Origin of the sequence: Aureispira sp. CCB-QB1 (genome assembly GCF_000724545.1) — a bacterium.
Classification (GTDB): domain Bacteria; phylum Bacteroidota; class Bacteroidia; order Chitinophagales; family Saprospiraceae; genus Aureispira.
Genome location: NZ_JHBV01000027.1, coordinates 1 through 57,671 on the forward strand (window position 1 = coordinate 1; position 57,671 = coordinate 57,671).

The window sequence follows — 57,671 nt, forward strand, 5'->3', positions numbered from 1 at the left end:
TTAAAAAGTCTGTTGAAAAGTTAGGAACGATATGCCAAAAGCGGCGATAAGATCTATAGGATTTTATCGCCGCTTTTTTTGTTATTGGTTACTTCATTTTTAATTTTTGTTTTTTTTGCATAATTACTAGTTCCTTTTTTTGAAATACTACTAAATTCCTTTATTTTTCATATTGCGAGAACTTTTCATGCTGTTTAAGCATTGAAGAAGTTGATAATCTTTAAAAATTATAAATTACAAGGTGTATAATAACTATATTGTTACACTATAAAACACCCAATAAATGTTTGATAAACTTACCGAAAAAGCTCGTCAATCGATATTGAAAGCTCAAGAATATGTTCGAGCAAAAGAGCAACAAGATGTACAAATTTCACATCTATTGAAGGGAATGATGGATATCGAAGACAGTATTGTTTTATTCTTGTTGAAAAAAATATCTATAGATATAGGAGAATTAACAAATAGGCTAAGTTTAATAATGGAGACCTACCCAAAGGTGTATGGAGGGAATAATCATGGAAGCCATTTGTCAACAAATGCTAGCAAAGCAATTCAAGCAGCACAAAGTTTGGCAAAAGATATGGGGGATGAATATGTGGCTTTAGATATGATCTTGGCTGGAATATTTACTGTTAAAAATGATAAAACAGTGAAGTTGCTGGCGTCAATGGGAACCAATGAAAAAGATTTAGGCGCTGCAATTAAGGAATTGAGAAAGGGGAAAAATGTTAATACTCCAAGTGGAGAGAATGAATTTGACGCCTTAAATAAATATGCGGTTAATCTCAATGAGCGTGCTAGAACTGGAAAATTAGATCGAATTATTGGTCGAGATGAAGAAATTCGACGCATTTTGCATATTCTATCTAGAAGGAAAAAGAATAATCCTATTATTATAGGAGAAGCAGGGGTAGGAAAAACCGCTATCGTGGAGGGCTTAGCTTGGCGTATTGTGGATAATGATATTCCAGACAATTTACAGGGAAAAACGTTATTTTCGTTGGATATGGCGGCATTGGTTGCTGGTGCAAAATATAAAGGGGAGTTTGAAGAGCGTTTGAAAGCAGTGGTAAAAGAAGTAACTACATCGGATGATGTAATTTTATTTATAGATGAAATTCATACACTAGTTGGTGCTGGTGGTGGTGGCGGTGGAATGGATGCTGCGAATATTTTAAAACCTGCCTTGGCACGAGGAGAATTGAGAACAATCGGAGCGACTACATTGGATGAATACAGACGTTATATAGAAAAAGATAAAGCCCTAGAACGTCGTTTCCAGAAAGTAAAAGTAGAAGAACCTACAGTCGCAGAGACTATTGCTATATTAAGAGGTCTTAGAGATCGATATGAGACACACCACAAGGTGAGAATTTTGGATAGTGCGCTTATTGCAGCGGCTGAAATGTCTAAGCGCTATGTGAGCGATCGTGCCTTACCTGATAAGGCAATCGATTTAATTGATGAAGCGGCGGCTAAATTGCGTTTAGAGTTAAGCTCTGTTCCTGAAGAGTTAGATGCTTTGGAACGAAAGAAAAGGCAATTAGAAATTGAGAAAGAGGTTGTTAAAAGAGATGGAACAAAGAGCAAAATAGGTGTTATTAATAAGCAGTTGGCAGAAATTTCAGAAGATTTGCTTGAAATGAAGAGCGCTTGGGAATCTGAAAAAGAGTTGATTAATATTATTCAGAGCTGTAAGGCGGTCATGGAGGAGTTTCGTATAGAAGCTGAAGAAGCTCGTCGGAATGGAGATTATGCCAAAGTAGCGGAACTGGAATATGGCAAAATAAAAGAACAGGAAGATATTCTTAAAAATGCACAAGCTGATTTGGATAAGTTGGCTCCTGAAAAAAGGATGACAGACGGAGAAGTTGATGAAAGTGATGTAGCAGATGTTGTGTCTCGTTGGACAGGAATTCCTGTTAGCAAAATGATGGAAAGTGAGCGAGAGAAACTGCTTAAAATGGAGGAAAAAATAGGTGAACGTTTGATTGGACAAGTGGCTGCTGTAAAGGCTGTTTCAGATGCTGTTCGCCGAAGTCGCTCTGGTTTGCAAGATACTAAGAAGCCAATCGGTTCTTTTATATTTATGGGAACAACAGGGGTCGGTAAAACAGAATTGGCTAAAGCTTTGGCAGAGTATCTATTCAATGATGAAAATGCGATTACTCGATTGGATATGAGCGAATATATGGAAAAACATGCCGTCGCTCGTTTGGTAGGACCTCCTCCTGGATATGTTGGTTATGAAGAAGGGGGACAGTTGACCAATGCTGTTCGAGAAAAACCATATTCTATTGTCTTGTTAGATGAAATAGAAAAAGCACATCCTGATACATTCAATATCTTATTACAAGTATTAGATGATGGGCGTTTGACAGACAATAAAGGTCGTGTAGCTGATTTTAAAAATACTATTATCATCATGACTACCAATATGGGGTCTAATATTATCTATGAGAATTTTGATGGTTTGGATGATGTAGATGATAAAAAGCGACAAGAAATTATTGACGCAACTCAGGATGAAGTGATTGAAGCGCTAAAAGATCATATGCGCCCCGAGTTTTTGAATCGTATCGATGAACAAGTAATGTTTACGCCTCTTAATAAGGAAGAGATTAAGAAAATTATGTTGTTAATGTTCAAATCGACTCGAAAAAGAGTACAGCGTCAAGGATATGATATCGAATTGTCTAACAAAGCAATTGACTTTTTAGCTGAAAAAGGATACGAGCCACAATATGGTGCTCGACCAATGAAACGAGTATTGCAACGAGATGTGGACAATGAGCTGTCTAAACATCTACTTTCTGGTGAGTTTGATTTGGGAGATGTGATTTATGTAGATGTTAGCTCCAAAAAAGAATTGACCTTTACAAAGAAAAAAATAGAAAAAAAAGTCCCTAAGAAGGTAGAAGAATAGCTTCAAAAATAATAACTCGTTGCGTTTTTTTCTTAGAAAAAAAATATCACATATTGGTTTGATAATCTGTTTTTTGTTGGGCTGATTAGCTCTAAGAGATCTCAAAATTCTAAAAAATCGAACTTAATGCAGTTTTGTAACGGGCTATTGTTGAAAGAAAAAACAAAAAAATAGGTCTTTGTGTGAACATATTGATCTATTTTTTGTTCTTATTTCGTACATATTTATTAAGTAAAATTTTGAGAACTATTACTTCATTATTTACTCCCTTATTTGTATTTATATACTAAGCTGTTAGTTAGCATGTTGTTGGCTAATGAGACTAAAATATTGAGCTATTGAAATTTGTTTCAATAGACAAATTTTCATCCAAATGTATGTTTAACTAACGAGTAGTTAAAGCTTTTAAAGACAGGTGTAAAAAGTATGAAGTAATGAAAAATGAGTACCCTTGGCAAACTACTCCATTCGTGATTTAGCAAAACTTTCGGGCATTAAGGCCCATACCATACGAATATGGGAGCAGCGTTATAGCATTATAGAGCCTAAAAGAACAGCCTCTAATATTCGTTATTATACCGATCAGGATTTAAAGTTCTTGATGAACATAGCATTCTTGAATCGCAAGGGCATTCGTATATCCAAAATTGCTAAACTCAGCAAAGAAGAAATTAAGGCGGAAGTTGACAAATTGTCTAAGACAGAAGCAGAGCATACGGATAATTTTCAGGGCTTAGCAATGGCAATGATGGAATTAGACGAATTTAAAATGGGAAAAATATTGACCAAATGTTTTTCGCAAAATGGTGTCGAAGATACTATCTTGAATGTATTAGCGCCTTTTCTAGAGAAAGCTAGTTTGCTTTGGTTGACGGGATCAATTAGTGCTATGCATGAGCAATTTGCAAGTTGTGTTATCCGTCGAAGAATTTTGACAGAAATTACGAAATTAAAAGTAAAAAAAGGCAATGGATTGCCTAAGGTTTTGCTTTACTTGCCAGAAGGTGACCAACAGGAACTATACCTCATGTTTGTTCAGTATTTGTTGAAAAAACGGAATGTCAATGTTGTTTATTTGGGGACTAAAGTAGTTATTGAAGATTTGCAGTTGGCTACTTCCATACACCAGCCCAATTTTATTTATACGATTATATCAGAGCGCCACAAACGTTATGTATCAGAAAGTTATGTTAAGCAGTTGAGTGATGGCATCGAAACACCTCACTTGCTGATTTCTGGTTTTCAGCATACTCCAAAACAATCTGAGTCTCCGGAAAATGTAACTGTCTTAGACGATTTAAATGACCTAATCGAATTCTTTGCCAACTAATACGTGTATTGGGGTATTTTTATCTTAACTAATCTCCTTTTCATCTTAAAAGCGTTACTTTTGTAGTAGCTATATGTTATGTTTTAATTGGCATATTGTATACGAATGATAATTATGGAATTAACTGCTTTTTTGAATTACCTAGAGTACGAACGCCGTTACTCAAAACACACTATTACAGCTTATAAGCGTGATTTAACGCAGTTCATAACCTATCTAAAGGATCTATATGATTTAAATGAATGGGCTAAACTAAAATCGATCCACCTACGCTCGTGGGTGGTTGCTTTGATGCAACAGGAATTAAGTGCTACATCAATTCATCGAAAAATATCTTCTCTCAAAACATATCATAAGTTTTTGTTGACGACTCAGCGTATTTCGAACCAATCTTTCCCACAAGTGTTATTACCTAAAAAATCGGAGCGATTACCAGCTTTTGTAGAAAAGAGCCAATTGAATAAATTGCAAACGAAGGTTGTTTTTCCTGACGGCTTTTCAGGATTGAGAGATTATTTGATTTTAGAAATATTGTACGTCACAGGTATGCGTCGAAGTGAAGTTATTAATATGAAATGGTCGGATGTTGATTTTCAAAATCAACACTTTAGAATAGAGGGGAAAGGAAATAAAGTTCGATTGGTCCCATTCGGAAAGCCTTTAAAGGAAACGTTGTTGAATTATGAACAGCTTGTCCAAGAAACTTTTCTAGAGAATCAAGAAACTGTTGTCTTTTTAACAGATAAGGGGCGCCCAATGTATCCTAAATTTGTATACAATAAAGTCAAACATTATTTATCTTTGATTACAACTGCTCAAAAAAGAAGCCCTCATGTTTTAAGGCATTCTTTTGCAACACATTTAGCAAATAATGGAGCAGATTTGAATGCTATAAAGGAATTGTTGGGGCATGCAAATTTGGCAGCAACACAAGTGTATACCCACAATTCGATTGAGCAGCTGAAAAAGGTGTACGAACAGGCACATCCGAAGGCAAAAAAATAGTGATTTTATCTTTTATTAGTAACACTAAAGCTAATCAACGACCACAGGTTAACAGCGCAGCTAACTACTACTTTTATAAAATAAAACAGAAAAGAATTTAGAAATGGATAATTTGGGAAAACAAAGGCTTGGAAAATTGGGGATGGAATTGATTTGGTGGTTATTGACAGCAGTAGTGGCATGGATTGTGACAAAACCCTTGTGGAGTGAATTTGTGCGGCAGGAATTTATTTATGAATTGATTTTATTTATTATCATTTTTATCACGTATACTCGATACTTGTTCCTATTGAAATATACCTTTTTATCGCATTTTCAAATAGGGAAATTTATCTTAATTTTCGCCAGTATTCCTTTGACTTTTTATTTGATACAGATGTTTTTTAATTATCAAGATTTTTTGGAACGTCAGAGTGATGGAATGGAAGAGTATCAGATTTATTTTAGGTCAGATATTACGTTTAGCGAACATGGAAAAGTGTTGGCTTATATGACCAAGGTGTATAGCTTTTTTGCATTGAGTGCAATTATAGCAGTAGTGATTTCTCCATTTAGATTATTATTATCTTTTTGGCGGGTGTACAATAAAGTCGGAACAGTGTAATATTCTAGTTATAGTTATGCTAATTGCTGAATATAGGTATGTTATGTGTCTAGTTCTTAGTATTATTATACCATATCATATTGTGTAATCGAGCTTCTATCTACATAAATGGTGTATATAGAATGCTAATTGAACGTAATTTATGAAACAGCTGAGCATATTTTTACCTATATTTTTAATGCCTTTGTTGTTATTGGCACAACAAACACTAGATCCAAAATTTGAGAAAAAAATAGAGGAACTAATTGAGCACAGTGTGCCTGTTATTTCTTGCGAACGTTTGGAGCAAAAAGTGAACACCCCCAATCTTTATTTGCTGGATGCACGAGAAAAGAAAGAGTACGAAACATCTCATTTGAAAGATGCTGTTTGGGTAGGTTATGATACGTTTTCTCCCGAACGACTAACCACGGTTCCAAAGGATGGTATTGTGGTGGTTTATTGTTCTGTAGGGTATCGAAGCGAAAAAATAGGAGAACAACTAAAAAAAATGGGATATTCCAGAGTCTATAATTTATACGGAGGCATTTTTGAATGGACGAACCGAACTTATCCTTTGGTTAATCTTCAAAATGAGGTAACGACTAAAGTACATGCTTATAATCGTGATTGGGGACGTTGGTTGAATAAAGGGGAAAAAGTATATTAAATTAATACGATTTTTTAACGGAATAATGAGTATTTATTCCCTTTCTTTATTGAGGCGAATTATTATGATAAATAAATCGAAATATGAAATTTCCAAAAGCAAATGAGTACAATAGCTACTTTAAAACTTATATAGATCATTTACCAGAGGGGGATCCTATAGAATTGTTACAAAAAGCACAGGCTTATTCATTAAGGATACTTCGAAAAATTCCTAAAGAGGTTGCCAATTACCGATACGAAGAGGGCAAATGGAGTATCAAAGAATTGGTATTGCATATGGTTGATTGCGAGCAAATTTTGAGTTACCGTGCGTTGCGTTTTGCTAGGGGAGATTTTCAAAGTGCGTTGCCTTTTGACGAAGATAAATATGCTACAGCCGCTAATTTAGAACAAATAGACTGGGAATATTTATTGACTTCTACAGAGTTATTAAGACAGTTTACCATCCATTTATTTAAGGGATTTACAGAAGAGGAACAAGTTTTGGGAGGAAGCAAGGCGTTTCCAAGTACGGTACGAGCTGTAGCTACTATTATAGCAGGACATCAGCTACACCATACTTATGTTTTGCAAGAACGTTATTTAAAAGAATCTGTTGAGCCGTTCAATTTATAAGGTGATTTATTGGAACGATATTAGAAATTTTGCTTCAAAAATGACGTTGAAGCGCTTGTGGAATGCCCTCAAAGTTTATAGCTCTTTTTATTTGACAAAGTGGCTCAAACGCCCTATTCAATGGGGCTTGCCTTTTTCTATCTCAATAGAACCTACCACTGCTTGCAACTTGCGTTGCCCTGAATGTCCAAGTGGTTTGCGGGCATTTACAAGAGATACGGGAAATTTGAAAGAAGATTTTTTTCGGAAAATTATAAATGAAATTGGAGATCAACTCTTCTACCTTACTTTTTATTTTCAAGGAGAGCCGTATATCAACCCTAAGTTTTTGGAGATGGTCGCTTATGCCCATCAAAAAGGAATTTATACCTCTACTTCTACCAATGCCCATTTTTTGAATGATAAAAATGCTAAGGCAACGATAGAGTCAGGACTGGATCGTTTAATTATTTCTATTGATGGAACGACTCAAGAGGTTTATGAAGCCTATCGGAAAGAAGGAAATTTGGAGAAAGTGCTGGAAGGAGCTAGAAATATTGTTAAATGGAAAAAAAAGCTGCAATCTCCAACACCGCATATTATTTTTCAATTTTTAGTGGTTCGACCCAATGAGCATCAAATTGAAGAGGTATATGAATTGGCAAAAGAGATTGGAGCTGATGAGGTTAAACTCAAAACAGCCCAGATATATGATTATAAAAATGGAAATGCTCTTATCCCTACAATAGATAAATATGCTCGTTATGCGGAACAAAAGGATGGGACTTATGTTATTAAAAATGAATTGTTGAATCACTGTTGGAAACTTTGGCATTCTTGTGTGATTACTTGGGATGGTTGGGTGGTTCCTTGTTGTTTTGATAAAGATGCTACCTATCGTTTGGGGAGTTTAAAGCATACCTCATTTGAACAAGTATGGAAAGATAAGCCCTATCAGAATTTTCGGGCAACTTTACTGAAAGGACGAGATCAAATTGATATTTGTACCAACTGCACAGAAGGATGTAAGGTTTGGCATTGATTGTTGTTTATTTTGTTGTGAATGAGTTTTTTGAGTTGAAGGCTACTATTGGATTTTAAGAAAAATTATTATGATAATAACGAACAAAATTTATTTTATTTTTATATTTTCTATTCTGTTGTTGAGCTGTGAATCTAAGGTTGAAGATTCTAATGCAACAACAAAGGAGCAAGCAGCTATCAAAAGAGTCCCTAATGAAATAGTGAGTGGTAACGGAGTCTCTGTAGGAGTATACGATTATGACCACTTTAAAAGCTATTTGGAGGCAAACAATGATACGACATATGTGATTAATTTTTGGGCAACTTGGTGCAAACCATGTGTAGAAGAATTGCCTTATTTTGAGCAATTGTATCAAAACTATAGAGATAAGAATGTTCGTTTGATTTTAGTTAGCCTAGATTTTGAAGACAAAATTGACTCAAAATTGATCCCCTTTATGGAACAAAATCAACTAAAAGGGGAGGTGCTTGTTTTGAAACAGCAAGGAATGAATGATTGGATTGATAAAATAAATCCAACTTGGTCTGGCGCGTTGCCCGCTACACTTATTTATAATCAAAAAAAACGTGCTTTTTTTGAGCAGAGTTTTGAATATGAAGCCTTGGAGACACAACTAAAAGAGTTTTTATAGGATTAACACGCAACAGCAGCGAACCGAGCTATGCGAGTTGATGACCGCAGGGAGTAACAAAGTTAATCAACGACCACGAAGTAGCAGCATAGCTAACTACCAAATATCATTACTCCGTTGAAAAATCGTATTAGTTTGATTATCAGCAAGATGTGCTTTTATTGGCTTTTATACTAAAAGACTGATAATCAAACTAATGCAAGATGATTTTTTACGTTTTTACTTCGTGAGCCTACGGGTTCGTAGGAAAACTAAAAAACTAAGCTTGCGCCCTCATGACCAGAGGGAATAATCAACGGAGTATTAAAATATAATAAGTACTAAAAAATAAAAAACAATTTTATTATACCATCTAAAAAAACAACTATGGCAATCTTGAAACAAAGTGTTTTAATGCTTTTATTTCTTGTTTTTGTAGCATCATGTTCTAATGAAGCACCCCAAGAAGAAGCAAAATCAACAACTGAAGAAACAACTGCATCAGCAGCACCTGAAAAAAAAGAAGAAGCAAAACCAACAGTCGTTGGCTACCAAGTTGGAGACATTGCTACCGATTTTACATTGAAAAATGTAGATGGAAATATGCTGTCAATGGCTGATTATCCAGATGCCAAAGGTTATGTTATTGTGTTCACTTGTAATCATTGCCCATATTCTATTGCTTATGAAGATCGTTTGATTGAGTTGGACAAAAAATACAAAGAATTGGGGTACCCTGTGATAGCAATCAACCCTAATGATCCAGAAGTAAATGAGGATGATAGTTATGACAAAATGATTGTCCGTGCAGAAGAAAAAGGATTTACATTTCCTTATTTGATGGATGAAGGGCAAAAAATTTATCCTCAATATGGAGCTACTAAAACACCACATGTTTATGTCGTTAATAAGACAGAAGAAGGAAACAAAGTAGCTTATATCGGAGCTATTGACGATAGCAAAGATCCTGCTGCTGTTAAGGAACATTACTTGGCAAATGCGCTAGATGCTTTAATTAAAGGAGAAGCACCTAATCCTAGTTTTACAAAAGCATTTGGCTGCTCTGTTAAATGCAAAAAGCCAGAAGATAAGATTTAATATTAGCTAAAATATTAGTGACTTAGACTTATTTCTAGAGAAAAAATTTGAGGCAGACTCTTAGCATTAGCAAGAGTCTGTTTTTTATAATAAAAAAAGCTCTCTTCAAAAATGAAAAGAGCTTAGATATGCTTGGAGCACAGAATAAAATGTGCCCATATTTTAAGACCACGAAGTTGCAGTGCCGCTAATTATTGTTTAGTAAGCACGAGCAAATAAAATGCGTTGCTTAGAAGGTTTACCAGTTAAAATACAAGTTCCTTCCCCTTCCTCTCCAAATAAAGGCTCTAGAGGAATACAACGAGAAGTTGCTTTCGTCAATTCCTTGATTTTAAGTTCTGTCTCTGTAGTACCGTCCCAATGAGCATAAGCAAATCCACCTTCCTTAACTACTGTTACAAATTCCTCCCAAGTATCTACTTTGGTTGTCTTTTCGTCTCGGAATTTTTTAGCGCGATTGAATAGGTTGTTTTGAATGTCTTCTAACAATTGCTCAACATGATCTGCAATGCCATCTAATGCAACAGATTCCTTTGTTTTTTCATCTCGACGAGCGACTTCAACAACACCTTTTTCTAAGTCACGTTTTCCAATTGCCAAACGGACAGGAACCCCTTCCATTTCATATTGTGCAAATTTGAAACCAGGACGTTTTTTCTTGTCTATATCATATTTTACAGAAATGCCTTTTTCTTTTAGGGCATGCATAATATCTTCTACTGCCGCATTGATTTCATCGTTAGGTTTAGGCACGGGCACTATAACTACTTGAATTGGTGCTAAACGAGGAGGCAATACCAAACCTTCGTCATCAGAGTGCATCATAATTAAAGCACCCATCAAACGAGTAGAAACTCCCCAAGAAGTAGCCCATACATATTCCTCTTTGTTGTTTTCGTTCAAAAACTTAACATCAAAGGCTTTAGCAAAATTTTGCCCTAAGAAATGAGAAGTACCAGATTGCAATGCTTTGCCATCTTGCATCAATGCTTCGATGGTATAGGTGTTGTCAGCTCCAGCAAAACGTTCATGAGCTGTTTTTTCTCCTTTGTACAAAGGAATAGCCATCACAGACTCTACAAAGTCAGCATAGACATCTAGCATCGTACGAGCTTCTTGTTGCGCTTCTTCTTTTGTGGCATGTGCCGTATGCCCTTCTTGCCATAAAAATTCTGCTGTGCGCAAGAAGGGGCGAGTACGCATTTCCCAACGCAGTACATTAGCCCATTGGTTGATTAACAAGGGCAAATCACGATACGAGTGAATCCAATCTCTATAAGTATCCCATATAATAGTTTCAGAAGTAGGACGAATAATCAGTTCTTCTTCTAGCTTAGCATTCGGATCAACTACCACCCCATTTCCATTTGGGTCATTCATCAACCTATGATGGGTAACAACAGCACATTCTTTGGCAAAACCTTCTACATGATCTGCTTCACGACTCAAAAAGCTTTTGGGGATAAGCAGCGGGAAATAAGCATTTACATGTCCTGTTTCTTTGAAACGTCGATCTAAGTCAGCCTTAATTTTTTCCCAGATGGCAAAACCATAAGGTTTGATGACCATGCAGCCACGTACCTTTGAGTTGTTTGCCAAGCCTGCTTTGTTCACAATATCAAGGTACCATTGAGAGTAGTCCTCGGACTGTGATGTAATTTCCTTAGCCATTTTTTGTGGTATATTTTTTGTAGTTTAATAAATAAAAAAAGATTGTTTTAGGTCTCAATACAAACTTTAACCTGTGTTAAAGTAGGTTGTAAATCAAAATTTTAACAACTTATTGACCCAAAAAAACGTATCTTTATAAGAAAGAAGACACAAATTTATAATTTTTAATCAATTATCTAAGAACAAACTTACTGTTTAATTATTATAATCCACTTAGCTTTCCAAAGAAGGATAGATAAATGGAATAAGTTGATTCTTAAACTTAGAAGTTATAAAAAACAATAGTTAGCAGCAGTGCAACTAACTAAAAGCGCAGCGCTCATGAAGTAAATTAATATGAATGTGCTTTTTTGTCTTTTTGATTAAAAAGAACAAAGTAGTCTAATTTTCTAATCTATTTTCCAACACGCACACTTTTAACAAAAGTTGTTTTGAATCAAAACTCAATAATATGAAATCAAAATATCTATCTATTTTCTTTAGTATTGCATTTTGTTTTGCATTACAATCTAGTTTTGCGCAAAACGATAACATGCAATACGACGATATCTACTTCGATGGAGTAGAAGAGAATGTTGTTTATAAAGAAAATAAAAACCAAACGACGCCAAATAGTTCCCCTGAACTAGAAGTTTATGAAGATGAAATAGTAGAGACAGAAACAGTAAAGGGCGGAGCTTATGAAGATTATCCTATTGATGAAAATTATGAGCCTTATGATTATGAGTATTCTTCTAGAGTACGTCGTTTTCATGCTCCAGCAACAGGATTTGCCTACTACAGCGATTATTATGTAGATAATTATTGGTACAATACCTACGATCCGTATGCTTATGGAACGAGTATTTATATCTCTCCAGGCTACTCTTATGGTTGGGGTTGGGGAAATGTTTATAGCTATGGCTATGGAGGGTGGTATGGACGCCGCTACTACGGAAATCCTTGGGGAGGCTGGCATTATCACCGTCATTATCCTTATTATGGCTCTAATTGGAATTGGGGCTGGGGTGGTTATTACAATGGTTATAATAATGGTTGGTGTGATGGCTACCGAGCTGGTTCTTGGGCTTCTAATTATGGATATAACTATTATGCAGTATCGACGCCAAACGCAATAAATTATGTACCTGTAAGAGGGCGTAGAGGTTCTGACGCTGTTCGCACTAGAGGTGCTCACACAAGTAGAGGACCTGGAGGACGTATGGTAAATACGGGGAATAGCAATAGTTCTGCTAATTCTGCTGTTGCAGATCGTAGTTTGTCCGCAGGGAGAAATGGAGCGGTTAGAAGTGGAAGAACGGTTAATACCAATACTGGTGTGCGTACTAGTACGGTTGCGCCTTCGGCGACAACAAGAGTGCCAAGTGGAGGACGTTCGAATGCAGGAACCCGAACAATAACAACAACGGATAGTAGAGGTCAAACAGTACGTACAACGACAACTCCTACTCGTACTACCATTGTTAGAACAAGAGGGAATTCAACAACTCCTGCAACAACTAATCCAACAAGAATAAGCCCTTCTAGAACAAGTCCAACTAGAAACACTTATACGCCATCTAATAGTAATAATCCGTATACCACACCACGTGCCAATACATATACGCCATCTAGAAGCACAACACCGTCTAGGAGTACAGCACCATCTAGAACTTACACACCAAGTCGTTCGACAACGCCTTCTAGAACCTACACGCCAAGTCGGTCAACAACACCTTCTAGAAGCTATACACCAAGTCGTAGTGCAAGTCCTTCGAGAAGTAGTAGTTCCTCCTCAAGAGGTAGCAGTTCTTCAAGAGGGAGTTCTAGCTCTTCGAGAAGTAGTCGAGGCGGAAGAAGATAAATAAAGAATTGTAACAATATATAAAAGAAGTAGAATGGGAAACTGTTCTACTTTTTTTGTTTTGTAGACTATTCTAAAGTTTAATACTCCGTTGCTTTTTTAGTTTTTCTACGACCCCGTAGGCTCACGAAGTAAAAACATAAAAAAGTATCTTGCATTAGTTTAGCTTTGTTACTTCCTTCGGTCGTGAGCTCGCACAGCTCGGTTCGCTGCTACTTCGTGGTACTGTGTGAGGGCTTTGCCGTTGATTATCCGTCTTTTAGTGTGAAGGTTGGTAGGAATGTATGTTGTTGATAATTAAATTAATACGATTTTTAATGGAGTAATGAAAGTTAGTAGTTACAATTCTTTAGTTCTCTGAGTTTGGATTCGTTTTATATCTCATAGTTGATAACCTTGAGTAGATTTTTTTTGTTAAACTTTTAAACTAGTTGTTAATAAAGGAATCTAAGTGACTAAATGGAACAATTTTTTCTTGTATTAATATGATAATACATACAATTTAAGTTTGTAAAAATCGTTGGAGCGACTATGTTTTGTGACTAATCAAAAATACTTGAGTAATAAATTAAATGCCTAATGCCTTCAACAATAGTTCGTAGAAACCACGAAGTAGCAGCGTAGCTAACTACTACTTCAAAAGACGTTATAAAAATAGATATTAGACATACGATAAAAAATACAGACACACCACTAAATATTAAGTATATGAAATCCACTTTTATTCTTATTTTCTTTTTCTTTATTTACTCCCAAAGTCAAGCACAAGTAACTTCAGATGCATTATTGTTTAGTGAAAATCACCAAACAGTAACCGCTCGCTCAATGGCTTTGGGGAATGCTTTAGGTGCCTTAGGTGGTGATATGTCAACAGCAAATCTCAATCCCGCAGGTATGGCTATTTATAGAAGAATGGAATTGGGGCTTTCGCTAGGAGCTATGTTTGATAATACAACCACTAATTTTTTAGGGAATCAAACAAAAGACCGCTTGTCGCAATTTTCATTTGGTAATGTAGGGTTGGTAATTGCTGCACCTACAAGACGAAGCAGAACCGACTGGAAGTCGGTAAATATTGGATTGACGTTCAACCGAATTTCTAATTTTGCGCGTAATTTTACCTATCAGGGCGTTTCTACTGGTTCTAGAGTACAATCATTTGCTGAGAACTCAGCAGGGGTATCAACTAAAAACTTAGATCCTTATGAAGGTTGGTTGGCGTATAATGCTTATCTGATGGATAGCGTAGCTGGAGGATATATCCCTAATGGAGGACTATCTGACACGAGCTATACGTATAAGTATCAAAATGTAAGAAGAACAGGTGGTGTCAATGAGTTAGGATTTACAATTGGAGGAAATTACAACAACAAACTATATTTAGCCGCAACGATAGGAGTTGACTTTATGGAAATGAACGAAGATCGTTTGTATCAAGAAACGAGTGATAGCCTAGATTTTCGTGCGTTGGATTTTACCGAAAATCGAAATGTCAAAGGGACAGGAATAAATCTGAAAGTAGGTATGATATATCGAATTAATAAGCTTGTTAGAGTTGGTTTTGCCGTGCATACACCAACCGCTTATCGTTTAATAGATTCTTACAATACTGGTCTTTATGGGGAAATTGTGTACGATAGTGTTTTGCAAAAAACAAACTATGCAATGGAAGATGCAGAGCCTTATGTCTTACAACATGATTTGGCAACACCTTGGGTGTTTATGGGAAGTGTTGGTGTTGTTATTCCTAAACGAGGTTTTATTGGACTAGATGTAGAATACAGTGATTATGGTTGGGCGTCCTTCTCCTTATTAGCTGACGAACGCACAGCAGCCAACAATCAATTTATCAATGATTTGAATCGTCGAGTAGAATCTAGTTATAAAGGAGTGCTAAAAGCTAGATTAGGAGCAGAAATAGCCTTGGGCTTAGCTCGCATTCGTTTGGGATACCAGTTTCAAACCTCACCTTATGAAATTGGCATAGATGGCGTAACAGATTTGCGCCATGATATTAGTGCAGGATTTGGTTTAAGATGGAAGCATTTTTATTTGGATTTTGCTTATTCTCATACGCTTAAAGATTTTGAGTATTCTCCTTATACATCCTCTACAACTATCCAACGCATAACAGGAGCTTCACAAACTGGGCACGCGATGTTGACTATTGGAGCATTAATTTTTAGAGATAGATCCGATTCTTAAAGTGTTGCAAAATAAGTTATTGAAAACTGATGAAGCTTGCTGGCTTAATTCAAGGCTTTGGTCAGTGGCGAAAAATATCTGAAAACTCTATAAAAACGCACGCATTTTCAAGTATATCTGAAGATGTGTGCGTTTTTCTTGTAGAGCAATTACCCCACGACCTGAATCTTAGCAAACTTGAGCATAATACGCTTTTCACCAACGCCATCTTCAAAGAAAATCGTAGCAACTTTACTACTACCATTGCCGTCAATAGCCACGATTTTTCCACTACCAAAACGCTCATGCAAGATCTTGGCTCCCGCAACGATTTGAGATATTGGGCTTGCTTTGAAATTAGCCATTTTTTGAGCCTGCTTGTTATTCCCTTTATTCATAGGGCTAAAGCGATTTCTATTCTTTTTAGGGAATTGAGATACTTTGGCTCTGGCGGTTGTGCTAGACAGATCTAAATATTTAGGAGAAATTTCTTCTAAGAAACGGCTAGAGTTATTATACACCATATTGCCAAAACGATAACGACTAGAAGCATAGGATAAGGTTAGTAGTTGCTCAGCTCTTGTGACAGCCACATAGAACAAACGGCGTTCTTCATCAACAGCAGCACGAGCATTTTTAGCCCGTAGTGACATCATGGATGGGAATAGATTCTCTTCGAGTCCTACAATAAAAATTGATTTGTATTCTAACCCTTTGGAAGAGTGTACCGACATAAGTTTTACACGTTTCACTTCCTCTTCATCTTTGTCAATATCGGTCAATAAAACCACATTTTGAAGATAACTGGCTAAGCTTTTGTCTTCTATGTTGGTGTTGAATTCATCAATTTCATCGTCTTCTACAAAAGCTTTAATACCGTCCAATAACTCTGTTACGTTTTCAACTCGATTTTGTGCTTCTACAGTTTTTTCTTTTTGAATATCTTTGATAATGCCTGTCATTTTGACGACATATTTTGCCAATTCATAAGCTGTAACTTCTTCCATCCGTTGTTGAAACATTTCTATTTGTGCTACAAATTGCTTAATAGAATTTTCTGTACGCTTAGGTAAAGCAGCATGTTGGACATTTGTTAGAATCGTCCAAAGGGATAGGTTTTCATTTTCTGCGATTGTTGTTAATTTAGCAATTGACGTTGCCCCAATTCCTCTAGTAGGGTAGTTGATAATTCGTTTTAAACCTTCTTCATCTTTTGGATTAACAATTACTCTCAAATAGCCTAAAACATCTTTTACTTCTTTTCTATCGTAAAAAGAAGTCCCCCCATAAATTTTGTAAGGAATACGATGCCCTTTTAGTGCTTCCTCAAATACACGAGACTGTGCATTGGTTCTATATAGAATTGCAATGTCATCATTGGTAATATGATAGCGATTTTTTTGTTCTACAATCATATCAACAACTTTGCGAGCTTCTTCTGTATCTGTCATGGCGCGAATAACCCGAATTGGTTCTCCCCCGCCTTTAGACGTAAAAATTGTTTTCTTGATTTGTTTGCTATTTCTAGAAATGATATCGTTGGCCGCTTGGACAATATAATTGGTAGAACGATAATTTTGCTCTAGCTTAAAGACCGTAATGTCAGGAAATTCTTTCTCGAAATCGAGAATGTTTTGAATGGTTGCTCCACGAAAAGCGTAGATACTTTGAGCATCGTCTCCTACCACACAAATATTCTTAGTACTTCCTGGGTAAGTAATCAATTTTTGAATGATAGAATATTGCAATTGATTGGTATCTTGAAACTCATCTACTAAAATGTATTTAAAGCGTTTTTGATACTTTTCTAAGACGTTTTCGGGGTTCTCATCTAGCAAACGATACATTTGATACAACAAATCATCAAAGTCCATAGCGCCAGAGCGCATACATTTTTTTACATAAAGGTCATAAATTTTATAAATGTAGGGCATTTTTCGCTGTTTGTCCTCTTTGATACGTTCTATATCTAGAGCATAGTCTTCTGGAGAAACTAAATTGTTTTTAGCCAAAGATATGCGACTATAAACAGCAGATGCATTATAAACTTTACTATCAAGCCCTCGTTTTTTGACAATTTCGGTAATGGCACTTTTCGCGTCTTGACTATCATAAATAGAAAAGTCTGAAGGGAAGCCAATTTTGGAAGCTTCACTACGTAATATTCTAGCAAAAATAGAGTGAAACGTACCTGCCCAAATATTGTTGGCATTATCTCCAGCTACTTTGGCAATACGCTCTTTCATTTCCTTGGCAGCTTTGTTGGTAAAAGTTAGTGTCAAAATTTCCCAAGGAGGAATACCAGATTCTATTAGATGAGCAATTCGAAAGGTCAATACACGTGTTTTGCCTGATCCAGGACCTGCTATGATTAATGCAGGACCAGTAATGTGGGTAACTGCTTTGCGTTGGATTTCGTTGAGTTCGTCCAAATAGCTCATAATGTGGTTATTGTTTCGATTTTGTTAAAATATGCTAAAATATGTCGTTAAATAGGGTTTTCTTCCAAAAAGGAGAACAAAAGTACGAATTAATCTGTCTTTAATAATAGAAATAGAGTTAAACAAACTAAAAAAAATGCTTATAATTTTTAAATGTGGGCATGATTTTTATCTTTTTAAGAAGAAGGAGTAATCCACTATTAAGAACCGAGTTTGCGTGTTGATGACCAACCAATGAGCTCACAGAACGCAGCTAGTCACTAAAGGATGTAAACTAGTAGTAGCAGCGTTAAGAATTAAGTAATCGTTCAGAAAAAGTATAGGAATCACGCAGTAGTAATGCAACTAAGTATCCCTATTGTTGCGCTACTCTGTATCGTGCAACTTTGCTTTAGTTGGCTAGTAATAAAGACAAAGCAAGACTTGTTCTCTTCGATCAGCACTAAAAAGTAAGACTATTTCTATCTATTCACTGTAAGGCGAATGGAGTGAAAGAACCCAAAAGAAAGTAAACTTGTATTTTGTTACCTCAGTTGAATTATCCCAAAAGTATAAAAGGTATCAAAAAAGATTAACTCCTTGATTAATGGCGGTCAGTGTTTTGATGAAAAGAGGGAATTTATCAGAAAAAAACGAGTGCTCTAACTTTTAACAAAAAAACATGAAATTATTAGACTATTTAAAAAATTCACTATCTGAAGGATATCGAGAAGAAGGAAGAGTTGTTAGCTCAGAGCCTATACAAAGATCAAAGGATTATTGTTTGGGATATGCCAAGTGGTTAAAGACCAATAAGCATCAAGCAATGTTAGAGAAATTGTATAACGCTTCTTTAAATCAAAAAGATTTTGATATACCAGAAGATCCTGCAATTAATTTCTTAATGATTCCTAAAATCAATGGATTTACATTGCAATATGATGCTAGGAGATGGAAAGAGGAAGATTTTAAGTACTTATTTGAATATTTTGCTACCTGCTTAATGCAAGAGCATGGTTTTGAATTAGTTGCTTCTGCTAAAGAGGTTGCAAAGTATACCGACAGGGTAGAAACGGTAGAACGTTATAAACTTAAAAATGTAAAGGATGAGGTTGATTACAGTGATGTCCTTGTGCGTTTGTCGCTAATTGACAACGAGGTGAGTACAATAAAGTTCTGCGCAACTTGTACCAAAAAGCGTATTACGAACTTATCGCATCTTCTCAAAAAAATAGCTGCTGCCTGAATGAATGAGTTCAATGATTCAGAATAGGTGAAGTTGTTTTAAAATATTTTAGTGTTAGAGACGAATCTCTTGATTGTACCGAATAATAATTTTGGCGCGTATCTCTCCAAAAGTAATTCAATCTTTTCTTGTCTAATTATTGTAACTAAAGTAATATTTTTGCATTTTACACTTAAAGTAAATCGTCAAGAGAAACCGTACTATAAGAAATTGTTCTTTTTAGTGCGAAAACTTTTGGACAATTACTTAAGAATCTATTTTGTCCGTATTCAAAACAAACAAGTAATATGCGTTTATTTATATTAATGATAGGAGCTGCTTTATTCTTAGGCAGTTGTACCACCAATTATGAGGTAAAAGATTTATATGGTAAGTGGATGGGAGAGAGCATGGGGTTCACATTTAATGAAGACGGTACTTGTGAAATTTTTATCAATGGGGAAAAAGACCCTAGAGAAACCTATTGGCGTGATGCAATGGGAAATACATTAGAATTTACAGCAAATGGCAAAGTGATCTTATCAAATGTAACGGTGAAAAGCCTAAAAGATGATATTTTAACCGTTGAAATGCGTCCTCTACTGACAAAACGAGATGTTGCGACTGTAGTTCATGAAATGAAACGAGTAGAATAGTTGGATGAACAAAAAAGCATTTTTTACCCAAAAGCTATTGGAGTGGTACCATCCTGATGACCGCCCTCTACCGTGGAAAGCCATTAAAAATCCTTATTTTATTTGGCTTTCTGAAATTATCTTGCAGCAAACTCGTGTTCAACAAGGGTTGCCATACTACCAAAAATTTGTAAAAAAATACCCTACTATAGTAGATTTGGCAAATGCTCCCGAAGACGACGTGTTTAAACTTTGGGAAGGTTTGGGGTATTACTCTCGTGCAAGAAATTTGCATTTTGCAGCAAAGACAGTTGCAACAACCTATCAAGGAAATTTTCCTACAACCTATCAAGATATTCGTTCCTTAAAAGGAGTTGGTGATTATACAGCAGCAGCAATAGCATCTTTTGCTTATGATTTGCCCCATGCTGTGGTTGATGGAAATGTGTATCGAGTACTTTCCCGTTTTTTTGGTATTAATACTCCTATAGATACCACGGCAGGCAAAAAAGAGTTTAAACAACTAGCCGATGAATTGTTGGCTTCCAAACAAGCTGCACGTTATAATCAAGCTATTATGGATTTTGGGGCTACTCATTGCACTCCAAAAGAGCCTAATTGCACGAGTTGTTTGCACCAAAAGCATTGTGTAGCATTTCAAGAAAATCAAGTCACAGAATTACCTGTTAAATCCAAAAAAATAAAAAAGAGAAATCGCTACTTTTATTATTTGGTTCTAAAGCAAGAAACAAGTCTTTTTATACGCAAACGCAGCGAAAAAGACATCTGGGCAAACTTATACGAATTTCCACTTATAGAGTTGAACCAAGAGGTAGAAGGATTGTTTTTGTTAGAAGCTTTGGAAGAAACACTAATTTGGAAGACATTGTTTGAAAATCAGCCTACTGTACTGAATGGTGTTTCTAAGAAATACAAACAAACTTTGTCACACCAAAAAATAACCGCTCTCTTCTTAGAAATTGAAGTAAAACCTTCTTTTTTTTATGAAAACAAGAATTTAATAGCAATAGAACGAAAAAAAATTAAGAACTTTGCTTTCCCAAAGATTATTAGTAATTATTTGGAAAATATGAAGCTGTCGTTTTGATCCTCTATCTTGTCATAGAGGGAGATAAAGGATGCAATTTTTTTTATACAATGAACTTGTAGGGCAAATTAAAAAAAAAAAAAATAATTTTCTATTAGATAGAATCTAATAAGTTTGATGGCGCAAAAGAGATAGACATTTTTTCGCTAAAAAAAGCAACAAAAAAAAAATGCCTTCCGTTGAATATTGGCAGCATTGAGATCGAAAATTGCTAAAAACTTTGACGTTCTGAACATCAAAACCTTAAATTTTTTTTGTATATTTAAACAAGATTCATTAATCTATTAACATTTTATATTACATGGTAAATAAAGTTACCTTAATCGGTCGATTGGGGAAAGATCCAGAAGTTCGCACATTGGAGAGTGGTACTAATATTGCTAAACTATCTTTGGCAACAGACGAGTCTTATAAGGACAAGAGTGGCGAGTGGCAAACTATTACGGAGTGGCATAACATTATTATGTGGAGGGATATGGCCGAACGTGCAGAAAGAATGCTGAAAAAAGGCTATTTAGTGTACATCGAAGGTAAATTGACCAACCGTTCTTGGCAAGATGAGAATGGCAATACAAAATATATCACAGAAGTTCGTGCCAATACCTTTAGGTTGTTGCGCAGCGAAATGAATGGGGATAGAACCAATGGGCAAGTGTCAAAGCCCAATAATGTTACAACAACAACAGCGGATGCTTCTGACGATTTACCGTTCTAAGCAATAGAAATATATCTGAAACCAAAGTATTAAAGCTTGCTTTGGTTTCTGATTTTTTATTTAACTAATCACTTAACTTTTGGAAACCGAGCCTAGTCATATATTTGATTGGTATCAATTTACTCCGATTTTACTCACTGGGTCTTATTCAGTGATAATTCTGAATACCATTTCTATATGCTTTTTGTTAGTGTGTTCTGGACTTTTGTCTGGTTCCGAAGTTGCCTTTTTTTCTTTGGGGCATCAAGATAAAGCTCAACTGATCGAGGAGCAAACTAGTGCGGCATCTCGTATTTTAGCACTATTAGATAAACCAAGGTATTTATTATCCACTATTTTAATCGCCAACAATATTATTAATATTGCGATTATTTTAGTATCCAACTCTTTATTAAAACAATTATTACCATCTAATCTTAGTGCATTTTTACATTTGCCAGCTTGGACAAATGAGCCACTCAACTTCATGATCAGTGTTGTTGCAGTTACCTTTTTGTTGGTGCTTTTTGGTGAGGTAGCTCCCAAAGTTTACGCCAATCAAAACAGTATGAATATTGCTCGATTTATGAGTGGACCATTAACGGTCATGAAAAAGATGTTTCATCCTCTCAGTTTAATCTTGGTGAATAGCACACAGTTTGTAGAGCAGCGCTTAAGAGATAATATGAATCAAAAAGCGATTACGCAAGAAGATATTGCTAGCGCTATTGAATTGACAGTAAAGGACAATAAGTACGCTGAGCAAGATGTAGATATTCTCAAAGGTATTATTCGTTTTGGCAATACGTCTGCTGCCGAAATAATGAAACCTAGGATGAAGGTTGTTGCTATGGGAATGGAATCTACTTTCGAAGAGTTGATTGCTGTGTTTAGAGATGAGCCTTATTCTAGAATTCCTATTTATGAGGAAGATTTGGACCAAGTGAAAGGAATTATTCATGCCAAAGATTTGCTTGAATACCTAGGTCGTGAAGATGAAGTAAACTGGCATGAATTGATTCGTCCTCCTTTAATTACTCCTGAGAAAAAGAAAATTGATCATTTATTTAATGACTTTCAGGAAAAACGGACGCATATGGCTATTGTTGTGGATGAGTATGGAGGAACAAGGGGAATTGTTACCATGGAAGATGTCTTGGAAGAGATTGTCGGGGAAATATTGGACGAATTTGATGATGTAGAAGAAAAAATCTATAAAAAAATTGATGATTATACCTACGATTTTGATGGGAGTACGCCTATACTAGAAATTTGTCGTGTATTGGATTTGAGACCAGATTTTTTTGATGATCAAAGAGAAGGGGCAGAAACTATTGCGGGATTGGTTTTGGTACTGAATGGAACAATGCCTAAGGTTAACACCACGATTATGTGCAAGGACTGTCAACTAAAAACTCTGGCTGCTAGTGCTCGAAGAATTGAAAAAATTCGTATTGTTTTGCCCGAAACAGATAATATCGACTTACTTTCCTCCGTTTCTGAAAAGTAATTTCAGTTAAAAAGATTCGTCTTAGATAGCTACAAGCAAGTTGCAAAAATTTATATCGCCTTGTTTTAGCTAAAAAAAAAATTAATCCAACCAATATGCGTTTATTGCTCTTGTCTATTGTTTTGATGCTTACTATAGCTTGTTCGGAAGATCGGATTCCAATACCCAAGCCAAGAATGTATCCTAAGGTAACTTATCCTGAACGTAACTATGTGTCCTTTGATAAGGATTACTGTGCCTTTTCTTTTGAGTATCCTGACTATATGAAATTCGAAAAAGATAGTATGTTAATCAACCAAGCTGCAAAGCACCCATGTTGGTTTACAATGCAGTTGCCTAGTTTGTATGGAAGCATACACTTTACGTATACAGACATAGGAGGCGACTCGGTGGATCAAAAATTGTTTGATGTACTATCGGACTCTTATATACTATCTGAAAAACACAATATAAAAGCAACTGGACGAACTACAGAAGATTTTATTGACAAGGACAGAAACTTGTACGCAATCACCTTTAGTGTTGATGGAGATGTTGCTTCTCCCTATCATTTTAGGCTAACCGATAGTTTAAATCATGCCGTATGGGCTTCTTTGTATTTTAATACCAAGCCCAATGCAGATTCTATGGCACCAATCGTTGCTTTTGTAAAAGAGGATTTAGAAAAGGTTATTAATACCTTTGAGTGGAATGAAAATTAAATAAAATATGCATTATAAAAAGGCTAAAAAAAGTAATATAGATAAAGACAAGTTAATTTATGGGCGACATCCAATTATGGATTCTATTCATAATGGAATGTCCATTGATAAAATTATGCTTTCGCAAGCTGTTAAGGGAGACTATGAAAAAGAGCTACGGACTTTGTGCAAAGAACGTAATATTCCTCTACACATTGTGCCTAAGGATAGAATTAGTAACATAACACAGAAAAACCATCAAGGAGTTTTAGGGTTCTTATCATACATAGAATACCAGTTAATTGAGGATGTTTTTCCTTTGATTTATGAAAAAGGTGAAGTGCCTTTGGTTGTTGTTTTAGATAGCATTACAGATGTTCGTAATATGGGAGCTATTGCCCGTTCTGCGGAAGCAATGGGAGCACATGCTTTGATTGTTCCTTTTAAGAAAACAGCTCAAATTAATGCAGAGGCTTTAAAAACTTCTGCTGGAGCTTTGTCCAAAATTCCTGTTTGTAGAACTGCGAGTTTAGGAAATGCTATTGATTATTTGTTGATGAATGGTGTACAAGTTGTCGCAGCAGATTTGAGGGGAAAAGAAATGTTAGACGAGTTGGATATGACAATGCCAACAGCGATTGTAATGGGGGCAGAAGATGAAGGGGTACGCCCACACATTCTTAGAAAAGCAACCAGTTGGTTTAAAATACCTATGATGGGAACAACCGATTCATTTAATGTTTCGGTGGCTGCAGGAATTGTTTTGTACGAAGCTATCCGACAACGTATCAAACTTTAAGTTTACAGCAAGAATTCAACATATTTAAACGAATTTTACTATTCTTATTCAAATAGAAAAAAAACAAGCCCAAGCTCTGAAAAGAACTTGGGCTTTACTCATTTATAACAAATGAATAACCAAACTAATAAATTCTAACAAAAGAACAAAACTTAACTAGGGTCTTGTACGTGTCCAATGAAAAGGATAGAGTTTGTTTCTGTATCTTTTATTATAAAAACAAAGGGACGATTAGCATTGATTGTTCTTGCCACAGGAGGAACACTAGTAACCCCAATTCCAACCGCTGTAGAGCCAGCAGCTTCAACACCACCTTCATCTGTGGCAATGACTGTCTTGTGCTTGATTTTATCAATAAATAAGGGAGCATCTGCCATTTTTGATAAATTAGCTGCTGCAGGAGAGAAAGCTTCGTTAATACCTAAATCTTCCAAGGTGCTTACCAAATCAAAGTCGCTAGAAAAATCCCATTTAGGAATATGGACACTATAGTTCGAATTGTTAGGAGTAGGATACGCCAAATCATCAAACCATTGGTTTATTTTTGTTTTAGATAGCTTTTGTTTTACAAAATTATTAATGCCAATATTTTGATCTTTAGGCAATACAACAACCATGGAGCTTTGTTTGTCCTTGAAGAATAACTCAAGTACTTCAGCATCGGTATCTTCTGTAAATTTTAATTCATTGGTAGGAATTAATTCTGACATCATGTCTGTATTAACTGTACCAGAAGAAGTTTTGAACGATTGAGTTTGAGTCATTCCAGGTGTAAATTGGTGATTCCAATCTGCCTTAAAATATACAGCATTTACTAAAACACTTGCTGTTCGATCTGTAATAAAACCATTGGGAAGTAGCTCAGGAATCAATTGATTGGTTTCTTGGCTAACCCAATTATTGATTTGTTGTTTGGCAGCAGTACTTTGTGTAAAATCTGTTGCCACAACAGGAGCTAGATAGACGTTGTTCATTAAGCTTTCGAAATCTGGTAAGAAGCTCATGCTCGTATTGCGCCAAATTTTATTGACCACATTTACCTCACTGTTGGTTGGACTGCTCACATTTTGTTCAATGGTATTGGTCAACTGATTAAATGTTTGATGAAAGTTATTGTTGTTGGTGCCATAGCCCATTACGTTTTTCAATTCTGTAGCTGTATTGCCATCTGCTCCTGCATAAACCATTCCTAATGCGGTAGAAATACTATAAGGAGAGAGCATTTGATTTTGATTTTCATCAACTAGTTCTTGATAAATGTTTATAGCAAACTGGCTATTTCCATCAACTATTTGACTTTGTGTAATCGAAGGAGGATTTGGTGGGGGATTATTGATAGGTTCTACAGTTGATTTATTACATGAAACGACACCTAGCAAAAGAGCTGAAGCGTAAAAACTAATTTTGAAGCGATTCATAATTTGATTGTTTTTAGTTTGAAATTAAGTTGTACTAGTATCTTTTAGATAAGATTAGGTAATAATCAACGAACTACTAGTATGATAGCCAATACGTTTATCTTGTTACAAATGTCTTTGAAAAAATGCTTCCTATCAACTACAAAAAGGTTTAAATGTTTACTTTTTTGTTGGTGTTTTATGTTTTATGTTTTTGATAATTAGATTGTTGTGGGGTGTTTTTGTTTAGTGTATTGTTGTTTTTTTAATAAAAAAAGCTACTCGATTTCTATCAAGTAGCTTTATAAATTTTTGTTCAAATACGATTCTATATAGAATCAGAAAGATCCTGATCTTCAATTTCAATTTCTATGATTTCTTTTTCGGGGTCTAGATCAACGATCTCCTTTTTAAGGAGTCCCATTTCTTCTTTGAGTGCCAACAAAGCATCTGTTCCATGATGCCCCTCTAAGGCAGCATCGATTTCTTCATCAATACTTTTAGAAGTAACCGCCATTTCACCATAGGCTTCTGCCAATGCCTCGTCATTTTCAACACGCTCTTTCATTTTGTTTAGCATTTCTAATGTTTTGCCAGAATCCATTCCTGCCATCGCTTTATTAATTTTCATTCCAGCCGCCGCCGCTTTTTGGCGAGCTTCCAAGCTTTTGAGTTCGCTTTTCCATTTTGCAATTTCACGTTTTAGGCGTTGAATTTTAGCATTCATACCAGCCACCATTTTTTCATATTTCTGTTGTGTTGCTAAATGAGTTTTGTGCAGCTGAAGTTTTTGTTCTCTTTGTGCCATAGCTTCTGCTGCCAATCGTTCTGCATTTTCGGCATTGCCTGCTTTTTGAGCTTTGTGCAACAGTGCCATTGCTTTTTTCTTATAGGCTTCAGCTTCTTGAGCTGCTTGAGCCACTTCATTTTTGCTACGAATAGCGACGGCACGAACTTGGGCAAAAGATTCTAAGCTTTCTTTTAATTGAGATTCTAATTCTCGGATACCTTGTTTGGTCATTGTAATTGGCTGCTCAAATTTATCAGCTACCTCGTGCAAGTTTCCAACCAAAATATTCCAAAGACGTTTTACAAAAGACCACATAATGACATAGTTTTAGTTTATTCAAATAAAATCAACTTCCTTAAACTGTTTTTTCAGCTTGTCCAGAGATGCTTAATAAGTCATCCATATTCTCAACTAAAGCAAATGTTAGTGCATTTAAGGATGCCTCTAATTCATTTTGATCTAGGTTTTCCAATTGCAATGTATCTCTAAATGCAATGATATTAAAATCTTCGGAAGAAGTTAAGACAAAAGCCCCATGTACCAAAGAGCGGTTCATTTGCAGCAATTTTTTGTAATGCTCAGGATTATCCTCCTTTACTGGAAAGATAATTTGTTCCATTACCAAAACGTCATCTTCACAATCCAAAATCATTTCACAAATACCTCTACTTTCTTTGTTGATAATTAAGATACCTGTTTCAATCTCTTCGTGTACGATATCATATTCTAGTGTTAAGACTAGTTCTTTGACTTTTTCAAAATAACTCATGTAGATCAGATTTAAATGTTTGGAATAAATAGAGTAAGGGTTGCTTGAAAGTATGTTTACATTGTTTCTTCGGGCAATCGAATGACACGAACTTTTTCAATTTTAGTATTGCTAACTTCTTCTGCAACAAATTGATAATTTTTTAGAATTACTTTTTCTCCTTGTTCAGGAATGTCTTCTTTTGCAAAAACAATAAGACCTGATAGAGTGTGGTATTCATCGCTTTCTGGGATGTCTAATTCATATTCTTCGTTGACCGTATCTATTTCACTTCTTCCAGAGAATACAAACTCATTGTCACTAATTTTTAAATCAGGAACATCCATATCATGCTCGTCTGCAATCTCACCAAAAATCTCTTCCAAAATATCTTCTAAGGCCACAATTCCTGCTGTTCCTCCACGTTCATCAACTACCCAAGCCAAATTGAGTTTTTCCTTAATAAGGCGATTCATAACATCTTGTACAGGGGTAAATTCGTGCACCATAGGTATCTTCCACAAAATCTCTCGAATAGATTTGGGGTTATCAAACAATCGTTGATGATGGACATAGCCCTCTATATAATCAATACTTTCGTTGTAGACCAACAGTCTAGAAAGCCTAGTGCTCACAAATAATTCTTGCAATGCCTCAATACTTTCATTAATTTCAATGCCTTGTATTTCATTTCTAGGAATCATACAATCTCTTACCTTTACCGTATGAATATACAGTGCATTTTGGAAGAGTGTTGTATCAATTTCTTCGTCCTCGGTGTTGATGCTACTAATAAAGTGGTCTAAGTCCAAGCGGGTAAAAACTTGTTCGGTCGACTCTGTAGAAATTCGAAAGACCTTTTCAATTAGAGCATTCGAAGTTTTAATCATGACCCATACTAGAGGTTTTAGCAAGGTTTGAACCAAAACCAAGGGGTAAGTGAAGAAGAATAAAATCCCTGTTGGGTTGATTTGAAAGGATACTTTAGGCAAAAATTCCCCAAAAATCAAAACAATGATTGTTGTGATTAAAGTGGCTTGAATAGTACCAACAAAAGTATCACTATTAATACCAAAATGCGTGAGCAAAAAATTGCCTGCCAAAATACTGAGTACGACCAATACAATGTTGTTGCCAACGAGAGTGGTGCCTAAAAACTCAGAAGGGTTGTCCAAAAAATTGGCTAAATACCGCCCTCTTTTGTTGCCTTTTTTGCGTTCTACCTCTACTCTCAGGCGGTCGGCAGAAATAAAAGCAATTTCTATTCCCGAAAAAAATCCTGAAGAGAAAAGAAAAATAAGAATGATCAAAAATTCTAATAACATAGTATGTTATATCTATTAGTTGTCCTTGAACTATTGTTTGTTGTGTCAACTGTTTTAGATCTTCAAGGACTATTATAATCTTTTAAGTAAGTGGTCAGAAAAATAATAACCAAAATAAGGCTGTTTTAGCTGTGTAGCTATTTCGTGATGCTTGTTATTTTTTTGAACGATTACTCATTTTAAATAATTAGTAATTAATTGTATTGCTACTACGTGGTTTAAGTAGACTATTAACAAGCAATATAACAATAAAAATGATTAGTTAAATAACATTAGCGAGACTGATTTTGTTTCCTGTCTAGAAATAAAATACTATTCAAAGATTTTATACCTTTGAAATAGAAAACCAAATGGTTTTGTTTTAAGAAAAATGTTTCATTTATTCATTTTTAAACCATCTATTTGTGAAGTTGCCACTAACTGTAATCATTCCCACCTACAACGAAGAAGAGCACATTGCTGACCTATTAAAGCAGGTGACTTGGGCAGATGAGGTAATTGTGGTGGATTCGTTTAGCACGGATGCTACGGTTGAGCTAGTACAACAGACAACAGCCAAATTGGTGCAGCGAACGTACATAGGACCAGCAGATCAAAAAAATTGGGCAATTGACCAAGCGAGCCATAATTGGGTCTTAATTTTAGATGCTGACGAGCGTTTGACAACGCCTTTAATGAATGAATTGAAGGAAATTGTAACCCAACCTGTGTTGGAGCATGCTGGGTACTGGATCTATCGTCAGAATTATTTTATGGGAAAAAAAATCAAGTATTGTGGTTTGCAAAGAGATAAAGTAATTCGATTGATTCAGCGAGATTTGTGTGCTTATAATAACAAACAAGTACACGAAGAAATAGAAAGTTCTGGGAGTATTGGTTTTTTGAATCATAAGTTGGAACACCATACGTATAAAAATCTAGCGCATTTTTTAGCTAAAAACGAACGCTATGCATTGTGGTCGGCACAAGATCATTTACCAAATGTAAAACGAGTAACAAGTTGGCACCTTTTTGTCAAACCCGTTGGACGATTCTTTAGCCAATACATCTTAAAACGAGGTTTTTGGGATGGTCAGGCTGGATTTATTTTTTGTGTGATAATGGCATGGGGTGTTTTTTTGAGGTATGCTAAAATCAAGGAATTATTAGAAGAAAGACGTTAAAAGCGTAATGGATTCGTGTTTTTGTGGAAAATTTTTGACAAAAAGTGTACTTTAGTGGAAATTTTACTACGAATCAAAGACTTATAAGAGAATTTTTGAACAAAATAGATCCCAAAATAGTATTCACTATAGAATAACTTTGCACAAATCCAACCCAATTGAATTTTGTCCCAATTTTAAAATTTACAACACATGTATTACTTATCATTCCCAATAACTGCTGTTGTCAGCATCCTCTTTTGTATTTATTCTAACATTACTTTAGCACAATCAGAAACAGAAGTCTTAAAAACAGAAACTTGCTGGGCATATACTGTAGAAAATAATGTTCCTGCTACTAGTGGAAGTGTTTTAAGAAAAACAGAATACGATGATCAAGGCAAAAAGACTAAAACGACGACCTACAAGGAAGATGGTTCTATTGCCTATGAGTACTTCTTTGAATACACACTCAACGGTCGTGAGACCTATTGGAAGTTATCAGATGGAACAAAAGTTAAAAGTGAAACCGAAATTTATAACGATGATGGACATTTGCTAGAACGTATACAGTATAGTACCGATGGGAAATTGAAAGATAAACTTAAAATTGCTTACGAAAAAGGTCAAAAAAGTAGAGAAATTTACTTTAATGCTCTTAATGAAATTATCTTTGCTATAGATTATACTTATAATAAAGCACAAAATTCAATTCGTGAATCGTATACGGATTATATTGATGATGAAAACACAATTGGAGCGATTGATTTAGATGCTAATGCTCTTCCTAAAGCTTATACAGAGTATAAAACTTCAGGACCTTTGGTGCGAAGCATCATTTATGAAAGAGATGAAGATGGGCGTATTTTGACAAAGGAAACATACAATCCAGACAATGAGTTGCAGCTAAAAGAAGTATACGAATATACTGAAAATGCGACACTGTATTCTGTTTATATTAATAAAGGGAAACAATTAGCAGAACACGTTGTCTATAAATATGATTATTACCAAAATAAGTAATAGAATCAAACAACCTATTTAAACTTGGAAAACATTGACAAATGATGTATTTCCAGCCAAAAAACAATCGATCATGAAAATCCACAATTTTAGTGCAGGACCTGCGATTTTGCCTCAAGTTGTATTAAATGAAGCAGCTAAAGCTGTTGAAAATTTTGAAAATTTAGGATTGTCCATCCTTGAAGTTTCGCATCGAAGCAAGGAAATCGTAGCGGTCATGGATGAAGCGCAGCAGTTGGTAAAAGACTTGTTGCACCTAAACGATGATTATGCTGTTTTATTCTTGACAGGAGGAGCGAGTTCTCAGTTTTTTATGGTAGCTATGAACTTGTTGAATCAAGGAGAAACAGCTTGTTATGTAGATACTGGGGTTTGGTCTGCAAAGGCAATCAAAGAAGTCCCTCATTTTGGAAATGTAGATGTATTGGCTTCTTCTAAGGATGCTAATTACAATTATATCCCTAAAGATTGGTCGATTCCTTCAGGTACAAAATATGTACACATTACGAGTAACAATACGATTTACGGAACACAGTATAAGGATTTTCCTAAAGTAGACGATGCTATATTGGTAGCAGATATGTCTTCAGATATTTTTAGTCACGAATTTGATGCCACTCAATTTGGGTTGATTTATGCTGGTGCTCAAAAAAATCTTGGTCCTGCTGGGACAACTTTGGTGATTGTGAAAAAAGATATTTTGGGTAAGGTAAATCGTGAAATTCCAACCATGTTGGATTATCGCACACACATCAAAAAAGATTCTTCTTTTAATACCCCTCCAGTTTATCCAATATATGTTTGCTTGCTGACACTTAGATGGTTGCAAGGGCAAGGTGGAATCAAAGCTGTAGAAGCTAAGAATAAGCAAAAAGCGGATTTGTTATATGCCGAAATAGATCGGAATCCATTTTTTAAAGGAACAGCAGCTGTAGAGGATCGTTCTAGTATGAATGTAACCTTTGTGGCTAACAATGCTGCTCATGAAGCTGCCTTTTTAGAGTATTGTGCTGCCAATGGAGTTTCTGGCATCAAAGGACATCGTTCGGTAGGTGGCTTCCGCGCCTCTATTTATAATGCAATGCCAATTGAAAGTGTAGAATATTTGGTAGATTTGATGAAAAATTTTAAACCAGAATAATATAAATAAAGTTTATTTAAGCTAACCGATAAATAAAGTCGTGCACATCAAGCAACACGAGGATATTTTGACAGTTACTTAATTGAGTTGCTAACGTACGAAAGTATCGAGTTAGCAGCTCAATTTTTTTGTAAAGATTAGAGCATGTTGTATTCTACAAAGTATAGTGTATTCACAATTGGTATTTTACTTTTTTTAGTTGCTTGTCAATCTAAAAAAAATGAATCTTCGGAGACAAAGAAAGCAGTAAAGGTTTATTATAATGGATTTTCTATTCCAGACAGTTATCAATCGGGGTGGGAAAAGTTTTCGCACTTATTTCAAAAAGACACTAATTATGTCAATGAAGAAGGAGTGACCTTGGTTTCGCCAGAGGCTTATAAGCATTTTAAGCCTGCATCTACCTTGCCTAACAACTCAACTATGTTGATTCGGGAAGATTTAGAAGCACATTTCTTTCCCCTCAATTTGGACACAGCCAAACAATACCAATACATACATAAATATAATTGTGAGTACGAGCCACATGCCTTTCGATATGCTGATGTAGCCTATCCGAGTCCTTGTGAGTATGGTCCTAATGCCAAAACCAAAGCAAGAGCTGTTTTAATCAACAAAAGCCAAGAAGAAAAAACGGTTCGTTGTCGAATGTTTTTTCAGAACACGTCTTACTGGTTTCCAACAACGGCAGATGGTAATTTTACGCACCAAGGACACTTGCAAAATTATTATGGAGGTACCAACCTTCAAACAGTTACCTTAGCACCAGGAGAAGAGAAAGAAGTTTACTTGGAATATATTATAGGACAAGATCCTAAGGGAACGGAAAAGGTTGCCAAGCGATTTTATGGTCCCGCCCGTCCAGGTGCTTATGAATTCATGCTTTGGGTTTCTGAAGAAGAGAACGATCCCTTGGTGCAAGAAAGGGTAGATTATGCAAGCATCAATCCTTTTGCTTATTTTCAAACAAAACGTCTCAAAGGAGATATTTCTGTATTGAACAAAGTTGCACACATTGCATCCACGCACTTTAAGTTTGTCACGTTGATGGAAACATTTGATGGGGATAATATTTATACACCAGGAACACTTTACATATTAAGTGATCGAGATGAAAAACCACTTTGTGATACTTGTACAGGGTATTTTAGAGATGTAATTGCTAACGAGTGGGAACCCGATGATTACTTCAAAGGGCATATTAGCAAAGCACCTTGGATCAAGGCAGCTTATGGCAACCGAAAAGAAAATGTTCGTATTGATGAGAATGGCATTTACTTAAGGTGCCCTGGTTCTACCCCCGAACACAAGCACAAAACATGGGGAGAGGTGAAATTTGGTCCTAGCTTTATGTATGGAACAGTTAAGGTGGTGGCAAAGTTTTCTCAATTAAGAAACAAGGAAACACACACACCAACTGGAATTGTGCACAATTTGTGGTTGTACCAATTTAGACATCCTTCCGCAGATCCTATTCCTGGGCATCCTTATGCTTATATGGTCAACGATAAGGGAAAACAACCTTATGAAATTGATATTGAAATTTGGTCTAAAATTTATGATGAAAACTGGGGCGGAGGTTCTGCAATCAACTATTCTATTGTCGATTATATGAGAGATGCGGACGTTCTAGTAAAACCAGGAGAGAAAAAGACATTGGATGGTGTACTTCATGTAGATCGACTAAACAATAGACAATTAAACTATCCAGGAGAAAAACTCTTGCGCCAAGATTTCTTTGAGCAATATCATTTGTATGAAATGATTTGGACGCCTCATAATGTAAGTTACCGAGTGGACGGAAAGGAAGTAGCTAAAATAGATTGGAGAATGGCTAAAATCCCAGACGAGTACTGCTTCTTGTGGATTGGTAGTCCTATCTATCAAGATGGTACCTATTATGCACAAAATGGCATCCCATTTTTACCAGACGATAGATTTACGCACATCCGATATATTTCCATTGAATAATAAAAGGAACAGCATAACTAATAATTGAAAAAAGCTAATAAGGTAAATTTTGATCCGTAATGATTTTTACCTATAGCAATGAGCATATAGAGCGATTGTGTTTAGCCCTTTTATCAAAAGGGCTAAATTATATCAACCAATAGATGTATTAAATTTCTTGATTGTTTGCCTTGTCGATTTGCGCTTGTTTTAGAATTTTTCTAACAGGAGCCATTATATATTTGTAATAACCCCAAGCAGTAGCTGTTAACCCAATCATAGCTACTAACAAGAGACTATAAGGGATTAGTATAGCCTGCGCTGGTAAGGATAGATAGAAAGACGAAAAGATAATCGTAACAATAGCTCCCATGATTGTTGATACAGCGCTCATAGTCAATAAAGGGCGAATCCATGTTGGGCGTTTAGCCGAAAAACATTGACGCAATAAAATATGATACAAATAGTGACTAGGATCTAAACGAACCAATTGAGTTGCTAAATTTTGAGCTGTTTCTGTTTCTTCTAATTTTAAATGAGAGTAGGTTTTCTTATGCAAAACAGTCATGTAAACATCTTCACCATCAATGTAACGCACGTTGTGGATGATTGACTGTTCTAAGATATAATTAGACATTGCGATATGCGTGTCGTATTCTTGAGTTTCAAAGAGGGCATTGGCATAGTAGTAAGACATAATTAGCCCTTCATCAAACGGAAGATCACTAATGTCTTGATCATACTGCTCGTAAAAACGAATAAGATAGTAGTAGTCAGAGTAAGGAATTGATCTGAAATCCCTAAAAATTCTAGACTGTTCTGAATATTTTATGCTCATTTGTTGAAAGAAAACGAAAAGGGTCTGTCAATAAATTATATCTTTGTTAAATATTGAATATGATTGAGTAAGCCATCAAAAATTCTATGATGAAATTACTAAATAAAACGCAATTTTATATGTTTTGGTTGGCTCTTTCTAAGTATTAGTCCCCAAAATTTTACAAAAAAACTATTTTTATTAGGTTTAAGCCCAATAAATAAGAAGTTTGAACCTCATTTCCATGTCGCTTTATGTGCCCTAAAATACTCCCAAAGCCGTATGAATTTTTCAGATGATCGTTGGATCGGGAGCAAATCAACGCCTTCTTTTTCTAATAACCTCCATTGTGATGCTAATAGACCAGGGTGAGCCAAACCTTCTAACTCGATGGGTTCATAAGTTTGCGTAGAATCAATTGGATAGCAACCTTTCTTGCCAACACGAGGGCGACTATGGTTCAACCAACCATTAAAATCACTTTGAAAACCAATTGCATAATTCACTTTTTCAGATTCACTTAAATCTGCAAAAGAAATGCTGCTATCGCCAACAATAACTCCAACATTAGATTCAATATATTGTTGCAATTCTTGGTACATAAATTTATACGAATCGACAGAACCTGCACAATGACAACCAGCATTGTTTAAACTATCTTCTTTATGTTGATAATAAGAATCAGCTTTGAACAATTGCATTTCTACCCCACTGATAGGCAGTGCTACAAGTCCATTTAATCGATAGATGTCCAAAATTTCGGATCCACTAATTGCACGAGCTGTATTTTGAATAGCTTTGAAACAATCGTGCGTAGAAATAGGAGGAATGCGTTCTTGTTTCATAAAAGCTAAGGCATCTTTTCTCGTTTGCTGCTCCATGTGCGTCAAATCGGTCATAATACCCGCTTGAGCCAACCATTTGATAGCTTGTTTCCCTTTGTCTTTTAGTCTTCGCTTTTTCTTTGCTTTAAAGGCACCTTTTAAATTAAGTAAGGTTGTAAAAAATCCAGGTCGTATAGCGGCACTGCCATACTCAGAATCTACTAAATGCATCAATGTGATAAAGGCAACACCTTGCTTGGCCCAGAATTGGGCATCCTCCAAATTGTTGATGAGTCGTTTAGCGCCTTCTATAGAGTGTATGATAATCGTTTTATTTGTATTGTGATAATAATGTCTAACCTCTTCAGGGCTTTTCGCGACTACAAAATCTTCAGCATGGGTTTGAGCAAATTGGTTGATATAGTTTAACTGTTTAAGGATAATTTTACGAGCTTTTTTACGACTCTTGACCCATTCGGAAGTCAACGATCCTGCAATAATAATTCGCGCACCTTGATTTTGACGCCAATAATTGGCGTAATTAACATTTTTGAATTGATGTAGATGCGTTAGGTGAGGAGGCGCATTATCATCAAAAAATTCGAATCCATCGCCAAAAAAGCTATAGGGGACGTGCATCGTTGGGTGCATTTGCATGTCCATATAAGCACGTATTGGAGCAGTAGAGTCTGTTTGACTAAAAGAAGTCGAAGAAAAGAAAATGGTAAAAATTGTTGCTAGTAAAAGCATATGATTGGTTTATTGTTAAACGTAAAAAGATCAACCATTAGGGGTTGATCTTTTAATATTATGAAGATTAGTCTTAAGACTAATTTTTAGCAAATTTGAGACTTAAATGTTTTTCTAAAAAGTCTTCCATTCTACTATAAAACTCAAAACGATTTTCTTGATTATGGAAACCATGTCCTTCGTTTTCTTTTAATATATACTCTACAGCAACGCCTTTTTCTTTTAGGGCAGCAACCATTTGATCGGATTCATCTTGGTTGACTCTAGGATCTTTTGCACCTTGAGCAATTAGTAGTGGTGCTTTGATATTGTCAACATGAAAAACAGGAGACGTTGCTCTCAAGCGAGCACTATCAACTGGATTGTTAGGATCTCCAACCATTTCATGGAGCATTTTTAGATAAATTTCCCAGTAAGGAGGAATCGTTTCCATAAATGTAAATAAGTTGGAAACGCCGACATAGTCAATGGCACAAGCATACAAGTCAGGTGTAAAGGTAATGCCCGCCAATGTACAATAACCTCCGTAACTACCTCCATAAATAGCTACTCTAGAAGGATCGGCAATACCTTGTTGGATCAACCATTGTACACCATCTGTTACATCATCTTGCATTTTTAAACCCCATTGCTGAAAAGAAGCTTCCCAAAAAGCACGACCATAGCCTGTACTCCCTCTAAAATTCATCTGCAAAACAGCGTATCCTCTATTGGCTAAAAACTGAACTTCTGGATTAAATGTCCAGGCATCTCTAGCCCAAGGACCACCATGAGGATTAACAATAACTGGTAAGTTCTTTGCAGGGACACCTTTAGGCAGCGTTAAATAACCGTGAATGGTTAAGCCATCTCTTGATTGGTATTGGATGGGCTTCATTTCTGCCAAATCATCTTCTTTGAGCCAACTACTGACATCAATAATTTTTTCGAGCTTGTCGCTTGTTTTATCATAAAAATAATAAGCCCCTAAAGAACGATCACTATAGGTCCGAATGACAAATTTGTCTTCTGTTTTATTCGTACTAGTGATCACAACCTCATATTCTCCCAAATCTTGCTCCAAACGTTTGTACAAATCTTCGACTTGTTGGTCGACAAATTTGTGTTGGCGTTTCCACGTAACATAAGAAATGGTCGTAGGCACTTTTCGTTCACGAGAATAAGACATATAAGAAACATCAACTTCAGGATGTTCAAAAATCAATTCTAATTCTTCCCCTGTAGCGATGTTCATTTTCACAACAGCAGTTTTGTCTCTGCCTCTATTAGACAGGGCATAGACTGTTTCACTGTTATCAAAATCAAAGTACATTGGATAAACTGTTTCTTTGAAATTTGTAGTGAGAATAGTCTTAAAGGTATCTTCTTCTGTTTGTCGATACAAAACAGAGGTGTTGACACCGTCGGTTGCAATCGCAATACGCAATTGACCATTGTGATCCGTAATCCAACTAGAAATATTGCCTGGATTTTCTGCCAAAGCAGTTAATTCACCCGTACTAATATTAATTCTATATGGATCAAAAACTTGAGGAATGCGTTTGTTCATTCCTATAATCATATGCTCTGAGTCATTTTCCAAAGCATCAATAATATCGACTCGGACATTTTCAAATGGAGTCAAATCTTTTTTGTCTTTCCCATCTTTGGTGACAGAAAACAAATGATAATTCTCATCACCACCAAAATCACGAACATAAATCAACCGTTCGTCATTCGCCCAGAAAAAACCTGATAAATCTCGATCGGTTACCTTGGTAATTTGGTGGGCACTTTTATCTCCAATTTTTTGAACAAAGATATTCTTGCGGTCTTTGTATGGTGCCAAAAAAGCAAAGTATTCTCCATTGGGAGAAAGTGTATAAGCTGTTTTTTCTGGATTTTTGAAAAAATCCTCCAAAGGTATAGTGGGTGTCATATTACTATTATTATTAGTTGGTTCTGTTGGAAAACAAGCATTTAAATAGCATAGTGTTCCTATAAGTAATATAAATTTACAAAAATAATTGATGGCTTTCCAATTCATAGCTAGCTGAATTTTTCTTTAGAAGAGTGGGACAAGACTAAAGTCACGCAAGCTGCTATTGTCGTAATTTTTTTCATTGCTCTGAACCACTGTTTAACATATTTTTCTTTGTTAAACCCAAAATAAAAATACAAAAATTAAAAGAAGACTCTTTTAGACTAAATCAAGACGCATTTCGATGAACAAAGCTTCTGTTCTTGTTGTCTTATAGGTCTAGGCAATTAACATAATTTTCTTTTTTTTGTTGTAAAAATAAAAATAAGGAGAGAGGGAAGGAGATAAGCAGCATTAGAACATCGTACAAGTTGCGTGTATTTATAAGTTTGTCACAATTTTATGAATTAATTCTTGTAATTTTGAACTATCTTTGCCCCTTGTTATGTTCTATGAGAATATAAGAATGACAATACAATTTTTATTTATTTATATAACGAGTTTATCTATTGGTTGTTAGAGAATAAATAGCTAAGAGATAAACCATAACCACAACTGTTTTTAAAATGGCATTTAGTGAAACAGAAATGGCAGCAATGCACCAAAAAATAGATGGTATTATTGCTGCGGGAACACTTGGAGATCGTCAACTAAACGACCAAGATGTTGCAAGATTAGAAAATTTGAGAGGATTGTTAGATTTAAAAATTAATCCTTATCCAGCAGAGAAGTTTGATGTAACCCACTATGCCAAGGACATAAAACAGAACTTTGAGGACGAAAATGAAGCAGCATTTGCAGAAGTATCTTTGGCAGGTCGTATTATGGCCAAAAGAGGAAAAGGTGCCGTGTTGTTTGCAGAAATACAAGATTCTACAGGACGTATCCAATTGTTTATCAAAAGAGATGCTCTATGTCCTGATGAGGACAAAGATTTTTATAATCTTGCTGTAAAAAAACTATTGGACTTAGGAGATTATGTAGGCGTCAAAGGATCTATTTTTAAGACTAAAATGGGAGAAATTTCTGTTCGTGTGAACGAGTTTGTTTTCTTAAGCAAGTCGTTGCGACCATTGCCTATTGTCAAAAGAGATGAGAATGGGAATGTTTTTGATGGATTTACCAACCCAGAATTGCGTTATCGTCAACGTTATGTGGATTTGACGGTTAATCCAGAAGTCAAAGATGTTTTTGTAAAGCGTTCGTTGTTGCTAAAAACAATGCGCAATTTCTTTGACAACAAAGGTTGGATGGAAGTAGAAACGCCAATTTTGCAGCCAATTCACGGTGGGGCTGCTGCTCGTCCATTCGAAACACACCACAATACCTTAGATATGCCTTTGTATATGCGTATTGCTAATGAACTGTATCTAAAAAGATTGATTGTTGGTGGTTTTGAAGGTGTCTATGAAATTGGAAAAATGTTCCGCAATGAGGGCATGGATAGAACACATAATCCAGAGTTTACTTGTATGGAGGTGTATGTTTCTTACAAAGATTATATCTGGATGATGAAAATGGTAGAGGATTTGCTAGAGGAAATTGCAATGAAACTACACGGTCAAACAACCGTTTCGGTAGGAGAGAACACCATAGATTTCAAAGGACCTTATCAAAAGTTGACAATGTTTGAGTCGATTGAGAAATATACGGGTATTGATGTTTCTCAAATGGATGAGGCTGGCTTGCGTCAAGTTTGTCAAGATTTGCACATTGAGGTAGATCCAACAATGGGGAAAGGAAAATTAATTGATGAGATTTTTGGTGAAAAGGTAGAAGCGAATTTAATTCAGCCAACCTACATTACAGATTATCCTATTGAAATGACTCCTTTGGCTAAAAAACATCGCAGCAAAGAAGGTTTGGTAGAGCGCTTTGAGTTGTTTATCAACGGAAAAGAAGTTGCCAATGCTTATTCGGAGTTGAACGATCCTATTGATCAAAGAGAGCGCTTTGTTGACCAGCTGGCATTGGCTGAACGTGGTGATGACGAAGCGATGGTTATTGATGAAGATTTCTTGAGAGCTCTAGAATATGGTATGCCTCCAACATCTGGATTGGGAATTGGCATTGATCGTTTGGTAATGATGATGACCAATAATAGTTCTATCCAAGAAGTTTTGTTCTTCCCTCAAATGAAAGCAGAAGTTACACAAGCTAATGCTGAAGTAGAAGAATAATTCTAAATAGAAGAATAAAAAAAAGTCGCCTTAAACACTTGCTTTAAGGCGACTTTCTTATTGGAGGCATATGCTATTCTAAAATTTGAATAACAACCGTACAATAATAGAACGATTGATCGCATAACTGATATTTTGACGAATGGGCTTTTCTACAATGGTTAAAATAGAACGAGACCAGCGCACATTAAGCCCCAAGTTTCTTGTAAAAAAGATATTGGCGTCTAACATAAACATAAGGTCATTGGCTAAAAAATTAGCATAACCAGGCTGCCCTTCTTCCAATTTGTTACCGTATTGCCGAATGGTAGCATTGACTAAGCGACTATAAGAAAAACCACCGCCAACCATGATTCGCATAAATTTGCGGTTGTTTTTGGCTAGAGCTTCCCAGTCTTTATAATAAAACAGAACAGGTACTTCTATATAATCCAAGTGATACATTTTGTCAATCCCTTTGACGTAACTGCCTTTTTGAGAAAAAAGAATTTCTGTACAAAGTTCCATACGATCCCCGAAGCGTACGCCCCCTCTAGCACCACCATTAAAACCGACTTTACTATAAGCGGCATCCTCGTCTCCATCTATTTGTGAGAAATTGACTCCAGCTACAATAGAAGCTGTAAAACGGCCTTCTTCTTCTTTGGTTTGAGCGGATAAGTTATGAACAAAGCTGCCTAGTAGCAGAATAATAATTATTGATAATTTCATTGGGAATTTGCTTTTTTGAAAAAAATATAACATTTTGGCATGTTCTCAGTACACACAAAGTAAACTAAGTGAATGTGATTTTTTTTATTGTTTTAGATTAACATTAATAGTAGTTCGCTACGCTCATGACCTTGGGCTTTTGCGCTATTAGCATAAGCCTACTCGGCAAGCTTAGTTTTTTACTTTTTATTAAAAAGATAAAAAAGCACATTTATATTAGTTTGAAAATGTACAAGTTTTTGATTATCAACTAAAAAGTGCTCATGAAGTGCCACGAAGTAGCAGCGCAGCTAAACTGATAAAGTTTTTCAACGACGACGAAGTAGCAGTGCAGCTAACTATTAGATTAAACAAAACTTCAAAAGAAAAGATGGCTAAAAGTAAACTCAAATATACTTCTACTAATTTAAAAAAGCTAGAAAACTTATTTAAAGAAATAGGTTATAAGATTATTTACGAAAAAGGACACTTTAATTCGGGGTATTGTATTGTAAACGAACGTAAAACAATTGTGATTAATAAATTTTACAAGACAGATACCCGAATTACATGCTTGCTCTCTATTTTAAACGAAATAGAAGTCATTACTGAGGGTTTAGAGCAAGAAACTTTAACGTTTTATCAAGATTTGATATTTGAATAAACTAACAATAATAATTATTAAGCGTTCTTTCTACGTCTCAGTTCCTTATTAATCATACCCAATTCTCGACTAACTTCACCATCGACAGAGGAATTTTCTTGTGCTCGACGGATAAGATAAGGAATCACATCTTTAACAGGACCAAAAGGAATATATTTAGCGACATTATACCCTGCTTTGGCTAAGTTAAACGTCAAATTATCACTCATACCATATAATTGACAAAAATTAAAATGAGTATGTTTTTTAGAAATATTCATTTTCTCCATGAGCTCTAGTTGGTATTGAGTGCTGTATTCGTTATGAGAAGCCACACAAGAGGCAATTTGTTGGTAGTTCTCTACACAAAATTTAACAGCAGCATTATAATCTGTATCTGTCGCCGCTTTATTAGGCTGAATAGGAGAAGGGTACCCTTTGTCGGAAGCACGTTGACGTTCTTTTTCCATATAAGCCCCACGGACTAGCTTGGCTCCCAAAATATACCCCTTTTCTTGGGCCAGCGCAAAAGATTTTTTTAGAAAAGCTAGTCGATCATGGCGATACATCTGAAACGTATTGTAAATCGTTACATACTTTTTGTTATAACGCTCCATCATGATATCAGTCATGTCATCAATAGCATCTTGAATCCAACTTTCTTCCGCATCAATAAATAAGGCCACTTTATTGTCGTAAGCTTCTTTGCAAATCTTATCCAAGCGATCCAGTGCTTTTTGATATTGAGCAGTTTCTTTTTCGGAAAGTGTTTTTTGAGCGGTCATTTTTTCTAATAACTCATTTTGAGCCAATCCAGTTACTTTGCAACTAATAACAGGCACGGTATCTTGTTGGGCAGCAAAACGAATTGATTTGACTGATTCTTCAACGGTAAGATCAAAAGCGGCATCATCTTCTTTCCCTTCTGCTCCATAGTCCAAGATAGAAGCAACTTGGTATACACCTAGTTCCTGAATACTTTTTCTACATTCGTCTAAGGTAGCACCACCACAGAATTGTTTAAAAATAGTTTTCTTTATAATTCCTTTGATAGGCATTCTTAGTTTTAAAGCCAATAAGGTCATATTACTACCAATATTTACCAAAAAATTGTTGTTCATCATTTTAAACAACCAAGCCGTTTGTTTTAACTCTTTATTGGATTTACGCTCAAAAGCGATAGCTGTATCCGAAAAATCAACTTTAGCCATAATAGTAGACGTTCTTGTTTATAGTTATTTCTTGTTTAGAAAAGAGACTAATTGTGTACTAAAAAATCGTTTGTGTGTTACGTATGAATAAGATGCTCACCATTGTTCCAAATATCCCAAGCTCGATCTGCTTGTAAGTGTAGCATCTCTAAACCATTGAGGATTGTTGCACCTTGCGCAGCTCCTTTTTTGAGAAACAATGTTTGTTCAGGATTATAAACCAAATCAAACAAAATATGTTGCTGTCCAAGAGCCATATAAGGCAACAGAGGACAGGTTTCTACTTTGGGAGCCATACCTAATGGTGTGGTATTAATGATGATTAAATGTTGTTGTAATAATTCGGGGGAAAGGATCTCATAGCGCAAAGCATTTTCTTTAGCTCTAGAGACATACTGATAAGAAATATTCATTTGTTGAAGGGCATAGGCAACAGCTTTAGAAGCACCTCCTGTACCTAAAATCAATGCTTTTGAAGTAGCCTGTTGAATGGTTAAGTTTCGCTCTAAAGAAGTCTGGAAACCATAGACATCTGTATTGTGCCCAATAAGCTTGTTATCAATAAACTGAATTGTATTTACAGCGCCTACTTGAGATGCTTGAGGGCTCAATTGATCCAAAAAAGGAATGACAGCTTGTTTGTAAGGAATCGTCACATTTAAACCCGACAAATTAGACTCTCGTTGCAATAATTTAGGAAAATCTTTTATCGTAGCAAGAGGGAACAATTCATACGTACAGTCAATAATTGCTGCTTGCTTGAATTTATGAGCAAAATAAGCAGGAGAAAAAGAGTGTTGAAGATGCCGACCAATAAGCCCAAATTTTTTCATATTATTCTTCTTTTAAACGTTTGCCCAAGCGTTCTAAGACAAAAACAATGGAAAAACCAATAGCAGAAAGAATAAGACAATAAACAAGGTAGGATTCTCCAGCATAGTTGTTTGGTGATACATTTTCCATCAACCAAGGAACTTCCTCGCCGTGGCTGTTCATTCTTGTTTTTACAACATTTTGCCAAGGCCAAACTTTATTTAGAGAACCAACCATAAAACCAGATAAAACTGCTAATGTGGTGTTTTCATAGTTTTTGAATGTCCAAGAAAGTAAGTGAGAGAATAACAACAACCCAATGATACACCCCATCATAAAAATCAGTAAGAAAACAATATTCATTTCTGTGGCGGCATTCAAAACGTGCTTGTACATTCCCATCAAAAGCAAAATAAAACTTCCCGAAATACCTGGCAGAATCATTGCCGAAATCGCAATAGCTCCAGCTAGAAAAACCATCCAATAAGCTGTCGGAGCTTCAGAAGGAGCTAGTATGGTAATGGTATAGGCAATGACCCCTCCAATAAGTACACCTAAGATAGCAGAGATATTCCATTGTGAGACTTGACGGAAAATGTAAATACTAGAAGCGATGATTAAACCAAAGAAAAATGCCCAAAGGAGTTGTGGGTAATATTCTAAGCACATTTTTAACATCTTAGACAAAGAAAATAAACTAACTATAATGCCTGCAAAAAGTGCTGCTAAAAAATTGCCATCAATGTGCTTCCATGCCGCAGGAATTCCTTTTTTAAATAGTAATGTTAGGGCAGTAGGATTAATCGACTTAATGGCATTCAACAAACGCTCATAAATGCCTGTTATAAAAGCAATAGTTCCTCCAGAAACGCCTGGAACTACGTCCGCTGCTCCCATGGCAAGACCTCTAAAAAAAATAAATACATACTCTATGAAATTAATAGGTGCTTCCGTTGAAGGTTGATCTAATAGAGGTTCTTTGTTATCCATTATTGACTTATTTTCGTATAAATTGAAATTCTTTTAAGAATATTTGAGGTACATCATTTTAATAATGGATTGTTTGGTTGGAGGGACAAAATATTTTTAACTAAACCTAAATGCATCATCCATTTTAAGCCTTAACAATCGTGAAATAAGTATTAATAATTAGTACATTATAAAGATTCTATAAAAGATAGCAGCACAAATGTAGCGAACCCTGAAATTCTTGCATAGAAATAGGCTCAAATTTTTTAGGGATTCTAAATTTATTTAGAATTATTTCTGCACAAGTCTATATAAATCCTTAATTTTGCAATTTGGCACCTATTTTTCCGTTAAGAGTTGTTTAGAAATGCAATCGTATTGAAAATGAGCGATTAGTTAGGATAATTAAATTTGCTCTAAAACTATTGCTGCATAAACAAATTACAGAAAATTTATACAACATCAATAACTCTAACATCCTCATCTATTTTTAAAATGTCTAGTAAATACCTCTATATATTTTTCTTCCTTTCTTTTTGCTCATTTACAATTGTAGAACAGTCATTTGGTCAGTCCAAAAGGGAATACATTAAAGCTGTAGCCCAAAAAGGAGATGGCATTTATGTCTTGTTGGGGCGTTATCATTTAGATCGTAGCGATTGTTGCCTAGAGCAGTTTTGCAAACTCAATGGTTTGAAAAAAAATTCTAGCCTAAAGTTGGGAAAAACCTATAAGTTGCCGATTCGTAAATATTATTACAACCAAAAGTCCATCCGTTCAACGGCCAACATCAAGGATTGGCAAAGTGCCAAACAAATCGAGCGCTACAATGATTTGATGGTAGAATTGGGATACAAAGCAAGTGATTTTAGGCGTGGAACACGAGAACTATGGGTGCCTCATCACATGAAATATTGCCCTTTGGATGTGTCTAAGTTTGTTCCTAAGAATCGTAATTTTCCAATTTTTGGAGAAAAATATGCTCATGTCCCTCTAAAAGACGACAAACTAGCTGGAGCTGTTTACTACATCGTGGCAGGGCATGGAGGTCCTGATCCAGGTGCAATGGCGAAATACAACGGAAAATACATCTGTGAAGACGAGTATTCTTATGATATCTCTTTGCGCTTAGCACGCAATTTAATAGAGCACGGGGCAATTGTTTATTTTATTGTGAGAGACAAAAACGATGGCATTAGAAACTTGGAGTATTTAAAACCAGATATGGACGAACGTTGTTGGCCTAATGACGTTATTCCTGTATCTCAAAAACCTCGTTTGGAGCAGCGTTCTACTATTGTCAACGAACTGTATGAACAAAACAGAAGAAGAGGGATAGAGTATCAACGACTCATTGAACTACATGTTGATTCTAGGGTAAAATCTAAGCGGATTGATTTATTTTTTTATTATTACCCTACTAGTCAAGCAGGCAAAGCCTTGGCGTCAAAACTGCATCTAACAATGAAGAAGAAATATGCTGTTAATCGAAAATCAGGAGAATATCACGGAACAGTGACACCCAGAGATTTGCATATGCTTCGAGAAGTAAAACCATTGCCTGTTTTTATAGAAGTTGGAAACATTCAAAATCCAAGAGATCAAAAAAGGATTTTGTATCCTAGCAACCGACAAGCATTAGCAGATTGGTTAGAGGAAGGCTTGTTGAAAGATTACTAATCTTACCCTAAAAAAAGAATTAAAAAGGGCTATCAACCATGTTTTTTTGCTCAATAATTCCGTGTACTTGGTAGATTTCCCAATTGGTAAATTCCAAATTGGATTTAAAACCTATTCCCTCTATAATTTGAGTTGGTGTCGTAATTTTTACATACTGAGTAGACGAAATTTGTTCAGCAGGCTCATCCCATAACAGTTCATCTGTTTCTAGTAGTTCATTTTTATTGTTCCAAATTCGAACACTATCCTGCAAATAGACTTTTCGTTCTTTTTGAAATTGTTCCGCATAATTAGCAATCATTTTACTGGTTTGAATATGTTGTTCGTTATAGAAATCAGCATCAACACCTTGCGGAAATATTTGCTTGGGAGTGTCTCGCGCAATATAACGCAAAAGTACTGGAGCATGAATGGCTACTCGAACGACAGCAGAGTCGCTATACAATAATTCTACTCCTTCTGCGCGTTCAATTCCTACGGCATCCTGAAGTTGAATATCTTCTAAATCTTTGACCTGATCGCCCGAACAGGCAATAATGACTATAAACAAGAAAAGAATAGGGATCCACCTTAACACAAACCAGTTCATTGCACGTTTTTTATTTATTCCTAAATGAAAAATCAAATTGATAGTTAGAAGTACTCTATTGAGATAAGCGTTTTATGCCTTAGCCGATAGTGTACTAGCTAATGTCAAAGATAGCCTTTTTAGAATGATTTTATCAGATTTTATTATTCTGATAACATAAGGAGCAGATTGGTTTCTAAATTGTTAATTTAATAAAAAAATAGAAGGAACTTAATTTGGAATTATAGACATTAAATATTAAGTTTATACGGAACTAATAACAGAAGAAACCTGTTCTGTTTTATTCAAGGCGGAGACATTTTAGAGTGTATGAATATTCTAGTTTTTAACCTGAAATGTTAAAGTAGCACAAAAGAAAAGAAAAAGTTCAAGATTAAAAATCTGTTTAATAGCTGTTTAGCTACAATAAGATTTTTAAGAATACTTAAGGATATAATAATAGAACAAAAAGATTGAACTAGGCATTTGTTCTTTTTGTTTTAATAATGAAAAAGATTTACGAATTAAAAAAATAAATAGCCTATGGAAATTCGCACGCAAGCAGTTAATTTCGATGCAGACACTAAGTTGATAGAGTTTATTGATAAGAAATTAGGCAAACTAGAAACATTCTATGATAACATTGTTAGCACAGATGTTTTCCTGAAATTAGAAAAAACGGGGCAGGTACAAGATAAAGTAGCGGAAATAAAATTAAAAGTTCCAGGCTCTACTTTAGTAGTTAAAGAGACTAGTAAATCCTTTGAAGAGTCCGTAGATTTGGGCGCTTCATCGTTGCGCCGACAGTTGATCAAGTACAAGGACAAAAAAAATAATTAAAAAAAAAGTAAGTTTTTTTTTGAAAAAATTTGGAGAATAAAAAAAAGGCTGTATATTTGCATTCGCTTAGAGGGAACAACTTCTTCTAATAGTTCTAAGAAAGGCAGTGTATAACCTTTTTTTTAAGCCGATGTAGCTCAGCTGGCTAGAGCAGCTGATTTGTAATCAGCAGGTCGTGGGTTCGAGTCCCTCCATCGGCTCTTTTAAGAAAATATACAAGAATTTTTCAACAGGAATAATATCCGTTGAATGGGGGTGCGCCGGAGTTGGAGAGCCGGGCCAGACTGTAAATCTGGTGACTATGTCTGAGTAGGTTCGAGTCCTACCACCCCCACAAAAATTCATTTTTATATAAGCGGGAGTAGCTCAGTTGGTAGAGCATTAGCCTTCCAAGCTAACGGTCGCGGGTTCGAGTCTCGTCTCCCGCTCAAGTATAAATGTAAAAAAGGGAATGGTTCATTCCCTTTATTTGTTTATAATTGAGAATATTAACTTTTTGACAATTTTGCCAACGTAGCTCAGGGGTAGAGCACCACCTTGGTAAGGTGGGGGTCGGCAGTTCAATTCTGCTCGTTGGCTCGACAACTTGGCAGAAAAGTAGTATTTCTATTTTTCAAAAAATATATTTTAAAACTTTTTAATTATCTAGACTAACCATGGCTAAAGAAACGTTTGATCGCTCGAAGCCCCACGTAAATATTGGTACAATTGGACACGTGGATCATGGTAAGACCACTCTTACTGCTGCAATAACTAATGTTTTAGCAGATGCTGGTCTTGCTGAGAAAAAAGATTACTCAACTATTGACTCTGCACCAGAGGAAAAAGAGCGTGGTATTACTATCAACACTGCTCACGTTGAATACCAAACTGAAAACCGTCACTATGCGCACGTTGACTGTCCAGGTCACGCCGATTACGTGAAAAACATGGTAACAGGTGCTGCACAAATGGATGGTGCTATTCTTGTAGTTGCTGCTACAGATGGTCCTATGCCACAAACTCGTGAGCACATCCTTCTTGCTCGTCAAGTAGGTGTACCTAAGATTGTTGTTTTCATGAACAAAGTTGACCTTGTTGATGATCCTGAAATGCTAGAATTAGTAGAGATGGAAGCTCAAGAGATCCTAGAGTCTTATGGATTCGAAGATTGTTCTGTAATCCAAGGTTCTGCTCTTAAAGCTCTTGAAGGTGATGCTGATGCTGTAGCTCAAATCAAAGAATTGATGGCTGCTGTAGATGCTGATATTCCATTGCCAGAGCGTGATGTAGATAAGCCTTTCTTGATGCCTATCGAGGATGTATTCTCTATCACAGGTCGTGGTACAGTTGCAACTGGTCGTATCGAGCGTGGTGTTATTAACACAGGTGATCCTGTAGAAATCGTTGGATTCCGTGATGCATCTGAAAAACCAATGACATCTACTGTAACAGGAGTTGAGATGTTCCGTAAAATCTTGGATCGTGGTGAAGCTGGTGATAATGCTGGTTTGTTGTTGCGTGGAATTGAAAAAGAAGCTCTTAAGAGAGGAATGGTTATTTGTAAACCAGGTTCTGTTCAACCTCACACAAAATTCGTTTGTGAAGTATATGTACTAGGTAAAGATGAAGGTGGTCGTCACAAGCCTTTCTTCAACGGTTACCGCCCACAATTTTACTTCCGTACAACTGACGTAACTGGTGCTATCCAACTACCTGAAAACGTAGAAATGGTAATGCCAGGTGATAACTTGACTATTACAGTTGAATTGATCGCTCCTATCGCAATGGAGAAAGGTCTACGTTTCGCTATCCGTGAGGGTGGACGTACAGTAGGTGCTGGTCAAGTAACTGAAATTATCGAATAATAAAGGTCTTTCTTTGATCTTTTGAGATATAAAAGAAGGGTTGAGCAAATAATTGCTTAACCCTTCACTTACGGGTGTAGCTCAATTGGCAGAGCATCGGTCTCCAAAACCGAGGGCTGGGGGTTCGAGTCCCTCCACCCGTGCTATTCTTCATTAGAATTCATACGAACAACAATGGTTGATTATTTTAAACGTAGCATGAAAGAACTTACCGAAGAGGTAACTTGGCCTACTTGGGCTGAATTGCAAAAAACAACGGTTGTTGTTATTGCAGGTTCTGTGTTTTTGGCATGTCTAATCGCATTAATGGATTTTATCTGGGTTAATGTATTAGGCGTTTTATATTAAGATTATTACAAGATAAATTTTGTGATTATGGGCTCGGTAGAAACGAAATGGTATTGCTTGAGGGTGGTCTCTAATAAAGAACGTAAAATTAAAGAGCGTTTGGATTTGGAAATAGATCGTAATGGTTGGAGAGACGTTGTACCGAACATCATTGTACCAACTGAAAAGGTTTACAAAATTCGTAATGGTAAAAAAGTAATCCAAGAACGTACGCTTACTCCTGGTTATATTCTTGTTGAAGCAGTAGTAAGGCATACACCTACAGGTATGAAATCTGCCTTGAATGGCAACATCATTCAAGCAATGACTTCCATCAAAGATGTGATCCACTTTTTAGGAAAGAAGAATCCTACTCCAATGAGAGATCACGAAATTACAAGAATCTTAAGTAAAGTTGATCAGTCTTCTGAAACAGGTGAATCTCTAGCAGATCCATTCTTGGTTGGTGAAGATGTAAAGGTAACAGATGGTCCTTTCAAAGATTTTCCAGGCGTGGTCAAAGATGTTAATGAAGAAAAGAAAAAACTCACCATCATTACCAAGGTATTTGGTAGAGAGACTGAGGTTGAATTGAACTTTATGCAAGTTGAAAAAAACTCTTAAATATTTGTAAGTAATGGCAAAAGAAGTCGAAACGTTTATTAAGCTACAAGTAAAAGGAGGACAAGCAAATCCAGCTCCACCAGTAGGTCCTGCATTGGGTGCTAAAGGTGTAAATATCATGGAATTCTGCAAGCGTTTTAATGCAGATACCCAAGATAAAATGGGTCAAGTATTGCCTGTCATCATTACTGTATTCAAAGACAAATCGTTTAGCTTTGTAATCAAAACCCCTCCAGCTGCTGTTCAGTTATTGAACGCTGCAGGTCTTAAAAGTGGTTCTGATCAGTCAAACCGTAACAAGGTGGGTTCAGTTACTTGGGATCAAGTAAAGGAAATCGTCGAAAACAAAATGCCTGACCTTAACTGTTTTACAGTTGAGTCTGGTATGAAAATGGTTGCAGGTACGGCTCGAAGCATGGGGATTAATGTTACTGGTACAGCTCCTTGGGACAACTAGTCAAAATGAACGTACAAGTGCAAGACACTTGAAAACACAATTCTATTAAAAAATAGGTAATACTTACCTCGTTTACTTATTTAGAAAATTTAATTATTAAAATGGGAAAAATTACTAAAAAAAGAGCAGAAGCAGAAAAGAAAATCGAAGCTGGTAAGCTCTATTCCCTAGAGGAAGCAATGGCTCTTGTAAAAGAGGTCAATATTGCGAATTACGATGCGTCTGTGGATTTACACGTCCGTTTGGGAGTTGATCCACGTAAAGCTGACCAAAACCTTCGTGGTACAATTACTTTGCCTCACGGTACTGGTAAGGACAAGAAAGTATTGGCACTTTGTACTCCTGACAAAGAGGAAGAAGCAAAGGCTGCTGGTGCAGACTACGTAGGTTTGGATGAGTACCTTACTAAAATGCAAGGTGGTTGGTTAGATATTGACGTTATCGTTGCAATGGCGAACGTAATGCCAAAGCTTGGTCGTCTAGGTAGAGTATTAGGACCTCGTGGTCTTATGCCGAACCCAAAATCTGGAACAGTAGTAACAGCTGGTCAAAGTTTGGGAGATGCAATTAGCTCTATTAAGAAAGGGAAAACTTCTTTCCGTGTTGACAAATACGGTATTGTTCACACTTCAATAGGACGTGTTTCTTTCACTCCTGAGAAGTTGCATGATAATGCAAAAGAAGTATTAAACACTTTGACTAAAATGAAGCCTTCTTCTGCTAAGGGAACTTACATGAAGAGTATTACAACGGCTACTACTTGCAGTCCTGGTGTTGCTATTAATACCAAATTGAAATAATTGGCAAACTCTTTTGATCAAGCTTTAAAAATTAATATAAAATGACAAAAGCAGAAAAAACGTCAGTTATCGAAGAGTTAGCTGTTAAATTTGAGGATAGTAAATACTTCTATGTAACAGATTGCTCTGAACTGAATGTTGAAACAATAAATAAATTAAGAAGAACATGCTTTGAGCAAGATATTCAACTAAAAGTTGTTAAGAATACCTTGATCAGAAAAGCTTTGGAAAAAGCTGCAGAAAAGAACGAAGAAAACTATGAAGATATTTATGGTGTTCTTAAAGGTGCTTCTGCATTAATGTTCACAGAAACTGGTAATGCTCCAGCTAAATTAATCAAAAACTTTAGAAAGGACGAAGATAAAGAAAAGCCGTTGTTAAAAGCTGCTTTTGTTGAATCTGAAGTGTATGTTGGTGACGGAGAACTAGAAGCTTTGGTTAACATCAAATCTAAAGAGGAGCTTATCGGGGATATCATTCTATTGTTGGAGTCTCCAATCAAAAACCTTGTTGGTTCTTTACAATCTGGTGGAAACACAATCTCTGGATTGCTTAAAGCATTGGAAAGTCGCGGCGAATAGCACTTATGGTCTAAATAAAGTTGTTCTTTGTTACACGCAACTTTTTATTGAAGCTACTTCTTTGCTTCCACACAGAATTGCTTCGTAAATATTTTATTTGGAAAACTTATTTCTCTTAGGAAATTTAAAATCAATAATCAAAATGGCTGATCTAACTAAATTAGCAGAAGAACTAGTAAACTTGACAGTAAAAGACGTTAAAGAACTAGCTGACATTCTTAAAGAAACTTATGGTATCGAGCCTGCTGCTGCTGCTGTAGCTGTAGCTGCTGGACCTGGTGCAGCTGGTGGAGATGCTGCTGCTGAGAAAACTGAATTTGACGTAATGTTGAAATCAGCTGGTGCTGGTAAGTTGAAAGTTGTTAAAGAAATCAAAACTCTATTAGGTGTAGGTCTTAAAGAAGCAAAAGAACTTGTTGACGGTGCTCCATGTGCTGTTAAAGAAGGTGCTCCTAAAGACGAAGCTGAGAGCTTAAAAGCTGCTTTGGAAGCAGTAGGTGCTGAAGTAGAGTTAAAATAATGAAAGTTTGGTGATATCTACGCATACACTATACTTTTAAATATAAGTGTAGGCTTAGTTACTCTATGGTAGCTAAGCCTATTGCTCTATTAATAATCTGACAAAAGTCGGATTTTCCTGTTTTATTTTAATAGAATATTGCCAATTGTAATTATTTGATAATAAATTGGCAGAACAATATTCTATTCTGCGTCGTAACTTTATAAAATTAGCTTCATGTCATCTCTTAACAATACAAGCCATCGCGGTGCACCTGAAAATACAAGACATAATTTTGGTAAAATTAAGCATGAGGATCAATATCCTGATTTCTTAGAGATCCAAGTGAAGTCTTTTCAGGAGTTCTTTCAATTAGAGACTACTCCAGAAAGCAGAATCAACGAGGGTTTATACCAAGTGTTTCAGGAGAATTTTCCTATCACAGATGCCCGTAATATTTTTGTTTTAGAATTTTTGAACTATTTTATCGACCCCCCACGATACTCTATAGAAGAGTGTATGGAGCGAGGTCTGACATATAGTGTGCCTCTAAAAGCAAAATTACGTCTTTCTTGTAATGATGAAGAACACGTGGATTTTGAACAAACTGTTCAAGATGTATTTTTGGGAAATATCCCATACATGACACCTAAAGGTACCTTTGTTGTAAATGGTGCTGAACGTGTTATTGTTTCTCAATTACATCGTTCACCAGGTGTATTCTTCGGTCAAAGCCGTCACCCTAATGGTACAAAGATTTATTCTGCTCGTGTAATTCCTTTTAAAGGAGCATGGATGGAATTTGCTACTGACATCAACTCTGTTATGTATGCATACATCGACCGTAAGAAAAAGTTCCCTGTGACTACGTTGTTGCGTGCTATCGGTTATGATGGAGATAAAGATATCTTAAACTTATTCGGTTTGGCAGATGAAATTCCTGCTACTCGCGAATCTTTAGAAGCAAACTTGGGAAGAAAATTAGCTGCTCGTGTTTTGCGTAACTGGACAGAGGACTTCGTAGATGAAGATACTGGGGAGGTTGTTTCTATCGAACGTATTGAGGTTATCTTGGAACGTGATGTTATCCTAGACGCTTCGAATATTGAAGATGTTCTTGAGGTAGATGTTGAAAGTGTAATCCTTCAGAAGGAGGATGTAGAAGAGGACTACTCGGTAATCTACAATACTTTGCAAAAAGATACTTCGAACTCAGAAATCGAAGCCGTTCAACATATTTATCGCCAATTGCGTGGTTCTGACCCACCAGATGAGGAAACAGCAAGAGGTATTATTGAAAAATTATTCTTCTCTGACAAGCGTTACAACTTAGGGGATGTTGGTCGTTATAAGATTAACAGAAAACTAGAGTTAAACACAAGCCGTGACGTTAGCGTACTTACCAAAGAAGATATTATCGAAATTGTAACTTATTTGGTTCGTTTGATCAACCAAAAAGCGGAAATTGATGATATCGATCATTTGAGTAATCGTCGTGTCCGTACAGTTGGAGAGCAATTATATTCTCAGTTTGGAGTAGGTTTGGCTCGTATGGCTCGTACCATTCGTGAACGTATGAATGTTCGTGATAACGAGGTGTTTACGCCAGTAGATTTGATCAATGCTCGTACACTATCTTCTGTTATCAACTCTTTCTTTGGTACCAGTCAGTTATCACAGTTTTTGGATCAAACCAACCCTCTTTCTGAAATTACACACAAACGTCGTATTTCAGCACTAGGACCTGGTGGTCTTTCTAGAGAGCGTGCAGGATTTGAGGTGCGTGACGTTCATTACTCTCATTATGGTCGTTTGTGTACGATTGAAACTCCTGAGGGACCTAATATTGGTTTGATCTCTACACTTTGTGTACATGCAAAAATCAATAAAATGGGCTTTATCGAAACGCCTTATCGTCCTATTTTGGATGGTATACGGGTAGATTTTGGTAATAATCCTCAATACTTGTCAGCAGAACAAGAAGATTACAAAATTATTGCTCAAGCGAATGCTAAGCTAAATACTAAAGGAGAATTTGCAACAGACCGTATTAAGTGTCGTCAACATGGTGAATTCCCTGTATTAAGCCCAGATGAAATTGAGTTTATCGATATTTCTCCGAATCAAATTGTAGGTGTTTCGGCTTCTTTAATTCCTTTCTTGTCTCATGATGATGCCAACCGTGCCTTGATGGGATCGAACATGCAGCGTCAAGCGGTACCTTTATTAAAACCTCAGTCTCCAATTGTTGGAACTGGATTGGAAGGTAAAGTGGCTCGTGATTCTAGAATGTTGATTAATGCAGAAGGGGATGGTGTTGTTGATTATGTAGATGCAACAAAAATTGTTATCAAATACGATCGTACAGATGAAGAACGTGCGGTGTCTTTTGATGATGATTATACTACTTATGACTTGGTTAAGTTTAGAAGAACAAACCAAAACTCATGCATCAACTTAAAACCAATCGTAGCAAAAGGAGAGCGAGTACATTTAGGAAAGGTTCTTTGTCAAGGATACGCTACACAAGATGGTGAGTTGGCTTTGGGACAAAACCTAAAAGTAGCCTTTATGCCTTGGAAAGGGTATAACTTTGAGGATGCGATTGTTCTTTCTGAGCGTGTTGTTCGCGAAGATATCTTTACTTCTTTGCACATCGAAGCGTTTGAAGTAGATGTTCGCGATACAAAATTAGGAGAAGAAGAATTTACAAATGATATTCCTAACGTAAGTGAAGATGCGACTCGAAACTTGGATGAGAACGGGTTGATTCGTATCGGTGCTTGGATTAAGGAACGTGATATTATTGTTGGTAAGATTACGCCTAAAGGTGAATCTGATCCAACACCAGAAGAAAAATTACTACGTGCAATTTTTGGTGACAAAGCAGGTGATGTAAAAGATGCTTCTTTAAAAGCGTCTCCTTCTACTAAGGGGGTTATCATTGATAAGCGTTTGTTCAAACGTGCGAAGAAAGATAAAGTACAAAAAGCAATGGATAAGAAATTGCTATCTAAATTGGATAGTGATTTTGATAATGAAATTGCTAAGTTAAAAGATACTTTAGTAACGAAGTTGTTGGCTCTGTTAGAAGGAAAAACTTCTGAAGGAATCAAGTCAATTTACAATGAGCAATTGATCGAAAAAGACGCTAAGTTTACAGAACGTGGCTTAAAAGACATCGATTATAGCGCGGTAGATTACTCGAATTGGACCAATGATGACAACACGAACAAATTGGTTCGTCAGTTGTTACACAACTACAGTATTAAAGTAAATCAAATCATTAGTAACTACAAGCGCGACAAATTTGCGATTACGATTGGTGATGAATTGCCTGCTGGAGTACTCAAATTAGCTAAGGTTTACTTGGCTAAGAAACGTAAACTAAAAGTAGGAGATAAATTAGCTGGTCGTCACGGTAACAAGGGAATTGTTGCTAGAATTGTTCGCGATGAAGATATGCCATACTTGGAAGATGGAACACCAATGGATATTATCTTGAATCCACTTGGGGTACCTTCTCGTATGAACCTTGGACAGATATTCGAAACTGTTCTTGGGTGGGCTGGTGAGAAACTAAACATGAAGTTTGCAACGCCTATTTTTGATGGAGCAAAATCTGACCAAATTGACAAATTTGTTCAAGAGGCTGGATTACCTTACTTTGGTCAAACGCATTTATACGATGGTGAGACTGGAGACCGATTCCATCAAGAAGCAACGGTTGGGGTTATCTACATGTTGAAACTGGCGCATATGGTAGATGATAAGATGCACGCTCGTTCTATCGGACCTTACTCGTTGATTACTCAACAACCATTGGGTGGTAAAGCTCAATTTGGTGGTCAGCGTTTTGGTGAGATGGAGGTATGGGCACTAGAGGCATTTGGTGCGGCTAGTATCCTTCAAGAGTTATTGACCATTAAGTCGGATGATATTATTGGTCGTGCTAAAGCATACGAAGCAATCGTTAAAGGGGATAACTTGCCTGAGTCTAGTATTCCTGAATCATTTAACGTATTGGTGCACGAACTTAGAGGGTTAGCCCTTGAAATTAAGTTTGAATAAGACACGAATTACGCTTCGTTGTTTTAAGAATAAAAATAAATAGCTTATTTATATCAAAACCTTTCAAGGCGTCAAAACCTTGAAAGGTTTTAGCCCTTAATCTTTAAAGTGCTTTCGAACGGTACTAGCAGATTATAAAAAAAATAGATTTATGCCTTTTAAAAAGAATTACAACGCTAAGTCAAGACCTAAATTCGATTCAATCGTATTGAGTTTGGCTTCTCCAGATGCTATTTTAGAGCGTTCTTATGGTGAGGTTTTAAAACCAGAAACCATTAACTACCGCTCTTACAAACCAGAACGTGACGGGCTATTTTGTGAGCGTATATTCGGTCCTGTAAAGGATTATGAATGTTACTGCGGTAAATA

49 protein-coding genes and 5 tRNA genes (1 of these 54 running past the window's edge) are annotated in these 57,671 nt (G+C 36.0%); 40 read left to right on the plus strand and 14 right to left on the minus strand.

Going from position 1 to position 57,671, the window contains the following annotated elements; genetic code table 11:
• Positions 1-283: 283 nt before the first annotated feature.
• The 9 genes from CG11_RS12905 to CG11_RS12945 all read left to right on the plus strand — a co-directional run bounded on the left by CG11_RS12905 (position 284) and on the right by CG11_RS12945 (position 9,866).
• A complete protein-coding gene (locus CG11_RS12905; protein ID WP_052596820.1) occupies positions 284-2,929 on the plus strand; it encodes an ATP-dependent Clp protease ATP-binding subunit in 2,646 nt (881 codons plus the stop codon).
• Between the two features lie 451 nt (positions 2,930-3,380).
• Positions 3,381-4,259 (plus strand): MerR family transcriptional regulator, encoded by an 879-nt coding sequence (locus tag CG11_RS12910; RefSeq protein WP_052596822.1) that lies wholly within the window; start codon positions 3,381-3,383, stop codon positions 4,257-4,259.
• A gap of 114 nt (positions 4,260-4,373) precedes the next feature.
• Positions 4,374-5,264, plus strand: coding sequence for a tyrosine-type recombinase/integrase (locus CG11_RS12915; RefSeq protein ID WP_052596823.1), 891 nt, complete (start codon positions 4,374-4,376; stop codon positions 5,262-5,264).
• A gap of 103 nt (positions 5,265-5,367) precedes the next feature.
• Positions 5,368-5,868, plus strand: coding sequence for a hypothetical protein (locus CG11_RS12920; RefSeq protein WP_052596827.1), 501 nt, complete (start codon positions 5,368-5,370; stop codon positions 5,866-5,868).
• A gap of 142 nt (positions 5,869-6,010) precedes the next feature.
• On the plus strand, positions 6,011-6,517 hold the full coding sequence (locus CG11_RS12925; protein ID WP_063833098.1) for a rhodanese-like domain-containing protein: 507 nt from the start codon (positions 6,011-6,013) through the stop codon (positions 6,515-6,517).
• 83 nt (positions 6,518-6,600) lie between these two features.
• The gene (locus tag CG11_RS12930) at positions 6,601-7,134 is read left to right on the plus strand and encodes a DinB family protein (RefSeq protein WP_052596830.1); all 534 of its coding nucleotides are present in this window, start codon (positions 6,601-6,603) and stop codon (positions 7,132-7,134) included.
• A gap of 40 nt (positions 7,135-7,174) precedes the next feature.
• A complete protein-coding gene (locus tag CG11_RS12935; RefSeq protein ID WP_052597058.1) occupies positions 7,175-8,155 on the plus strand; it encodes a radical SAM/SPASM domain-containing protein in 981 nt (326 codons plus the stop codon).
• A gap of 70 nt (positions 8,156-8,225) precedes the next feature.
• A complete protein-coding gene (locus CG11_RS12940; RefSeq protein WP_052596833.1) occupies positions 8,226-8,789 on the plus strand; it encodes a TlpA disulfide reductase family protein in 564 nt (187 codons plus the stop codon).
• A 366-nt stretch (positions 8,790-9,155) separates the two neighbouring features.
• Positions 9,156-9,866, plus strand: a complete 711-nt coding sequence (locus tag CG11_RS12945) for a thioredoxin family protein (protein ID WP_231512795.1) — start codon at positions 9,156-9,158, stop codon at positions 9,864-9,866.
• Between the two features lie 198 nt (positions 9,867-10,064).
• On the opposite strand, the gene proS is transcribed toward CG11_RS12945, so the two are convergent.
• Entirely contained in the window at positions 10,065-11,537 is a 1,473-nt protein-coding gene (gene proS / locus CG11_RS12950; RefSeq protein ID WP_052596834.1) for a proline--tRNA ligase, read from the minus strand.
• A 451-nt stretch (positions 11,538-11,988) separates the two neighbouring features.
• Here proS and CG11_RS12955 point away from each other — a divergent pair, with 451 nt between their 5' ends.
• The gene (locus CG11_RS12955; RefSeq protein WP_052596835.1) at positions 11,989-13,380 is read left to right on the plus strand and encodes a hypothetical protein; all 1,392 of its coding nucleotides are present in this window, start codon (positions 11,989-11,991) and stop codon (positions 13,378-13,380) included.
• Between the two features lie 708 nt (positions 13,381-14,088).
• Positions 14,089-15,585, plus strand: coding sequence for a hypothetical protein (locus CG11_RS12960; protein WP_052596837.1), 1,497 nt, complete (start codon positions 14,089-14,091; stop codon positions 15,583-15,585).
• Between the two features lie 149 nt (positions 15,586-15,734).
• Here the strand turns inward: CG11_RS12960 and CG11_RS12965 are convergent, their stop codons facing one another.
• Positions 15,735-18,005 (minus strand): ATP-dependent helicase, encoded by a 2,271-nt coding sequence (locus CG11_RS12965; protein ID WP_052596839.1) that lies wholly within the window; start codon positions 18,003-18,005, stop codon positions 15,735-15,737.
• A gap of 661 nt (positions 18,006-18,666) precedes the next feature.
• Here CG11_RS12965 and CG11_RS12970 point away from each other — a divergent pair.
• The 7 genes from CG11_RS12970 to rlmB all read left to right on the plus strand — a co-directional run bounded on the left by CG11_RS12970 (position 18,667) and on the right by rlmB (position 24,635).
• Positions 18,667-19,230 (plus strand): hypothetical protein, encoded by a 564-nt coding sequence (locus CG11_RS12970; protein WP_052596841.1) that lies wholly within the window; start codon positions 18,667-18,669, stop codon positions 19,228-19,230.
• A 287-nt stretch (positions 19,231-19,517) separates the two neighbouring features.
• Positions 19,518-19,865: a hypothetical protein gene (locus CG11_RS12975; protein ID WP_156039760.1), complete on the plus strand. Its 348-nt coding sequence runs from the start codon at positions 19,518-19,520 to the stop codon at positions 19,863-19,865.
• A gap of 4 nt (positions 19,866-19,869) precedes the next feature.
• The gene (gene mutY / locus CG11_RS12980; protein ID WP_052596844.1) at positions 19,870-20,952 is read left to right on the plus strand and encodes an A/G-specific adenine glycosylase; all 1,083 of its coding nucleotides are present in this window, start codon (positions 19,870-19,872) and stop codon (positions 20,950-20,952) included.
• Positions 20,953-21,253: 301 nt separating this feature from the next.
• Entirely contained in the window at positions 21,254-21,667 is a 414-nt protein-coding gene (locus CG11_RS12985; protein ID WP_052596845.1) for a single-stranded DNA-binding protein, read from the plus strand.
• A gap of 151 nt (positions 21,668-21,818) precedes the next feature.
• Entirely contained in the window at positions 21,819-23,156 is a 1,338-nt protein-coding gene (locus CG11_RS12990) for a hemolysin family protein (RefSeq protein ID WP_255351940.1), read from the plus strand.
• A 95-nt stretch (positions 23,157-23,251) separates the two neighbouring features.
• On the plus strand, positions 23,252-23,857 hold the full coding sequence (locus CG11_RS12995; RefSeq protein ID WP_052596847.1) for a hypothetical protein: 606 nt from the start codon (positions 23,252-23,254) through the stop codon (positions 23,855-23,857).
• Positions 23,858-23,864: 7 nt separating this feature from the next.
• A complete protein-coding gene (rlmB, locus tag CG11_RS13000) occupies positions 23,865-24,635 on the plus strand; it encodes a 23S rRNA (guanosine(2251)-2'-O)-methyltransferase RlmB (RefSeq protein ID WP_052596849.1) in 771 nt (256 codons plus the stop codon).
• Between the two features lie 152 nt (positions 24,636-24,787).
• Here rlmB and CG11_RS13005 read toward each other — a convergent pair whose 3' ends face one another.
• From CG11_RS13005 to CG11_RS13020, 4 genes are all read right to left on the minus strand, one after another.
• The gene (locus CG11_RS13005; RefSeq protein ID WP_052596851.1) at positions 24,788-26,053 is read right to left on the minus strand and encodes a serpin family protein; all 1,266 of its coding nucleotides are present in this window, start codon (positions 26,051-26,053) and stop codon (positions 24,788-24,790) included.
• Between the two features lie 307 nt (positions 26,054-26,360).
• Positions 26,361-27,137 carry a PspA/IM30 family protein gene (locus tag CG11_RS13010; RefSeq protein WP_052596853.1) on the minus strand — a complete coding sequence of 259 codons (777 nt, stop codon included), beginning with the start codon at positions 27,135-27,137 and terminating at the stop codon, positions 26,361-26,363.
• A 40-nt stretch (positions 27,138-27,177) separates the two neighbouring features.
• Positions 27,178-27,591 (minus strand): YbjN domain-containing protein, encoded by a 414-nt coding sequence (locus tag CG11_RS13015; RefSeq protein ID WP_052596854.1) that lies wholly within the window; start codon positions 27,589-27,591, stop codon positions 27,178-27,180.
• 56 nt (positions 27,592-27,647) lie between these two features.
• Positions 27,648-28,895 carry a hemolysin family protein gene (locus CG11_RS13020; RefSeq protein ID WP_052596855.1) on the minus strand — a complete coding sequence of 416 codons (1,248 nt, stop codon included), beginning with the start codon at positions 28,893-28,895 and terminating at the stop codon, positions 27,648-27,650.
• A 404-nt stretch (positions 28,896-29,299) separates the two neighbouring features.
• Between CG11_RS13020 and CG11_RS13025 the strand changes: the two genes are divergently transcribed.
• The 4 genes from CG11_RS13025 (at position 29,300) to CG11_RS13040 (ending at position 34,172) form a co-directional block, all read left to right on the plus strand.
• On the plus strand, positions 29,300-30,058 hold the full coding sequence (locus CG11_RS13025; protein ID WP_231512796.1) for a glycosyltransferase family 2 protein: 759 nt from the start codon (positions 29,300-29,302) through the stop codon (positions 30,056-30,058).
• Positions 30,059-30,250: 192 nt separating this feature from the next.
• On the plus strand, positions 30,251-31,060 hold the full coding sequence (locus CG11_RS13030; protein ID WP_052596857.1) for a hypothetical protein: 810 nt from the start codon (positions 30,251-30,253) through the stop codon (positions 31,058-31,060).
• 73 nt (positions 31,061-31,133) lie between these two features.
• Entirely contained in the window at positions 31,134-32,201 is a 1,068-nt protein-coding gene (gene serC / locus CG11_RS13035) for a 3-phosphoserine/phosphohydroxythreonine transaminase (protein ID WP_052597064.1), read from the plus strand.
• Between the two features lie 144 nt (positions 32,202-32,345).
• Positions 32,346-34,172 carry a family 16 glycosylhydrolase gene (locus tag CG11_RS13040; RefSeq protein WP_052596859.1) on the plus strand — a complete coding sequence of 609 codons (1,827 nt, stop codon included), beginning with the start codon at positions 32,346-32,348 and terminating at the stop codon, positions 34,170-34,172.
• 148 nt (positions 34,173-34,320) lie between these two features.
• Here the strand turns inward: CG11_RS13040 and CG11_RS13045 are convergent, their stop codons facing one another.
• The 3 genes from CG11_RS13045 to CG11_RS13055 all read right to left on the minus strand — a co-directional run bounded on the left by CG11_RS13045 (position 34,321) and on the right by CG11_RS13055 (position 38,460).
• Positions 34,321-34,989 carry a hypothetical protein gene (locus CG11_RS13045; protein WP_052596861.1) on the minus strand — a complete coding sequence of 223 codons (669 nt, stop codon included), beginning with the start codon at positions 34,987-34,989 and terminating at the stop codon, positions 34,321-34,323.
• 215 nt (positions 34,990-35,204) lie between these two features.
• Entirely contained in the window at positions 35,205-36,542 is a 1,338-nt protein-coding gene (locus tag CG11_RS13050) for a membrane dipeptidase (protein ID WP_052596863.1), read from the minus strand.
• Positions 36,543-36,621: 79 nt separating this feature from the next.
• Positions 36,622-38,460 (minus strand): S9 family peptidase, encoded by a 1,839-nt coding sequence (locus CG11_RS13055; protein WP_052597066.1) that lies wholly within the window; start codon positions 38,458-38,460, stop codon positions 36,622-36,624.
• A gap of 638 nt (positions 38,461-39,098) precedes the next feature.
• Between CG11_RS13055 and lysS the strand changes: the two genes are divergently transcribed.
• Positions 39,099-40,682, plus strand: a complete 1,584-nt coding sequence (gene lysS, locus CG11_RS13060; protein WP_368667159.1) for a lysine--tRNA ligase — start codon at positions 39,099-39,101, stop codon at positions 40,680-40,682.
• A 78-nt stretch (positions 40,683-40,760) separates the two neighbouring features.
• On the opposite strand, the gene CG11_RS13065 is transcribed toward lysS, so the two are convergent.
• The gene (locus CG11_RS13065; protein ID WP_052596865.1) at positions 40,761-41,393 is read right to left on the minus strand and encodes an outer membrane beta-barrel protein; all 633 of its coding nucleotides are present in this window, start codon (positions 41,391-41,393) and stop codon (positions 40,761-40,763) included.
• 370 nt (positions 41,394-41,763) lie between these two features.
• Here CG11_RS13065 and CG11_RS13070 point away from each other — a divergent pair, with 370 nt between their 5' ends.
• The gene (locus CG11_RS13070; protein ID WP_052596867.1) at positions 41,764-42,036 is read left to right on the plus strand and encodes a hypothetical protein; all 273 of its coding nucleotides are present in this window, start codon (positions 41,764-41,766) and stop codon (positions 42,034-42,036) included.
• 17 nt (positions 42,037-42,053) lie between these two features.
• Here the strand turns inward: CG11_RS13070 and CG11_RS13075 are convergent, their stop codons facing one another.
• The 3 genes from CG11_RS13075 to CG11_RS13085 all read right to left on the minus strand — a co-directional run bounded on the left by CG11_RS13075 (position 42,054) and on the right by CG11_RS13085 (position 45,029).
• Positions 42,054-43,226: a proline dehydrogenase family protein gene (locus CG11_RS13075; RefSeq protein ID WP_052596869.1), complete on the minus strand. Its 1,173-nt coding sequence runs from the start codon at positions 43,224-43,226 to the stop codon at positions 42,054-42,056.
• 77 nt (positions 43,227-43,303) lie between these two features.
• On the minus strand, positions 43,304-44,059 hold the full coding sequence (locus tag CG11_RS13080) for a shikimate dehydrogenase (RefSeq protein ID WP_052596870.1): 756 nt from the start codon (positions 44,057-44,059) through the stop codon (positions 43,304-43,306).
• 1 nt (position 44,060) lies between these two features.
• A complete protein-coding gene (locus tag CG11_RS13085) occupies positions 44,061-45,029 on the minus strand; it encodes a DUF368 domain-containing protein (RefSeq protein WP_052596872.1) in 969 nt (322 codons plus the stop codon).
• A gap of 474 nt (positions 45,030-45,503) precedes the next feature.
• On the opposite strand from CG11_RS13085, the gene CG11_RS13090 reads away from it, so the two are divergent.
• Positions 45,504-46,688: an N-acetylmuramoyl-L-alanine amidase gene (locus CG11_RS13090; protein WP_081909547.1), complete on the plus strand. Its 1,185-nt coding sequence runs from the start codon at positions 45,504-45,506 to the stop codon at positions 46,686-46,688.
• A 19-nt stretch (positions 46,689-46,707) separates the two neighbouring features.
• On the opposite strand, the gene lptC is transcribed toward CG11_RS13090, so the two are convergent.
• Positions 46,708-47,277 carry an LPS export ABC transporter periplasmic protein LptC gene (gene lptC / locus CG11_RS13095; protein ID WP_052596874.1) on the minus strand — a complete coding sequence of 190 codons (570 nt, stop codon included), beginning with the start codon at positions 47,275-47,277 and terminating at the stop codon, positions 46,708-46,710.
• Between the two features lie 522 nt (positions 47,278-47,799).
• On the opposite strand from lptC, the gene raiA reads away from it, so the two are divergent.
• From raiA to rpoC, 15 genes are all read left to right on the plus strand, one after another.
• A complete protein-coding gene (raiA, locus tag CG11_RS13100) occupies positions 47,800-48,096 on the plus strand; it encodes a ribosome-associated translation inhibitor RaiA (protein ID WP_052596875.1) in 297 nt (98 codons plus the stop codon).
• Positions 48,097-48,222: 126 nt separating this feature from the next.
• Positions 48,223-48,296: transfer RNA gene (locus CG11_RS13105), tRNA-Thr, on the plus strand.
• 51 nt (positions 48,297-48,347) lie between these two features.
• Positions 48,348-48,430, plus strand: a tRNA-Tyr gene (locus CG11_RS13110).
• 21 nt (positions 48,431-48,451) lie between these two features.
• Positions 48,452-48,524, plus strand: a tRNA-Gly gene (locus CG11_RS13115).
• A gap of 79 nt (positions 48,525-48,603) precedes the next feature.
• A tRNA-Thr gene (locus tag CG11_RS13120) sits at positions 48,604-48,675 on the plus strand.
• 77 nt (positions 48,676-48,752) lie between these two features.
• Entirely contained in the window at positions 48,753-49,943 is a 1,191-nt protein-coding gene (gene tuf / locus CG11_RS13125) for an elongation factor Tu (RefSeq protein WP_052596876.1), read from the plus strand.
• A gap of 70 nt (positions 49,944-50,013) precedes the next feature.
• Positions 50,014-50,086, plus strand: a tRNA-Trp gene (locus tag CG11_RS13130).
• 31 nt (positions 50,087-50,117) lie between these two features.
• The gene (gene secE / locus CG11_RS29070; protein ID WP_063833100.1) at positions 50,118-50,291 is read left to right on the plus strand and encodes a preprotein translocase subunit SecE; all 174 of its coding nucleotides are present in this window, start codon (positions 50,118-50,120) and stop codon (positions 50,289-50,291) included.
• A 27-nt stretch (positions 50,292-50,318) separates the two neighbouring features.
• Entirely contained in the window at positions 50,319-50,894 is a 576-nt protein-coding gene (gene nusG, locus CG11_RS13135; protein WP_052596877.1) for a transcription termination/antitermination protein NusG, read from the plus strand.
• Positions 50,895-50,907: 13 nt separating this feature from the next.
• Positions 50,908-51,351: a 50S ribosomal protein L11 gene (gene rplK, locus CG11_RS13140; RefSeq protein ID WP_052596879.1), complete on the plus strand. Its 444-nt coding sequence runs from the start codon at positions 50,908-50,910 to the stop codon at positions 51,349-51,351.
• 101 nt (positions 51,352-51,452) lie between these two features.
• Positions 51,453-52,151 (plus strand): 50S ribosomal protein L1, encoded by a 699-nt coding sequence (gene rplA, locus CG11_RS13145; RefSeq protein ID WP_052596882.1) that lies wholly within the window; start codon positions 51,453-51,455, stop codon positions 52,149-52,151.
• A 41-nt stretch (positions 52,152-52,192) separates the two neighbouring features.
• Positions 52,193-52,732, plus strand: coding sequence for a 50S ribosomal protein L10 (gene rplJ, locus CG11_RS13150; protein ID WP_052596886.1), 540 nt, complete (start codon positions 52,193-52,195; stop codon positions 52,730-52,732).
• A gap of 142 nt (positions 52,733-52,874) precedes the next feature.
• Positions 52,875-53,252: a 50S ribosomal protein L7/L12 gene (gene rplL, locus CG11_RS13155; RefSeq protein WP_052596889.1), complete on the plus strand. Its 378-nt coding sequence runs from the start codon at positions 52,875-52,877 to the stop codon at positions 53,250-53,252.
• Positions 53,253-53,468: 216 nt separating this feature from the next.
• Entirely contained in the window at positions 53,469-57,302 is a 3,834-nt protein-coding gene (gene rpoB / locus CG11_RS13160) for a DNA-directed RNA polymerase subunit beta (protein WP_052596890.1), read from the plus strand.
• A gap of 151 nt (positions 57,303-57,453) precedes the next feature.
• Positions 57,454-57,671, plus strand: the beginning of a protein-coding gene (rpoC, locus tag CG11_RS13165; RefSeq protein ID WP_052596893.1) for a DNA-directed RNA polymerase subunit beta'. It continues 4,123 nt past the right edge of the window; 218 of the gene's 4,341 nt are visible here — the first part of the coding sequence; it begins with the start codon at positions 57,454-57,456; the stop codon falls past the right edge of the window.

What these genes read in the sequence shown, in the direction of transcription:
- CG11_RS12905 (WP_052596820.1), top strand. Translation starts at nt 284, where the DNA reads ATGTTTGATAAACTTACCGAAAAAGCTCGTCAATCGATATTGAAAGCT.
- CG11_RS12915 (WP_052596823.1), top strand. Translation starts at nt 4,374, where the DNA reads ATGGAATTAACTGCTTTTTTGAATTACCTAGAGTACGAACGCCGTTAC.
- CG11_RS12920 (WP_052596827.1), top strand. Translation starts at nt 5,368, where the DNA reads ATGGATAATTTGGGAAAACAAAGGCTTGGAAAATTGGGGATGGAATTG.
- CG11_RS12925 (WP_063833098.1), top strand. Translation starts at nt 6,011, where the DNA reads ATGAAACAGCTGAGCATATTTTTACCTATATTTTTAATGCCTTTGTTG.
- CG11_RS12930 (WP_052596830.1), top strand. Translation starts at nt 6,601, where the DNA reads ATGAAATTTCCAAAAGCAAATGAGTACAATAGCTACTTTAAAACTTAT.
- CG11_RS12935 (WP_052597058.1), top strand. Translation starts at nt 7,175, where the DNA reads ATGACGTTGAAGCGCTTGTGGAATGCCCTCAAAGTTTATAGCTCTTTT.
- CG11_RS12940 (WP_052596833.1), top strand. Translation starts at nt 8,226, where the DNA reads ATGATAATAACGAACAAAATTTATTTTATTTTTATATTTTCTATTCTG.
- CG11_RS12945 (WP_231512795.1), top strand. Translation starts at nt 9,156, where the DNA reads ATGGCAATCTTGAAACAAAGTGTTTTAATGCTTTTATTTCTTGTTTTT.
- proS (WP_052596834.1), bottom strand. Translation starts at nt 11,537, where the DNA reads ATGGCTAAGGAAATTACATCACAGTCCGAGGACTACTCTCAATGGTAC.
- CG11_RS12955 (WP_052596835.1), top strand. Translation starts at nt 11,989, where the DNA reads ATGAAATCAAAATATCTATCTATTTTCTTTAGTATTGCATTTTGTTTT.
- CG11_RS12960 (WP_052596837.1), top strand. Translation starts at nt 14,089, where the DNA reads ATGAAATCCACTTTTATTCTTATTTTCTTTTTCTTTATTTACTCCCAA.
- CG11_RS12965 (WP_052596839.1), bottom strand. Translation starts at nt 18,005, where the DNA reads ATGAGCTATTTGGACGAACTCAACGAAATCCAACGCAAAGCAGTTACC.
- CG11_RS12970 (WP_052596841.1), top strand. Translation starts at nt 18,667, where the DNA reads ATGAAATTATTAGACTATTTAAAAAATTCACTATCTGAAGGATATCGA.
- CG11_RS12975 (WP_156039760.1), top strand. Translation starts at nt 19,518, where the DNA reads ATGCGTTTATTTATATTAATGATAGGAGCTGCTTTATTCTTAGGCAGT.
- mutY (WP_052596844.1), top strand. Translation starts at nt 19,870, where the DNA reads ATGAACAAAAAAGCATTTTTTACCCAAAAGCTATTGGAGTGGTACCAT.
- CG11_RS12985 (WP_052596845.1), top strand. Translation starts at nt 21,254, where the DNA reads ATGGTAAATAAAGTTACCTTAATCGGTCGATTGGGGAAAGATCCAGAA.
- CG11_RS12995 (WP_052596847.1), top strand. Translation starts at nt 23,252, where the DNA reads ATGCGTTTATTGCTCTTGTCTATTGTTTTGATGCTTACTATAGCTTGT.
- rlmB (WP_052596849.1), top strand. Translation starts at nt 23,865, where the DNA reads ATGCATTATAAAAAGGCTAAAAAAAGTAATATAGATAAAGACAAGTTA.
- CG11_RS13005 (WP_052596851.1), bottom strand. Translation starts at nt 26,053, where the DNA reads ATGAATCGCTTCAAAATTAGTTTTTACGCTTCAGCTCTTTTGCTAGGT.
- CG11_RS13010 (WP_052596853.1), bottom strand. Translation starts at nt 27,137, where the DNA reads ATGTGGTCTTTTGTAAAACGTCTTTGGAATATTTTGGTTGGAAACTTG.
- CG11_RS13015 (WP_052596854.1), bottom strand. Translation starts at nt 27,591, where the DNA reads ATGAGTTATTTTGAAAAAGTCAAAGAACTAGTCTTAACACTAGAATAT.
- CG11_RS13020 (WP_052596855.1), bottom strand. Translation starts at nt 28,895, where the DNA reads ATGTTATTAGAATTTTTGATCATTCTTATTTTTCTTTTCTCTTCAGGA.
- CG11_RS13030 (WP_052596857.1), top strand. Translation starts at nt 30,251, where the DNA reads ATGTATTACTTATCATTCCCAATAACTGCTGTTGTCAGCATCCTCTTT.
- serC (WP_052597064.1), top strand. Translation starts at nt 31,134, where the DNA reads ATGAAAATCCACAATTTTAGTGCAGGACCTGCGATTTTGCCTCAAGTT.
- CG11_RS13040 (WP_052596859.1), top strand. Translation starts at nt 32,346, where the DNA reads ATGTTGTATTCTACAAAGTATAGTGTATTCACAATTGGTATTTTACTT.
- CG11_RS13045 (WP_052596861.1), bottom strand. Translation starts at nt 34,989, where the DNA reads ATGAGCATAAAATATTCAGAACAGTCTAGAATTTTTAGGGATTTCAGA.
- CG11_RS13050 (WP_052596863.1), bottom strand. Translation starts at nt 36,542, where the DNA reads ATGCTTTTACTAGCAACAATTTTTACCATTTTCTTTTCTTCGACTTCT.
- CG11_RS13055 (WP_052597066.1), bottom strand. Translation starts at nt 38,460, where the DNA reads ATGACACCCACTATACCTTTGGAGGATTTTTTCAAAAATCCAGAAAAA.
- lysS (WP_368667159.1), top strand. Translation starts at nt 39,099, where the DNA reads ATGCACCAAAAAATAGATGGTATTATTGCTGCGGGAACACTTGGAGAT.
- CG11_RS13065 (WP_052596865.1), bottom strand. Translation starts at nt 41,393, where the DNA reads ATGAAATTATCAATAATTATTATTCTGCTACTAGGCAGCTTTGTTCAT.
- CG11_RS13070 (WP_052596867.1), top strand. Translation starts at nt 41,764, where the DNA reads ATGGCTAAAAGTAAACTCAAATATACTTCTACTAATTTAAAAAAGCTA.
- CG11_RS13075 (WP_052596869.1), bottom strand. Translation starts at nt 43,226, where the DNA reads ATGGCTAAAGTTGATTTTTCGGATACAGCTATCGCTTTTGAGCGTAAA.
- CG11_RS13080 (WP_052596870.1), bottom strand. Translation starts at nt 44,059, where the DNA reads ATGAAAAAATTTGGGCTTATTGGTCGGCATCTTCAACACTCTTTTTCT.
- CG11_RS13085 (WP_052596872.1), bottom strand. Translation starts at nt 45,029, where the DNA reads ATGGATAACAAAGAACCTCTATTAGATCAACCTTCAACGGAAGCACCT.
- CG11_RS13090 (WP_081909547.1), top strand. Translation starts at nt 45,504, where the DNA reads ATGTCTAGTAAATACCTCTATATATTTTTCTTCCTTTCTTTTTGCTCA.
- lptC (WP_052596874.1), bottom strand. Translation starts at nt 47,277, where the DNA reads ATGAACTGGTTTGTGTTAAGGTGGATCCCTATTCTTTTCTTGTTTATA.
- raiA (WP_052596875.1), top strand. Translation starts at nt 47,800, where the DNA reads ATGGAAATTCGCACGCAAGCAGTTAATTTCGATGCAGACACTAAGTTG.
- tuf (WP_052596876.1), top strand. Translation starts at nt 48,753, where the DNA reads ATGGCTAAAGAAACGTTTGATCGCTCGAAGCCCCACGTAAATATTGGT.
- secE (WP_063833100.1), top strand. Translation starts at nt 50,118, where the DNA reads ATGGTTGATTATTTTAAACGTAGCATGAAAGAACTTACCGAAGAGGTA.
- nusG (WP_052596877.1), top strand. Translation starts at nt 50,319, where the DNA reads ATGGGCTCGGTAGAAACGAAATGGTATTGCTTGAGGGTGGTCTCTAAT.
- rplK (WP_052596879.1), top strand. Translation starts at nt 50,908, where the DNA reads ATGGCAAAAGAAGTCGAAACGTTTATTAAGCTACAAGTAAAAGGAGGA.
- rplA (WP_052596882.1), top strand. Translation starts at nt 51,453, where the DNA reads ATGGGAAAAATTACTAAAAAAAGAGCAGAAGCAGAAAAGAAAATCGAA.
- rplJ (WP_052596886.1), top strand. Translation starts at nt 52,193, where the DNA reads ATGACAAAAGCAGAAAAAACGTCAGTTATCGAAGAGTTAGCTGTTAAA.
- rplL (WP_052596889.1), top strand. Translation starts at nt 52,875, where the DNA reads ATGGCTGATCTAACTAAATTAGCAGAAGAACTAGTAAACTTGACAGTA.
- rpoB (WP_052596890.1), top strand. Translation starts at nt 53,469, where the DNA reads ATGTCATCTCTTAACAATACAAGCCATCGCGGTGCACCTGAAAATACA.